This is a genomic window from Spirosoma foliorum, from assembly GCF_014117325.1.
GTDB classification, from domain to species: domain Bacteria; phylum Bacteroidota; class Bacteroidia; order Cytophagales; family Spirosomataceae; genus Spirosoma; species Spirosoma foliorum.
The window spans coordinates 2,133,459-2,190,623 of the sequence record NZ_CP059732.1 but is presented as its reverse complement, the minus strand read 5'-3'; the positions used below and the strand labels follow the sequence as shown (position 1 = coordinate 2,190,623).

At 47.0% G+C, this 57,165-nt stretch carries 57 protein-coding genes and 7 pseudogenes (2 of these 64 running past the window's edge); 33 read left to right on the top strand and 31 right to left on the bottom strand.

From position 1 onward, the window contains the following. From H3H32_RS08945 to H3H32_RS08935, 3 genes are all read left to right on the top strand, one after another. A protein-coding gene (locus H3H32_RS08945) for a VOC family protein (protein ID WP_182462347.1) crosses the window boundary here: on the top strand, positions 1 to 439 show its 3' portion. Its footprint begins 296 nt before the window's first position; only the last 439 of its 735 coding nucleotides appear in the window; its start codon lies off the left edge, out of view; its stop codon occupies positions 437 to 439. A gap of 49 nt (positions 440 to 488) precedes the next feature. Further along, a complete protein-coding gene (locus H3H32_RS08940; RefSeq protein WP_182462346.1) occupies positions 489 to 881 on the top strand; it encodes a RidA family protein in 393 nt (130 codons plus the stop codon). Positions 882 to 1,066: 185 nt separating this feature from the next. Continuing rightward, the gene (locus tag H3H32_RS08935) at positions 1,067 to 1,738 is read left to right on the top strand and encodes a hemerythrin domain-containing protein (RefSeq protein WP_182462345.1); all 672 of its coding nucleotides are present in this window, start codon (positions 1,067 to 1,069) and stop codon (positions 1,736 to 1,738) included. Between the two features lie 255 nt (positions 1,739 to 1,993). Here the strand turns inward: H3H32_RS08935 and H3H32_RS08930 are convergent. Continuing rightward, a protein-coding gene (locus H3H32_RS08930; RefSeq protein WP_374191803.1) for an IS3 family transposase occupies positions 1,994 to 3,387 on the bottom strand; the annotation gives its coding sequence in 2 pieces (ribosomal slippage) (positions 1,994 to 3,000 and positions 3,000 to 3,387; 1,395 coding nt in all). Between the two features lie 110 nt (positions 3,388 to 3,497). Here H3H32_RS08930 and H3H32_RS08925 point away from each other — a divergent pair. From H3H32_RS08925 to H3H32_RS08910, 4 genes are all read left to right on the top strand, one after another. Next, positions 3,498 to 3,998: a Crp/Fnr family transcriptional regulator gene (locus H3H32_RS08925; RefSeq protein WP_220472620.1), complete on the top strand. Its 501-nt coding sequence runs from the start codon at positions 3,498 to 3,500 to the stop codon at positions 3,996 to 3,998. A 163-nt stretch (positions 3,999 to 4,161) separates the two neighbouring features. Next, positions 4,162 to 4,527 carry a nuclear transport factor 2 family protein gene (locus H3H32_RS08920; RefSeq protein WP_182462344.1) on the top strand — a complete coding sequence of 122 codons (366 nt, stop codon included), beginning with the start codon at positions 4,162 to 4,164 and terminating at the stop codon, positions 4,525 to 4,527. Positions 4,528 to 4,800: 273 nt separating this feature from the next. After that, positions 4,801 to 5,229 carry a nuclear transport factor 2 family protein gene (locus H3H32_RS08915; protein WP_182462343.1) on the top strand — a complete coding sequence of 143 codons (429 nt, stop codon included), beginning with the start codon at positions 4,801 to 4,803 and terminating at the stop codon, positions 5,227 to 5,229. Positions 5,230 to 5,499: 270 nt separating this feature from the next. Further along, positions 5,500 to 5,760 carry an aminotransferase class IV gene (locus H3H32_RS08910; RefSeq protein WP_182462342.1) on the top strand — a complete coding sequence of 87 codons (261 nt, stop codon included), beginning with the start codon at positions 5,500 to 5,502 and terminating at the stop codon, positions 5,758 to 5,760. 420 nt (positions 5,761 to 6,180) lie between these two features. On the opposite strand, the gene H3H32_RS08905 is transcribed toward H3H32_RS08910, so the two are convergent. From H3H32_RS08905 to H3H32_RS38200, 4 genes and pseudogenes are all read right to left on the bottom strand, one after another. After that, positions 6,181 to 6,633: an RES family NAD+ phosphorylase gene (locus H3H32_RS08905; RefSeq protein ID WP_182462341.1), complete on the bottom strand. Its 453-nt coding sequence runs from the start codon at positions 6,631 to 6,633 to the stop codon at positions 6,181 to 6,183. Between the two features lie 3 nt (positions 6,634 to 6,636). Continuing rightward, positions 6,637 to 7,071, bottom strand: coding sequence for an Xre family toxin-antitoxin system antitoxin (locus H3H32_RS08900; protein ID WP_240543729.1), 435 nt, complete (start codon positions 7,069 to 7,071; stop codon positions 6,637 to 6,639). Between the two features lie 507 nt (positions 7,072 to 7,578). Next, positions 7,579 to 7,773, bottom strand: coding sequence for a hypothetical protein (locus H3H32_RS08895; RefSeq protein WP_182462340.1), 195 nt, complete (start codon positions 7,771 to 7,773; stop codon positions 7,579 to 7,581). 349 nt (positions 7,774 to 8,122) lie between these two features. Beyond that, positions 8,123 to 8,380: pseudogene (locus tag H3H32_RS38200) on the bottom strand (response regulator); the annotation flags it as partial. A gap of 304 nt (positions 8,381 to 8,684) precedes the next feature. Here H3H32_RS38200 and H3H32_RS08885 point away from each other — a divergent pair. Then, positions 8,685 to 9,188: pseudogene (locus tag H3H32_RS08885) on the top strand (transposase family protein); the annotation flags it as partial. Between the two features lie 248 nt (positions 9,189 to 9,436). On the opposite strand, the gene H3H32_RS37820 reads toward H3H32_RS08885, so the two are convergent. The 3 genes from H3H32_RS37820 to H3H32_RS37805 all read right to left on the bottom strand — a co-directional run bounded on the left by H3H32_RS37820 (position 9,437) and on the right by H3H32_RS37805 (position 10,609). Then, positions 9,437 to 9,805, bottom strand: coding sequence for a transposase (locus H3H32_RS37820; RefSeq protein WP_256432987.1), 369 nt, complete (start codon positions 9,803 to 9,805; stop codon positions 9,437 to 9,439). Further along, the gene (locus tag H3H32_RS37815) at positions 9,780 to 10,007 is read right to left on the bottom strand and encodes a transposase (protein WP_256432986.1); all 228 of its coding nucleotides are present in this window, start codon (positions 10,005 to 10,007) and stop codon (positions 9,780 to 9,782) included. The genes H3H32_RS37820 and H3H32_RS37815 overlap by 26 nt, the downstream gene beginning before the upstream one ends. Positions 10,008 to 10,264: 257 nt before the next feature. Continuing rightward, positions 10,265 to 10,609: an IS110 family transposase gene (locus tag H3H32_RS37805; RefSeq protein WP_256432984.1), complete on the bottom strand. Its 345-nt coding sequence runs from the start codon at positions 10,607 to 10,609 to the stop codon at positions 10,265 to 10,267. A gap of 455 nt (positions 10,610 to 11,064) precedes the next feature. Here H3H32_RS37805 and H3H32_RS38415 point away from each other — a divergent pair. Beyond that, a pseudogene (locus tag H3H32_RS38415) lies at positions 11,065 to 11,289 on the top strand (IS701 family transposase); the annotation flags it as partial. 278 nt (positions 11,290 to 11,567) lie between these two features. Here the strand turns inward: H3H32_RS38415 and H3H32_RS08870 are convergent. The 5 genes from H3H32_RS08870 to H3H32_RS08850 all read right to left on the bottom strand — a co-directional run bounded on the left by H3H32_RS08870 (position 11,568) and on the right by H3H32_RS08850 (position 14,510). Continuing rightward, the gene (locus H3H32_RS08870; protein WP_182462337.1) at positions 11,568 to 11,936 is read right to left on the bottom strand and encodes a DUF7619 domain-containing protein; all 369 of its coding nucleotides are present in this window, start codon (positions 11,934 to 11,936) and stop codon (positions 11,568 to 11,570) included. A 175-nt stretch (positions 11,937 to 12,111) separates the two neighbouring features. Further along, positions 12,112 to 12,423: a DUF7619 domain-containing protein gene (locus tag H3H32_RS08865; RefSeq protein WP_182462336.1), complete on the bottom strand. Its 312-nt coding sequence runs from the start codon at positions 12,421 to 12,423 to the stop codon at positions 12,112 to 12,114. Between the two features lie 87 nt (positions 12,424 to 12,510). Next, on the bottom strand, positions 12,511 to 13,080 hold the full coding sequence (locus H3H32_RS08860) for a hypothetical protein (protein WP_182462335.1): 570 nt from the start codon (positions 13,078 to 13,080) through the stop codon (positions 12,511 to 12,513). 84 nt (positions 13,081 to 13,164) lie between these two features. After that, positions 13,165 to 13,548 (bottom strand): hypothetical protein, encoded by a 384-nt coding sequence (locus H3H32_RS08855; RefSeq protein ID WP_182462334.1) that lies wholly within the window; start codon positions 13,546 to 13,548, stop codon positions 13,165 to 13,167. 119 nt (positions 13,549 to 13,667) lie between these two features. After that, positions 13,668 to 14,510 (bottom strand): helix-turn-helix domain-containing protein, encoded by an 843-nt coding sequence (locus tag H3H32_RS08850; protein ID WP_182462333.1) that lies wholly within the window; start codon positions 14,508 to 14,510, stop codon positions 13,668 to 13,670. An 85-nt stretch (positions 14,511 to 14,595) separates the two neighbouring features. Here H3H32_RS08850 and H3H32_RS08845 point away from each other — a divergent pair, with 85 nt between their 5' ends. Continuing rightward, entirely contained in the window at positions 14,596 to 15,528 is a 933-nt protein-coding gene (locus H3H32_RS08845; RefSeq protein ID WP_182462332.1) for an NAD-dependent epimerase/dehydratase family protein, read from the top strand. Positions 15,529 to 16,088: 560 nt separating this feature from the next. Here the strand turns inward: H3H32_RS08845 and H3H32_RS08840 are convergent. Continuing rightward, positions 16,089 to 16,850 carry a carboxypeptidase-like regulatory domain-containing protein gene (locus H3H32_RS08840; RefSeq protein ID WP_182462331.1) on the bottom strand — a complete coding sequence of 254 codons (762 nt, stop codon included), beginning with the start codon at positions 16,848 to 16,850 and terminating at the stop codon, positions 16,089 to 16,091. Positions 16,851 to 17,267: 417 nt separating this feature from the next. Here H3H32_RS08840 and H3H32_RS38195 point away from each other — a divergent pair, with 417 nt between their 5' ends. Further along, complete coding sequence (locus H3H32_RS38195) at positions 17,268 to 17,420, top strand: cyclase family protein (RefSeq protein WP_182462330.1); 153 nt, start codon at positions 17,268 to 17,270, stop codon at positions 17,418 to 17,420. Positions 17,421 to 17,543: 123 nt separating this feature from the next. On the opposite strand, the gene H3H32_RS08830 is transcribed toward H3H32_RS38195, so the two are convergent. Further along, on the bottom strand, positions 17,544 to 18,611 hold the full coding sequence (locus H3H32_RS08830) for an IS701 family transposase (RefSeq protein WP_445265561.1): 1,068 nt from the start codon (positions 18,609 to 18,611) through the stop codon (positions 17,544 to 17,546). Positions 18,612 to 18,872: 261 nt separating this feature from the next. On the opposite strand from H3H32_RS08830, the gene H3H32_RS08825 reads away from it, so the two are divergent. Together H3H32_RS08825 and H3H32_RS38190 are read left to right on the top strand one after the other, a co-directional pair. After that, complete coding sequence (locus H3H32_RS08825) at positions 18,873 to 19,253, top strand: hypothetical protein (RefSeq protein WP_182462328.1); 381 nt, start codon at positions 18,873 to 18,875, stop codon at positions 19,251 to 19,253. Positions 19,254 to 19,762: 509 nt separating this feature from the next. Continuing rightward, positions 19,763 to 20,124: pseudogene (locus H3H32_RS38190) on the top strand (SDR family NAD(P)-dependent oxidoreductase). 219 nt (positions 20,125 to 20,343) lie between these two features. On the opposite strand, the gene H3H32_RS08810 reads toward H3H32_RS38190, so the two are convergent. After that, positions 20,344 to 21,417 carry a sensor histidine kinase gene (locus H3H32_RS08810; protein WP_182462326.1) on the bottom strand — a complete coding sequence of 358 codons (1,074 nt, stop codon included), beginning with the start codon at positions 21,415 to 21,417 and terminating at the stop codon, positions 20,344 to 20,346. Between the two features lie 265 nt (positions 21,418 to 21,682). Further along, on the bottom strand, positions 21,683 to 22,444 hold the full coding sequence (locus tag H3H32_RS08805; protein WP_182462325.1) for a LytR/AlgR family response regulator transcription factor: 762 nt from the start codon (positions 22,442 to 22,444) through the stop codon (positions 21,683 to 21,685). Between the two features lie 154 nt (positions 22,445 to 22,598). On the opposite strand from H3H32_RS08805, the gene H3H32_RS08800 reads away from it, so the two are divergent. The 3 genes from H3H32_RS08800 to H3H32_RS08790 all read left to right on the top strand — a co-directional run bounded on the left by H3H32_RS08800 (position 22,599) and on the right by H3H32_RS08790 (position 26,230). Next, positions 22,599 to 23,954, top strand: a complete 1,356-nt coding sequence (locus H3H32_RS08800; RefSeq protein WP_182462324.1) for a TonB-dependent receptor — start codon at positions 22,599 to 22,601, stop codon at positions 23,952 to 23,954. A 1-nt stretch (position 23,955) separates the two neighbouring features. After that, positions 23,956 to 24,993, top strand: a complete 1,038-nt coding sequence (locus H3H32_RS08795) for an outer membrane beta-barrel family protein (protein ID WP_240543726.1) — start codon at positions 23,956 to 23,958, stop codon at positions 24,991 to 24,993. 235 nt (positions 24,994 to 25,228) lie between these two features. Beyond that, positions 25,229 to 26,230, top strand: a complete 1,002-nt coding sequence (locus H3H32_RS08790) for an ISAs1 family transposase (protein WP_182462323.1) — start codon at positions 25,229 to 25,231, stop codon at positions 26,228 to 26,230. Here the strand turns inward: H3H32_RS08790 and H3H32_RS37420 are convergent. The 4 genes from H3H32_RS37420 to H3H32_RS08780 all read right to left on the bottom strand — a co-directional run bounded on the left by H3H32_RS37420 (position 26,144) and on the right by H3H32_RS08780 (position 28,576). Beyond that, the gene (locus H3H32_RS37420) at positions 26,144 to 26,500 is read right to left on the bottom strand and encodes a transposase (RefSeq protein WP_240543725.1); all 357 of its coding nucleotides are present in this window, start codon (positions 26,498 to 26,500) and stop codon (positions 26,144 to 26,146) included. The two genes, H3H32_RS08790 and H3H32_RS37420, sit on opposite strands and share 87 nt — an antisense overlap. Before the next feature lie 34 nt (positions 26,501 to 26,534). Then, complete coding sequence (locus H3H32_RS37415) at positions 26,535 to 26,987, bottom strand: IS110 family transposase (RefSeq protein ID WP_240543713.1); 453 nt, start codon at positions 26,985 to 26,987, stop codon at positions 26,535 to 26,537. Between the two features lie 28 nt (positions 26,988 to 27,015). After that, positions 27,016 to 27,183, bottom strand: a complete 168-nt coding sequence (locus tag H3H32_RS37410; RefSeq protein ID WP_240543714.1) for a hypothetical protein — start codon at positions 27,181 to 27,183, stop codon at positions 27,016 to 27,018. A gap of 559 nt (positions 27,184 to 27,742) precedes the next feature. Continuing rightward, entirely contained in the window at positions 27,743 to 28,576 is an 834-nt protein-coding gene (locus H3H32_RS08780) for an alpha/beta hydrolase (RefSeq protein WP_182462322.1), read from the bottom strand. Positions 28,577 to 29,007: 431 nt separating this feature from the next. Between H3H32_RS08780 and H3H32_RS08775 the strand changes: the two genes are divergently transcribed. From H3H32_RS08775 to H3H32_RS08760, 4 genes are all read left to right on the top strand, one after another. After that, positions 29,008 to 29,925 carry a helix-turn-helix domain-containing protein gene (locus H3H32_RS08775; protein ID WP_182462321.1) on the top strand — a complete coding sequence of 306 codons (918 nt, stop codon included), beginning with the start codon at positions 29,008 to 29,010 and terminating at the stop codon, positions 29,923 to 29,925. Between the two features lie 91 nt (positions 29,926 to 30,016). Next, complete coding sequence (locus H3H32_RS08770; RefSeq protein ID WP_182462320.1) at positions 30,017 to 30,496, top strand: hypothetical protein; 480 nt, start codon at positions 30,017 to 30,019, stop codon at positions 30,494 to 30,496. A gap of 34 nt (positions 30,497 to 30,530) precedes the next feature. Next, positions 30,531 to 31,631: an ISAs1 family transposase gene (locus H3H32_RS08765; protein ID WP_182459992.1), complete on the top strand. Its 1,101-nt coding sequence runs from the start codon at positions 30,531 to 30,533 to the stop codon at positions 31,629 to 31,631. Between the two features lie 36 nt (positions 31,632 to 31,667). Continuing rightward, complete coding sequence (locus tag H3H32_RS08760; RefSeq protein WP_182462319.1) at positions 31,668 to 31,973, top strand: luciferase domain-containing protein; 306 nt, start codon at positions 31,668 to 31,670, stop codon at positions 31,971 to 31,973. Positions 31,974 to 32,050: 77 nt separating this feature from the next. Here H3H32_RS08760 and H3H32_RS08755 read toward each other — a convergent pair whose 3' ends face one another. Beyond that, positions 32,051 to 33,007 carry a TolB-like translocation protein gene (locus H3H32_RS08755; protein WP_182462318.1) on the bottom strand — a complete coding sequence of 319 codons (957 nt, stop codon included), beginning with the start codon at positions 33,005 to 33,007 and terminating at the stop codon, positions 32,051 to 32,053. 417 nt (positions 33,008 to 33,424) lie between these two features. Here H3H32_RS08755 and H3H32_RS08750 point away from each other — a divergent pair, with 417 nt between their 5' ends. Together H3H32_RS08750 and H3H32_RS08745 are read left to right on the top strand one after the other, a co-directional pair. Continuing rightward, positions 33,425 to 34,927: a serine hydrolase gene (locus tag H3H32_RS08750; RefSeq protein WP_182462317.1), complete on the top strand. Its 1,503-nt coding sequence runs from the start codon at positions 33,425 to 33,427 to the stop codon at positions 34,925 to 34,927. A 135-nt stretch (positions 34,928 to 35,062) separates the two neighbouring features. Beyond that, the gene (locus H3H32_RS08745) at positions 35,063 to 35,491 is read left to right on the top strand and encodes a MarR family winged helix-turn-helix transcriptional regulator (RefSeq protein WP_182462316.1); all 429 of its coding nucleotides are present in this window, start codon (positions 35,063 to 35,065) and stop codon (positions 35,489 to 35,491) included. Between the two features lie 173 nt (positions 35,492 to 35,664). Here the strand turns inward: H3H32_RS08745 and H3H32_RS38410 are convergent. Further along, a pseudogene (locus tag H3H32_RS38410) lies at positions 35,665 to 37,210 on the bottom strand (IS1182 family transposase). A 237-nt stretch (positions 37,211 to 37,447) separates the two neighbouring features. Here H3H32_RS38410 and H3H32_RS08735 point away from each other — a divergent pair. Both H3H32_RS08735 and H3H32_RS08730 read left to right on the top strand, forming a co-directional pair. Continuing rightward, entirely contained in the window at positions 37,448 to 38,140 is a 693-nt protein-coding gene (locus H3H32_RS08735) for an aspartate/glutamate racemase family protein (RefSeq protein WP_182462315.1), read from the top strand. A 654-nt stretch (positions 38,141 to 38,794) separates the two neighbouring features. Beyond that, a complete protein-coding gene (locus H3H32_RS08730) occupies positions 38,795 to 39,997 on the top strand; it encodes a C45 family peptidase (protein WP_182462314.1) in 1,203 nt (400 codons plus the stop codon). 493 nt (positions 39,998 to 40,490) lie between these two features. Here H3H32_RS08730 and H3H32_RS08725 read toward each other — a convergent pair whose 3' ends face one another. Both H3H32_RS08725 and H3H32_RS08720 read right to left on the bottom strand, forming a co-directional pair. Then, complete coding sequence (locus H3H32_RS08725) at positions 40,491 to 40,922, bottom strand: energy transducer TonB (RefSeq protein ID WP_182462313.1); 432 nt, start codon at positions 40,920 to 40,922, stop codon at positions 40,491 to 40,493. A gap of 422 nt (positions 40,923 to 41,344) precedes the next feature. Next, entirely contained in the window at positions 41,345 to 41,767 is a 423-nt protein-coding gene (locus H3H32_RS08720) for a PLAT/LH2 domain-containing protein (RefSeq protein ID WP_182462312.1), read from the bottom strand. 544 nt (positions 41,768 to 42,311) lie between these two features. Between H3H32_RS08720 and H3H32_RS08715 the strand changes: the two genes are divergently transcribed. The 8 genes and pseudogenes from H3H32_RS08715 (at position 42,312) to H3H32_RS08680 (ending at position 47,571) form a co-directional block, all read left to right on the top strand. Further along, a complete protein-coding gene (locus tag H3H32_RS08715; RefSeq protein WP_240543721.1) occupies positions 42,312 to 42,857 on the top strand; it encodes a low molecular weight phosphatase family protein in 546 nt (181 codons plus the stop codon). Between the two features lie 63 nt (positions 42,858 to 42,920). Beyond that, positions 42,921 to 43,247, top strand: a complete 327-nt coding sequence (locus H3H32_RS08710; RefSeq protein ID WP_182462311.1) for an ArsR/SmtB family transcription factor — start codon at positions 42,921 to 42,923, stop codon at positions 43,245 to 43,247. A 63-nt stretch (positions 43,248 to 43,310) separates the two neighbouring features. Continuing rightward, a complete protein-coding gene (locus H3H32_RS08705; protein WP_182462310.1) occupies positions 43,311 to 44,168 on the top strand; it encodes an arsenite methyltransferase in 858 nt (285 codons plus the stop codon). Positions 44,169 to 44,187: 19 nt separating this feature from the next. Beyond that, positions 44,188 to 44,613 (top strand): arsenate reductase ArsC, encoded by a 426-nt coding sequence (locus tag H3H32_RS08700; protein ID WP_182462309.1) that lies wholly within the window; start codon positions 44,188 to 44,190, stop codon positions 44,611 to 44,613. Between the two features lie 9 nt (positions 44,614 to 44,622). Next, positions 44,623 to 45,066 (top strand): arsenic resistance N-acetyltransferase ArsN2, encoded by a 444-nt coding sequence (arsN2, locus tag H3H32_RS08695; protein ID WP_240543720.1) that lies wholly within the window; start codon positions 44,623 to 44,625, stop codon positions 45,064 to 45,066. Further along, a complete protein-coding gene (arsB, locus tag H3H32_RS08690) occupies positions 45,063 to 46,127 on the top strand; it encodes an ACR3 family arsenite efflux transporter (RefSeq protein WP_182462307.1) in 1,065 nt (354 codons plus the stop codon). Before arsN2 ends, arsB begins: the two co-directional genes overlap by 4 nt. Further along, positions 46,124 to 46,927 (top strand): annotated as a pseudogene (locus H3H32_RS08685) (metallophosphoesterase family protein). Before arsB ends, H3H32_RS08685 begins: the two are co-directional and overlap by 4 nt. Positions 46,928 to 46,962: 35 nt before the next feature. After that, positions 46,963 to 47,571: a hypothetical protein gene (locus tag H3H32_RS08680; RefSeq protein ID WP_182462306.1), complete on the top strand. Its 609-nt coding sequence runs from the start codon at positions 46,963 to 46,965 to the stop codon at positions 47,569 to 47,571. 424 nt (positions 47,572 to 47,995) lie between these two features. Here the strand turns inward: H3H32_RS08680 and H3H32_RS08675 are convergent, their stop codons facing one another. Next, positions 47,996 to 48,583, bottom strand: coding sequence for a DUF4142 domain-containing protein (locus H3H32_RS08675; RefSeq protein ID WP_182462305.1), 588 nt, complete (start codon positions 48,581 to 48,583; stop codon positions 47,996 to 47,998). 367 nt (positions 48,584 to 48,950) lie between these two features. On the opposite strand from H3H32_RS08675, the gene H3H32_RS08670 reads away from it, so the two are divergent. Further along, a complete protein-coding gene (locus tag H3H32_RS08670) occupies positions 48,951 to 49,856 on the top strand; it encodes an alpha/beta fold hydrolase (protein ID WP_240543719.1) in 906 nt (301 codons plus the stop codon). Between the two features lie 183 nt (positions 49,857 to 50,039). Here H3H32_RS08670 and H3H32_RS08665 read toward each other — a convergent pair whose 3' ends face one another. The 5 genes and pseudogenes from H3H32_RS08665 to H3H32_RS08645 all read right to left on the bottom strand — a co-directional run. Further along, positions 50,040 to 50,477, bottom strand: coding sequence for a hypothetical protein (locus H3H32_RS08665; protein WP_182462303.1), 438 nt, complete (start codon positions 50,475 to 50,477; stop codon positions 50,040 to 50,042). A 263-nt stretch (positions 50,478 to 50,740) separates the two neighbouring features. Further along, positions 50,741 to 52,147: a TolC family protein gene (locus H3H32_RS08660; protein ID WP_182462302.1), complete on the bottom strand. Its 1,407-nt coding sequence runs from the start codon at positions 52,145 to 52,147 to the stop codon at positions 50,741 to 50,743. Further along, a complete protein-coding gene (locus H3H32_RS08655) occupies positions 52,134 to 55,325 on the bottom strand; it encodes an efflux RND transporter permease subunit (protein ID WP_182462301.1) in 3,192 nt (1,063 codons plus the stop codon). The genes H3H32_RS08660 and H3H32_RS08655 overlap by 14 nt, the downstream gene beginning before the upstream one ends. Positions 55,326 to 55,336: 11 nt before the next feature. Next, the gene (locus H3H32_RS08650) at positions 55,337 to 56,542 is read right to left on the bottom strand and encodes an efflux RND transporter periplasmic adaptor subunit (protein WP_182462300.1); all 1,206 of its coding nucleotides are present in this window, start codon (positions 56,540 to 56,542) and stop codon (positions 55,337 to 55,339) included. Positions 56,543 to 56,573: 31 nt separating this feature from the next. Next, a pseudogene (locus H3H32_RS08645) lies at positions 56,574 to 57,165 on the bottom strand (oxidoreductase); its annotated part runs 305 nt beyond the window's last position; the annotation flags it as partial.

The window sequence follows — 57,165 nt, the reverse complement described above, 5'->3', positions numbered from 1 at the left end:
CTGTTATTTCTACGATCCCTGCGGAAATCTGCTGGAGTTCATTGCCCGAACTGACCTTAATCTGAATGATCCAAACCTAACCTTTTCGGATTTATTTCAGTGTGTCAGCGAGATCGGTCTACCAACCCAGGATGTAGCTTACACAGCCCGAGAAATTCAACGCCGTTTTCGAGTGGAGCAGTTTTGCAAAACGAAACCAATACTCGATTTCAATGCATTGGGCGATGATAATGGTCTCTTTATACTCGCGAAACTGGGCCGTACCTGGCTTTTTTCGAACACGCAGGCAGGGCTGACTTATTGCCGGGTTCGATTTACTACCGGAGCCGACGAAGCCATCCACGAACTCTATTCGTTCGAAGTAAACCAACTGCCTATTGGCTACGCTGCGGGTAATTATCGCACCATGCCTGAACCGGTAAAAGCACTGGTTTCATAAGTATTAACAAATTTCCAGCTACAATTTCCTCTTTTAAACAACAATACCCATGAACAAAACAGTTATCAATCCCTGGCAATGGCAAGACCACTTAGGCTATACCCAGGCAGTAGAAATCCCTCTCGCAACCCATACGCTGTATTGTGCCGGACAGGCTGCAATAAATGCACAAGGCCAACCCGTTGACGGCACGATGGAGGAGCAAATCGGTCTGTGTTTCGATAATCTGGACACGGTCTTGCAACAAGCGGGCTACTCCCTGAAAAACGTAGTGCGCCTAAACTTCTATACGACCTCAATTGAGCAGTTTTTTGCGGCTTACGGTCAGGTAATGAACCGATTGCAACGGGCAGACTGTGTGCCATCGAGCACATTAACCGAAGTCAACGCACTGGCATTTCCGCAGCTCAGGATTGAGATTGAAGCAACAGCCGTCAAGTAAACGTCTGTACACTATGTGCCGATCCAGTCAACGTTCTGCCGGGGCTTGCGGGTTATCATGCCTTCGCAAACATCCGTGTATCAGCCATCAGATTGTCGCTGTCGAGAAAGCACTGCCATCTGGGCTGACCACACCAACCTCCGATTATTCATCCATTAGTTCACCCTCTACATACCAAAAAGATCATGCAAAATCAGCGTTACAACGTATTTAATCAAATTCATAAAGGCCTTCGTGGCATGCTGTACGATACGGCTATTCGTTTACAGCAAACCGATTTTTCGCAGTCAGAAGCAGGCGAAACTATCGATCAGTTAGAGCAGGCACTTCATTTTTTCGATGAACACGCCGAACATGAGGATCGGTTTATTCTACCGCACATCCGCAAACAGAACGCGCAACTCATTGATGAGCTGGAAAAAGATCATGAGATCGATCACCGCTTAACTCAGTCGCTTTTTGATCACATTCAGGAATGGCGGACCACTACGTCTGAGAATCAGCTGGAAGCGATTGGTCAACGTATTCACTTCGCCTTCAGCGAGTTCATTGGCTTTAATCTCTACCACATGAATAAAGAGGAGACTGTGCTGATCTATCTGCTCTGGAAGCATTATACCGATGAAGAAATTCGGCATATGGAGCACGAGATTATTGAGGCAATTTCACCTCAGACGCTAATGGCCGAAAGCCGATGGATGATGCGTTCCATCAATGACAAGGAAGTAATTGAATGGCTGTCAGGCGTTAAACAGGGCGCACCGGTTTTTGTATTCGATTCCTTCCTGCAAATGGCCAGAGAAGAGTTGCCGTCCGAGCGTCTGACGAAAATACATGCTGCTCTGGAGGTAGCCTGATAGTTTTACCCCAACCCCTCCCCTGAAAAATCAGGGAAGGGACTTAACATCAGAGCTGAGCTTCTCTCCTGATCAACTCATAATCAACCAATTTACTTTTTTAATCACAACAACTACCATAAACAAGTTATCAACTTTAACCGTGTATTCGGCCCTATCTGGCCTATTTTTACTAACCACCTCGTTCGATTTTAAGTCCGATGTATGTCGTCAAATGAAAGTGGACAGACGCGGGTGAAAAGAGAAGAGATGGTTTTAGCCACTTTGGGCTCGCTGAAAAATATGATTTTTCCGGCGTTGGGACAAACTTAGCTGCTTCGTTTTTTGCCGACTAGCCAAGATCTGCTCTTGACGGCCCCAGTACGCATCGGCTGGCCGTACGTTGTCCAGTGATTCATGGTAGCGTTGATGATTATAATAGTCTACCCACTCCGTTAGGCGTTCTCTCAACTCATCCGGACTATAGTAGTGTTCTAATAACAGCACGTTTTTCATGGATCGATGATACCGCTCGATCTTTCCTTGGGTCATCGGATGAAAGGGAGCGCTACGAATATGATCGATGCTTTCTCCTTTCAGATAATCCTTTAGATAGCGAGATACATAAGCCGAACCATTGTCGGAGAGCATACGAGGCCGCTGACCACTTTTCAGACTACTCGCTTTCAGAGCAGCTTGCACGGTTCGCTCTACATCTGTCGCTTGCATGCCCGGACATAATTCCCAAGCTAAGATGTACCGAGAATAATCATCCAATACCGTCGACAGATAATACCAACCCCAGTGCTTGATCTTGAAATAGGTGAAGTCAGTCTGCCAGAGTTGATTGGGAGCCGTGGTCGGATTATAGAAGTGGTCAGCCGCTTCCATCAACCGATAAGCAGGGGTAGTGATTAGCCCCCGACTTTTGAGAACCCGGTAAACGGTGGATTCGGAGACAAACCACTGCTCATTATCAACGATATAGCAAGCCAGTTCGCGACTGGAAAGGTCAGGTCGATCTAAAGCTAGCTCAACAATCCGATTTTTTTCGCCGATTGGTAGTTGATTCCAGATGCTTGTACGACGGCAAGGTTGATCGGCCAAGCCATCAAAGCCAGCGCTTAAATAACGCTTATACCAGCTGTAAAAAGTAGCTCGGTTGATCCCCAGTTCCTGTAACGTGGCCTTTACACTGATGGGTGACTGTTCGACTAAGCTTATAATCTCCATTTTCTCGGACTGAGTCATGTGATGATCGGGGTTAATCGTCGGCCTTAAGGCTTTTTTTTTAATACCCGATTCTCTAAGCTCAGTTCGGCTACCAGCTGTTTAAGAGCCTCATTTTCGGACTTGATGGACTGCACTTCGGGAGCGGTGGCTTCTCGAGTTGTATCACCCGCCAGTCGTTTCTTACCCGCTTCGAGAAACTCTTTACTCCAGCGGTAATAAATGTTGGTGTTGAGCCCTTCCCGCCGACAGATCTCAGCTACTGACTGTTCGCCTTGCAAGCCTTCTAGCACAATGCGAATCTTTTCTTCAGCGGTGTATTGGCGTCGGGTTTGTCGCTGAATGTCTTTGATGATGGATAAAGCAGGCTTGCGCTCGGCAGAGGTGGGAGATTGCGAGGCTGTGCGCTTGGCTTTGGAGGTTTTAGCCGAATTGGACATAATTAAGGAGGTTTGAGTGAAACAATTTACTGAATTGTCTCTTCTCATTTTCACCCCTTTTGTCCACTTTCATTTGACGACGTACACTGGAGCACATCCGGTTATACAGCGTGATAAAAAAACTGAAAAAGAAACAATTTCTTTTGCAGGAAGGCGACGTCTGGCAACTGAATGTCTTTGTGGCTAGTGGCTGTTTACGCATTTATTCCGTCGATGCTAAAGGCACGGAACATATCCTCAATTTTGCGGTAGAGAACGGGTGGACAGGGGACCGGCAAAGCCTCATTTCGGGCAAGCCATCTTCATTTAACATCGACGCGGTAGAAGATTCCGTCTTAGTCATCATCAAAGAAGAACATTTTGAGCAACTTCGGAGAGAGATACCCTTGTTTGACCATATGGTCAACGAGATCCTGCACCGTGGGTTTATAGCCGCTCAGCAACGTATTCATGCCGCCATCAGTTACAGTGCGGAAGAAAAATACCTTCATTTTTTAACGAATTACCCCAGCCTCAATACCCGCCTACCGCAAAGTATGATTGCGTCTTATTTGGGCATCAGTGCCGAAACACTGAGCCGAATGAGGAATAAGGTTGCCCGAAAGCGATAAGCACACGTGCTTCGAATAGCAGAACCATTTCTGGCTACTTTTTACCAACCATGTTTGGGTTTCTTTCTTTTTTTTGATAAATGTCAATGATGAGCTTACTCGATAGCCGCAACTTTGCGCTCAATCGCACGGAGGAAGCACAACATTTACCCGATCAACTGGCATGGAAGAAGACGAAATAAACACGTTAATCGCGAAGCACTTTACCGTATGGAGTGACCGAAACGGGTCAACCCGAAGAGAGGCCATTGAACAGTTATACAGTAACGATATTTTAGTCATTGCTCATTACCGATTCAATGGCCTGCCAAACATCGATGCATATATTGGCAATCTGCTGTCTGAACGACCCCAATACAGTTTTGCTCAACGGACACCCGTCGAATCGCATCATAACATAGCCCGCGTGAACTGGCAATTCGGGCCACCCGCTGATCCGGCACGGGTTACGGGCCAGGACATTTTTACCTTCGAAGCTGGAAAGATTCAGTCCTTACTGGTTTTTCTGGATATAAAGAAAAACCAATAAGGCACTAGAGGGGGTAACGTTCGTCGCTAGTCTTTGCCTACCAAAACTGTTTCCCTCCTCAACCGATTTTTGTCCCGCTCCAAAAAGTACCCTGTAGTCAAAACGCGTGATCAACTATCGGTACTAAGTTAGCCGCACCAAAATGACAAATGCGCCCATTGGGTGAAACGATCCAATCGGATCCCGTAAAGCCCCGTGCTTTAAGAGCGAGTGCGTGCGCAAGCGGGTACCCACTACTAAATTTATCAGTACAACCATCAACCAAACAAGGCTATGAATTCAACAAAAACCGCAACTGAATTGCTGCTAGGTTATCTTCACTCAATTAACGATGCCGACAAGGCGATTGAACTCTTCGCGGAGGATGCTACCATTGAGTTGCCTTATTTAGCTACTCTGGGGATGCCCTGGCAATGGCGAGGAAAAGACGTCCTCTACCAATTCCTAAAAAATCTGCCCAAAACCTTTCCTGGTTTTGCGTTTGAGAATATTCAGATCCATATCGATACGCCCAATCAGGCTTTTGGGGAATACGATGTCAGGTGTCAAGTGGCGGCAACCGGGCGGCCTTACCACCAAACGTATATGGGTCGGTTAGTGGCTGAAGATGGTAAGATTAAATTACTGCGAGAGGCACTGGATATGGCGCAGGTGGCCAAAAGCATGTTTCCGAACGGAGTCGCCGACCTGGCCGGGAGATAGTAAGGAATGTATAATTTTATCCTTACTTGAACCGATTGGTTCCATAGAACCAGTATTGGAAAGCGATCTACCTAACCCTGAACCCTGATGCGGTGTTAGGGAAACACACCAATCCTATTTGGATTATTTACATGGACGCATACGCTTATGTTAACGGTGAGTTCCTACCCCTGGCAGAGACTTGCCTTCAGGTCACTGACCTGGCTTTTCTGCGGGGGTACGGCATCTTTGATTTTTTGCGGGTTATAAAAGGCCACCTCATTTTCGTCGATGACCACTTGGACCACGGGTGGCTATTCACCGGATGGGTTTACCCCGGCTGAGCAACCGAATTTACGGGTTTGGGCCAGCCCATTAAGCTTTCCCGATGCAGCCTTCGGTTTAAGCTTAATGTCCTATGAATACCATCGGGAGATTCCGACGGTCAAAACGCTCAGTTACTTGCCACCCATCCAAATGCTGTCTCATTTAAAGCGTCAGGCCACTGATGACTATTTATACTGTTCGAACGGGTTTATCTCCGAGTCGTAGCGAAGCAACGTCATTATTGTTAAAAACAAAACGGTTAGTACTGCTGATACCGGTATCTTACCTGGCATTACCCGAAAACATGTTTTATCGGTATGTCAGGGTATTTTACCGTCGAAGAGCGAGCCATTCCTTAGCGGAAGTTTTTGAGGCAGATGAAGTGTTTATTACCCCAAGTAACCAACGGATTATGCCGGTTCGCCAAATTGATCAGTACGTACTACCCCAACCATACCCGGGGCCAGTGACCAGAAAGCTACTGGCCCTCTTTTTGGAAAGGGAGGGTAGGCAACAACTGGAAGTAAACAGTTATTAAAAGAGGTTGTCTAATTAATTGCCCCATTTAAGATGCATATATCTGAAACTTGTTTTGGCTCTTCATACAGGATTCTAGAATACGGTTTAATTTACCTTCATTAGCGCCTAGAGAAGCCTGGAATCCCAAAAATAGTCCTCGGTTCTAACCAGCTGAACATGCTGACTGAAGTCTGGATGTTCGGTATTGATGATGTAATTGTACTCGTAGATAATGATCGCTGAAGGAACCTTCAGGAGTAGACTTTCCTGGCTGGTGTACCAGTCGGACCCGATTTTTTGTAAGGCAGAGTAACCCGCTAAGGTTCGCCAGTTGGCAGGAAGTTCTTTAAGGTGAATCGTTCGCATCAAGTAATCATCATCAGCAATAGAGATGACCATCACCTTATAAGAAGAGGTGGGCTGAATGACTCCCCGGTGAACTACTAGTTCTAGAGAGGATAAGGAACGCGATGCGCCGGTGTAAATAACTTGCTGCCCTTTTGTATTCCACCGATTCGCACTGCCTGACGAACGTAAGCTATAGGCATGAACGTCTTTACTGATTCGAAATACTTCCATCCCTTACACATTGTCTCCGTATTCCATGGCCGTCAACCGATCATCGACAAATCGTAGCCCGGTGACCGTATTTAAATAGGCATTGGGACTCTTGTTGTCAAAATAAAAGTTGGACCGGTTCAGCCACTGGTCGAATTCTTTCACCGAGCCAAATACAGCAATGCCGTGCTTGATCAGGGCTAACAGGAGTAAAACCTGCTCTTTGACGTTTTCCTTAAAGGTCGTTGGCGGCTTTTTGTATTCGCGGAATGTTTTAACGCTCACATTAAGCCAGTCCGAAATGATGGTATCATTAAAATCAGTCAACGTCTTAATGGCATTGACATGCTGCCAATTGACCTCTCTGGTGTAAAGAAAGGAAAGGATTTCACTATCATTGATGTGTCCAGGCACATCTCTGAGCAGAAGATTTTCGGGTGAGGCAACTCGTTTCATCATGCGTTTCCTTTCAGTGTTGATACAAATTTAGGCAATTTTACCTTTACTAAGAGGAACAATTTCACTTCATAAATAATTCAGTGAATTGAAAGGCATACGAGTTGAGTTAGACAGACAATAAAACTAGCTTCAGCATTACATCTCATCTGTCTCACACAGGAGCCTTTTGTGATATTATATAAAGCATGGTCACAAATGATAAGTAGCGCGTTTTTACGAGACACTAACTTTTAATACCTGTCAAACTCAATCAGTCACATACGTTATCTTTAGTTACCGCTCCGGCGGCACGGCACAGTAACTTTTTTTAGATTTACCCAAAAGTCTCTAGTACGAACTCAGACCCCACTAAAAACCCGAATCTCCTTGCTTTAAAAGCAAAAAGAGCCGGGTTAAAGGAAAGGCGAGGGTGGCCGTGATTGACCCCGCGTATTGATTACCAAGCCAACTAGAGGCCGCCCATTATACAGTTTATCTAATAAAGCCAGAAAGGCTGATGGGGCCTACTTAGTAGCTTACTTTTCTATTACTCTTCCTGAGTGAAGCCTGAATAATGGCCCACGCTTTAATCTTTAGCTGCTGGTGAAGTTCTTTATCTCTGGGTACAAACGTGGTGCTGCGCACATTGCCAGGCTCCGACTTTGTTGCCCAGTAGTTGTTATCCGAGGTATCAGGGATAGCGGTATATGTAGGTTGACTCATAGTCAAAGGTAGCCTTTAATCGATGGCTAACCTACTGGGTTACTGCTTGAGGGCAATCAAGCAGGCCGTGGCCAAGGCTAAACGATGGCATTACCTCTGCATTTCCTGCACTGGCTACACTGATCCACAAAATAGGGTACATTAGTCGTTTCGTACACAATCCGTCACTTGACTTTGAAAAGTCCCTTTAGCAATAATGGACCGTTTCAGGAGACGGACAAAAAAATCGGCTCAATTAGAGACCCGATTTTTTAAATTTCCACCATTCACGAAACAACTATATTCATAGGAACAGGGATACCGTTTTGTTCGTCTTTTCATTTTTTGGCCACGCCTGGAGTGGTCCATGTTAAGAAAATCCTGTAGTTTGGGGCATGACGCCTGTATTTAATTGTGCCTTCACCCTAGCCTGCAGCTCTCGTAGATTAAAGGGTTTTGTAATGAAGTCATCGGCCCCATGTTCTAAACAGTCAATTCGAACACTACTTTCTTCATTTCCAGATAGGATGAAAAAAGGGATGTACTTGCCAGAGGTACTCGTTCGTACATGTTTTAGTAAGCCAAGACCATCGCAGAAAGGCATTGATAAATCACTAATGATTAGGTCCGGATACGAATTTTTTTTCTAACCCTCTAATAGCTTCTAAGCCATTCTTGTAGAGACTTAATTGGTAGTCTTGGTGAAAGGTTTGATTTAATAGGTTTAGGAGAAAATCGTTATCCTCCACGAGCATTAGATGCTTCATAGTATAAGTGAATAAGCCAACTTATGTAGAAGCTGTGAGTGTATTCCTTCAAATTAACCAACAATATACCTTTTTTAATTAATTATTGTACGAAAGGGTAACTATATATCTACTTATTTTTATTATAGGACTTTCGCAAATAGATAAAAATGGTTAATTTTTGAGATGACAACAACACGCGAGTTATACTGCCAGTACTTACTCTCTAGTCAGATCAACTATACCTGTACCAATCTAGCCGATCACTTTGCCGATCTTTCTCACGACGACGTCCACCGATACCTCAAAGAAGAAAAACTTACTCCTCGGCTGCTGTGGGAGAAGGTCAGCCCACTTTTTACCAGTCGACTCGAAGGGTATGTGATCTTTGATGACGTGGTGCTGGAGAAGGTTCATTCTTCTAAAATTCAAGGATTTAGGCGACAGTATTCAGGTAATCAGCATGGCATTGTCAAAGGTATTGGGATGGTCAACTGTGTTTATTTTGATCCGGTTACCAATCAATTTTGGGTGATTGATTATCGCATTTTTGATCCTGACCGCGATGGCAAAACCAAACTTGACCACCTACAGGATATGCTTATGAGTGCCATTCATCGGGGCCTTTTGTTCGGGTATGTGTTGATGGACAGTTGGTATGCCACCACGGATGTAATGAAACTGCTCATCAGTGTACGTCGTCAAGTAAAAGTGGACAAAAGGGGTGAAAATGAGAAGAGACAATTCAGTAAATTGTTTCACTCAAACCTCCTTAATTATGTCCAATTCGGCCAAAACCTCCAAAGCCAAGCGCACAGCCTCTCAATCTCCCACCTCTGCCGAGCGCAAGCCTGCTTTATCCATTATCAAAGACATTCAGCCGCTGGTACTGTCGTGAAAAACAAATTTTGAGTTAGGATTTTTTTAATATCTTGGAGCTATCCAAAGGACAACTCCACCACGGCAGATTGATCCTGTGTAGTCCCGCTAGTCGGGACTATTTTTTTGCTATCCTGGCCCGGCTTGCTGGTTAGTAAAGAGTCTGTTTCTGGCTGAACCGAATGCATAGGGTCATACTTCGTCTGATGACGCCATACCGCATATGCCAAGAGTAATAACTTCTTTTGCACAACTACATAAGCCTTCATTTTAGTATTGGTCTTTTGAAAAACCCGCTCATAAAGAGCTTGGCAGGTTGGCTCTCCAAAGCGAACCGCATTGAAAGAGGGCATATGCAGAATACGACGAATGCGACTATTACCCTTTTTAGAAATCCGTGTTTTACCTGATCGATTGCCCGACCGCACGGGCGGCCCCGTGATTTTCTACCACGTCATAGCCCGCATAACTGACGAGTTGGCGTTGATTGGCAAAGTTTTCAAACCCATTGGTTTCGGCGATCAGTACCGCTACTGACAGCAGGGCTAGGCCTTTGATAGCCGTCAGCCGCTCAACTTGTGCTTTTAGAACGATATCACCCTCGATTAACTCCTGGATTGCCTTCTCCAAGGCTTCAATCTGTTGATCGTAGACGGCTAGCAGCTTATCGTTCTGTTTGGTGATAAAATCATCGCCTATCGCACTGTAATCCAGCGCATGCTGCTGCGGGGCCGCCCGCGCGGTTGCGACATTGCGTTTTCCATTCTTGAAAACGTTGATGCTGGCGGGTTAGCAAGCGTAAACTGTAGATGTTCTTGGATAGCGGTTTCCATAGAGTAAGCTGTTGTTCAAGGCCCATACGTGCCAATCCCTGGGCGTCAATCTTGTCATTCTTGGACAGCGCCGGCTGCCCGGTTGTAGCCTAGGCTTTTGAGGTAGTGTTTTGCCTTGTTGGGAAGCAAGATACAGACCGACTGATCCTTCTGATAGAGGTACCAGGCTATGGCCTCATGATAACCCCCTGTCGACTCCATTACATAGCGCAATGGTAAACCATCCGCTTTTCGATGCTTACCAACCCAGTGTTCTAATTGGGCAAAAGCAGCCAGTTTGTTGGCTACTTTAGTTGATCCTTTGATCACTACTCGACCATCGGAATCGATTACTGAGAGGCAGACTTGAAGAGAGTCCTTACTGATGTCCAAGCCAACACAATAGCGCAGTAGTTGCATACCAAAGGAGGTTAAGAGGTGAATAAATTGGTTGACCGACCGCCTTTTCCCGCCTTTGCACATAAATGCCAGATCGTGGCCAATGGCTACGTCTATAGGTACTGTTGAAGCTACCGGGAAAAGACAAGCTAGTCAGAGCAACCAGCGGCACAGTATCGGTTGGACGTACTAACGGCGGAACTTAGGGTGCTGACTAGACCTGTCAAGTCGTATTCAAAAATTGTACTTTTTCTAATGTAATTAACCTAAAACAAAGATATGGACGGCGGACCGTTCCGTGCCTAGAGCTGGAACTCTGCGGCCCCATAGGGTAGCCCACCCTGTTCACTAGTTGGCAAGCTACCAAATCTTGGAATCTTACCACAAGACAAACCTAAAGGGCGGCCCCGTCAATCTTCCAGCGGTTGCTGCTCAACAAGAGAGTAGCAATCGCTGGAAGATTGACGGGGCCGCCCGTGCGGCAGTTTCACCGAGAAGAAAAGCAACTGACCGGCATCGCCAAATGCCAATGCCGGTTGAATCGTAGTCAGCGGAATCATATTGCCGCAGCCAATTTAGTCTGGTTGCGTTTAAAACAATTAGCTTACCATTGCCAGACGACAGTTTATCTGCTCAAGCAAGGCTTGTTAAGTGATTACTTACGTGCTCAACTAGCTCAGCCAATTATCAAATTCGTATAACCTGCGAAAGTCCTATTTTACTTTTCCGATACGAACTTGTTTGTTGGATGGAATTGTAATTAAATGGTTAATTGTAACGGTAGACATACTATCTGGAATACAACCACATGACCAGGTAGTTGTTGAAGCCCAATCTCCATGTTGAATTGATTCAATCAAGCCTGGCAAACGAACCGTGGTTTGCGTATCAAATACTACCGGAACCGCTTCTTCATTACCCACACTGTCAACAGCAACCGTATAAAATCGGTACGTTGAATCTGGTTGCCCTGTAAAGGTTAGACTAGATAGCGTCGTGTTTTGGGTAGTTTATAGGGACCATTATTTGTGGCTACGTAAAGATTGTAAAGGCGAACGCCCGAGCCTATATCCTGTCCACTCCACTGGATCGTAAACGTAGTACTTTGCACAGTAGTCGGTAAAGCCGCTACTTGACTCGTCGGTGTAGTTTTATCCACGGCATTACGCCAAACCAGAGTCACAATAGGAAGATTATAGTCAAAAACGATCGATGATCGATTCGCAATAGTCGTATTAGCAGATAGATCAGCCTTTGGAGCAACTGTGAAGAAAATTCCTCCTTCGCCTTCAGGAGCCCTATGATTCGGGGGTAGAAAGCCCAGGATGGGATCAGTGGTCCACTCCATCGTTCTGTGTATCTAAAGCTGTATACGTTGCTTTTAAAATACCCGTTGAATCAGTAAAGGTTGCTTCCATCCGCAGAATCAAGTTTTTGTCGGGTCGTAAATCCCAATCCCGAACATAGTGTTTGGGGCCAGGTGGGGCATAAAAATTCGTATCCGCTACTTTAAAATAACCAAATTAAAACGTAGCGAAATCAAACTTGGTCCGAGCTAATGTATCCAGTATTTGTACATATTGGGCATCTGCGGTAGCGGTAGCATAATTTTCAAATCGAATTAGATAACCTAGGGTATCCTTCGCACTGATGTAATGCGATACATTCACACCAATGGGCCCTAATTTGTCATTAGGGTCTTGAGCATTTATAACAGGCACATTAACTGGATTTTCTCTTTTGGCCTGGGGAACGATTTGTCCACAAGCATTTTCCATTTCCAGCCCACCCTTGAATCTATCTAACCCATCAATAGCTTTTAACAGAACCTTCATTACAGTATACACTATTTTACCAGCCCGTGTAACGGGAATAAAAGCACCAGTCGCCTTGGCACACTTCACAAAATACTTATAGATGATCTAGCTCATATCTCCCACTATGGCCTCACCTTTCTTCCGTTCTTTTTTGCCATCTATTCCTGAGTCAATCAAACCAGTCGTTAAGTCAAATAGACCCGATATGCACTCTTTTACCTCACCAGCATTGGTGATTTCAGCAACTATTTCACCAACTATATTTTTAGCGATTGCGCCAATGCAAGTCCAGGCATATGGCTTGACTGGGGAGCCATACAGAGGTTCACCTGTCCACACATTCATCTTAAATGAACTGGCAGTCCCACTGTATTGAAGCTGGCCAGTGATTTCCAGAATATCACCCGCTTTAACTAGCGGCATAAACAACCAACACGCTTTCCCTTTAAATGGCTGACGATTCAGGGTGTCAATGGGTATAAAAAATAAGGAGTCTACTGGACTAAAGGTGCTATCTCCAGTAACCCTCATGGATAGCTTGACCGTTGTTTTATCCGGGACATAGATCCATAGAGGCACCCCGTGAGCGTCGGTTTCACCTCGGTTGCGGATGCTGATCACAAACTTGGTCGGAGCACCAAAGCGCATCGTTGGCGGAAATACCAGTTTAGCCACAACATCCGCTGGTAAGGCCTGCTTAATGTAAAAGCCATCGGCTATCAGTTTTTTCTCACCATTGGCAAACGTAATTTCTACAGTCTATATACCAACCGCTTTACCGCGAAGATTAAAAACAGCTTGTACACTAAACGGTTCAGGAAAGCTCAGTAGCGAATCGGCTACACTTATTGGAGACTGGCCAGCCTTCAAAAGCTGGATTTTGGTACCATACCCAAATTGATACCCATAAAAATTTAGGGTAACATCACCCCCATTTGTGCCTACCTTCGGGAAGATAGTTAGTTCATCGTTGAAGAAACCAACTGGAAAGCGAACCTGCATCAATTTCTGATCGAAATCGATAGCCGCATTGTAGTAAATCTTTTTAGGCAACAAGATGAGTCGCTGGCCAGCGAAGATAATCCTACTCGCGATAAACCGATCCCGAATAATACAATTTCTGGCATATTTACCGTACTGCAAATCATAGTACGTTAGACTGGACTTGCTACCTTTTACTGGACAAAAAGATAAAAATTTTTGCCTTGAAAGGTAAAAAGCTTAATCTCATAAAATGCTCAATTTTTCAAGTAGTACAGTATTTAATAGTGCTTACCGGGCTGCGTAATACAGATGGGTTGCTCAGCCAATTGATTGACAAAGTCGGTCGGGCTGAGACCCAGGTAGCGTTGAAAATCCCGAATCAGGTGGGGTTGATCGTGGTAGCCATGCTGGACTACCAGATCGGCCCAATCGGGTAGTCTGGGGTGCTCCTTTACCAGGTGAGCGATCACGTTTTTGAACCGAATAAAGCGGGCTATCTCTTTGGCCGAAAAGCCCACCATGTTTCGTAACCGCAGTTGGACCGACCGGGCTGAAAGACGACGATTTTGGGCAATGATCTTGATCGGATCAATCGCCAGATTACTGAATAGCGAAGCCTCATCGAGCAACCAAGCCGTGTCCTCAGGGGCGACATGCAGCTGGATATAAGTCATTAGTAACTCCGCCCGGTCGGCAATGGAGGGTAGTTGAACCAGATTTTCCCACAAGTCCAGGTAGGTTAGGTAAGTTACTGGAACGGCCACCTGATTTTCTGTTTCGGTTCGTAGCGGGTGAATGGGTTTGCCCAGCAGCCGGTAAAACCCGTTCAGGGTGAACACGATGACCATGACCTCCGACTCTGGCAACAGTTCATAAGTTAGTACACGGTCTAATGGACCCAGGATGGCCACCCGTTCCACTAGCGAGGTATGATCGGCGACGGATACTGATATGGGCGGCCCAAAATTAAACACCAGCATCATCTCGTAATGGGGAAACAACTGAAGGGACTGACAGGTCGCTTCTCTAGGATGCTTCATGTAATAGATATGCCTGAATACCTCCGTCAGCCCTTCAGGTGCCGCAAAGGTTTGCGCTATTGTCTGAGTATGCTCATTCATATACCATGTATCTATTTCGTTTTCGTACAAGCCTGCTGGTAGCCTGCAACCGAACTTTGGCCCATCAATCAAACAAGTTTCACAGATGGCCTTACATACTCTCATCGGTGCCAATGGCACCATCGCCAATGCCCTGATCCCCGTTCTACAAGCCAATCAACAAACCATTCGACTGGTATCCCGTAAACCCAAAGCCGTTACCGGGGCCCAAACCGTTGCTGCCAGTGCGCTCAACCGCGACGAACTGATGAAGGCCGTTGCCGGTTCTGAGGTTGTGTATCTGCTGATTGGCATCGACTATAAGGCCGATGTCTGGCAACGTGACTGGCCCCTCATTATGCAGAACACCATAGCCGCCTGCCAAGCCGCAAACGCCAAACTCATTTTTTTTGACGACGTGTATATGTATGGTCGGGTGAAGGGGCCAATTACGGAAGAAACGCCCTATCGTCCAAGCAGTCGAAAAGGTAAAGTCCGGGCGGGGGTGGCGACGATGCTTCAGCAGGCGATGCAGGCGGGTCAGGTTCGGGCCAGTATTGCGCGAGCGGTGGACTTTTATGGGCCTGGCGTGAGCGACAAGAGCGCCCCCGGCATCTACGTGTTCAGCAACCTGAAAAAAGGCAACCGAGCGCAGTGGCCCATTAACGCCAACGTACCCCGCTCGTTCAATTACACGCCCGACGCGGCTCAGGCTTTGTACTTGCTGGCCACCCGTGAGGAGGCCCTTGGTCAGGTTTGGCACTTACCTACTCCCCAACCCGCCCTGACCGGCCGTGAGTTTGTCGAGCTGTCGGCTCGTGCCATGAACACATCCAACAAGCTGTTTGTGTTACCCAAATGGATGCTGAAGGCCATTGGTTGGTTCAATCCGTTTATGAAGGAAGCCTATGAGATGAATTATCAGGACGAGTTTGCTTTCCAGTTTGATTCCTCCAAATTTGAACTGGCGTTTAATTATAGGCCGACTTCCTACGAAGAGGGGATTAAGGTGACGGCCGCGTGGTTTCAAGATCGGTGAGTAAGGCGTGTTATGATTTTCTAATTGACTCAAATCATAACACGCCTTGGACAGTTTGCCAGTTACTGTAGGTAGGTCGTCAACTAAAAGTGGACAGAACAAAGGGGATCTGAGTGAGCCAACCGAGTTGCCGACGGTCGGTCGTTGCCGTGCGGTTACGGACTTGTCTCTTCCACTTTTCAGCGCAGTTGCGGACTGCCCCTATTTGTCTGCCTTCACTTGACGACGTACACTGGAAAGAGAACAAATTCATCGTCTAATAAGCTTTCGTATGCGACGGATTACATTGGACAGCTATTGAATTGGATGTCTCACAATTCGCTCATAAGTGCGGCGAAAAAGCGTCATATATCTGCTTCAGAATTGGGGCTTTTTACGCTACTGATAAATATCTCTACTGCCTCGATTAGACGATAGGCTTAGGATAAATGAACTGCAGCTATCAGAAACTGATCCGACCAGTATAAAATGATGGAACAGGCTGAGATTCAAGTACAGGATAAGGATGGTTATTTCACCATCCTTATCCTGTACTTGAATCTTAAGGCGTGGCTAGTAAGTTACAGGTCAGTTACATCGATCACTAACTGATAGCGGTCAGACCCCGTAAGGATGGGTTCAAAAACGCCCATCGCAGATGCCTGATACCCCTCATCGTAGAAGTAATTTTTAACCGCCAGTGCCTTGTTTTGGGCTACGTCACGCGCAGTGATTTTATACTGACCTACCGGAACGTTGTAAGAGTAAAGCCAGTCGGGACGGGCTACCTGTGTTTCGCCGACACTGCCGTCTACCAATGGTCCAACGGGTTCCAGCGTCACTTCAATATCCGGGAAATGTGAATTACTGGTGTGATTATCCACTTCAATCGTTCCGCCGTACCAGCCACTGTCACCGAAGTTCGAGCGTTGACCGGCAATCTGCAGCTTGAGGTTTTTTACCGCCCCTTCTTCAGGCGAAAATGCGCTGTCGTCTTCAACAAATAGCGCCAGTTTGAACGGATAATTTAAGTAGGTAACTGCAACGTGACCACGCACATAGTAAGATCCAATCAATGGACCTCCACCGGTGCTGAGCTTTATTTTGTAATTCCCGTTGTCATCGGAATAGCCAATCAGATTGTTTACGACCCCGCCAGTATTATTGATCGTAATCTCGGCTCCTTTGATGGGTTTTCCCTGTGCGTCACGAACGGTACCCATTGCATAACCTGCCTGGGGTGAAGACGGCTGATCGGGCGAAATAGATTCGCCCGCAGGTTTTGAACAGGCAGCCAGGCAGATCAGACCAGCTGCAAGCAGTAAGCGTGTTATTGGTTTCATAAGAGGATAATTGTTGTTTCTTTCGCTACAAAGGTAAAAGACAAGGGAGGAGCGGATTAGCCATTTAGGAGCCAACTATCCGTTTGGGCACCTGAAATCGACTAAAACGGATTTTAATTGTAGATCTGGCGATCTGTTAAAACATGGGTAGATTTGTCAAAGGAGATTTTTCTAGTAGTTCACCAGACGTGTTCTTCATCTGCTGAACTATCAACCAGGGAAAATGGTATCCCAGAAAAAAAAATTGACATTTGTGTACACAGGAGATTATCGATTTAAGCCAGGAAATCTTTATGGGAATTTCCATTTTTAAAGGAATGCCTAAGGACACCATAAGCGTTCATTCTACACACGAGCAGTGATAAAATATTACTGATGCACAAACTGTTTCCTCAAATGTGAACTGTTTCCTCAACTGTGAACCGATTCGAAATCAGTGAGCATACCAGTACGCATGTCGATGGATTGAATCATATTGGAATTACGTACAAAGGTCAATTCATTGATACAATGCACTTTTCCCTGTTTTATACGGAAGGGATCTGTTTAGGTTTCTCTCACCAAGGATAACGAGAACTGATCGAGCCTGCAGAACTGAAGGAAGTGTGTTCCCAACAGCAACTTGATATCAAACCAGGAGCATCATATGCTACTGAATGAGCTGCGGTGCTACTGTACATTTATTAACTGATGTTACGCAGCCTTTGCCAATAGAGTAGATTGACTTTTGAGGCTGTTGAGTTCCTGTAAAGCCAATTTTGTCGCATTCAGCGTCAGCAACTTCTTTAAGGCAAAATGATTTTTTGAGGTTGACAGCCGTAGGGCTTCCCACTTCACAAAAGCCAGCATAACTAAAAACAAGTGGTTACTTTGGCTGCGAACCGTGTGAGCCGGAGAAGCGCCATAGCCTGTGTTAGACTTGATGGATTTGTGAAATTCTTCCACTTTCCAACGACGGGCATACTGTGTTTGCATGCAAACGCTATCAGCCGTCGAGTCATTGGTCATCAGATAGAGCTCTCCCTGGATGGTATCTCCGTCTTTGAAGACCTGTCTGGTCAGGTGCAGCGGAAAAGCCACATCTTTTAACCAGACAACCAGTAACTGAGATTCTTCCAATGCCAACGACTCAATCGACCGATAGCGCCCCTGTTGGTGGTCAAGTTGGCTCAAGGCCACTTTTCGATTGGCCTTGATGGGCATGATGAAGTGGCGATCAAGGCCATTAATATAGGTGAAGGTGTCGGCGCAGGAATACCAACAATCTGCCAATATATACCTGAATGTGAGATTATTGACAATACACTGTTTGACCAGTTGGCGCAGAAGTTGATGCTTACTGATCAGGCTAATCCACTTGGTCTTCCCCGTTTTGAGGTCGAGTTTTTGTTGGTTTTTTTCAATCAGCTCATAAGCGACGGGTAAACTACTGGATGAACTGTGATACAACGCCGTTAGCTGATTAATGCCTTTAATGGTGCGCCCCTGGCAGTGGTCAAAATGGTATCGAATCAGGGGATTGGTAGCCATATACGGCTTTTCCTCCAGGTTATCATCGAAGATCAATACGCCATCGGCTTGCGCGATCTGGTGAACAAATGGTTTGACCACCTGCCATAAATGAGCCGAGTTATAGTCTTGCTGGTGCAAGCTGCGGGTAATGGCATCGTGGGAGAGTTTACCATCCACCAGTGCCGCTAGTTGGGTAGCCGTTGGCTGGCCTTGATTGACCAGCAAATAGTCCGAGTAGAGGTCGAAAATGGGGATACAAACTCCATGAGCGTATTTTGTCGTGTTTTTGAGTAAATTTAGTTAGACATTGCTACAAACAGACTAGCCTTGCGTAACATCAGTTATTAAATTAACCTCTGAGAGTACCGTTATAAATATTCTCAAGAAAACGCTCCTCTTCGTGATACGAAGCAACCTTCAATCATCCACTTCTTAAATGGGGCGATTTTAAGAGCCTATGCAATTCCAACGCATTATGGAGTTTATGAGTCCTGGTAAAAACGAAAACTCATGAGTGTCAAACATTTACTCTCCTTTTTGCTAGTAGCCTTCATCAGCTGCGAAAAAGAAGACGCAAGTAGGCAAACATCTCCTTGCCAGTCACCTTATGGCCTACTTAGACGTCAGAGTTTTATCCAAGATAGGCCTGCAATCATTGTCCAACGAAGTCAAAAAAATGGTGAATTTAGCTTCCAGATAGTGCCGTCTTTTAGTACCGGTGTTGATGAGGCAGATCGAACGCCTTGGGGAAGCTGTAATTTAGGAACCGCCTTTGACAAGGATAGCTTAAAGGTGAGGGTAAGCGGCTATTTTCTCACGTCAGATCTACTAGAAACAATGAACATTTCTCCCTTGCCGTTTGAAGTAACTAGCATGCAACTAAGAAATTAGCACGCTCGCTTAAAACCTCCTATTTACATACAGTACGTTCCGCTTCTCATCAGCCAAGTGAGGAGTGGCCTACTCGACATTGCAGTGGCGCTCCACCTCCGTCCCGTTCCGCTCAACTACTTAACCTTCAGCGATCGGTTCAGGTTGGTACGGGCCTGGTTTACCGTGAAAACTAAAAGCAGGCCCAATACAGCTCCCACCAGGAGAAAGATTATCGACAGGAGCTTCATCCGTTTCCATTGATTAATTTAAAAAGGTAACTCAAAACGGGGTTACTTGTTAGCGGTACATCTACTTAAACGCACTTTAAAGAAGAAACTCGTTTCCCCAGCTGAAAATCTCTTGCCAACGATTGCCTAACATTTTGCGCCCCAGCCAGTAGTTACTTAAACCGCTCGCAACTTTATACAAACTGTACTCGTCACCGGAGCCACCGCCGGCATTGGCCTGGCTAACGCCACCAAACTCCATCAAAACGGCTTTCGCGTGTTGGGCACCAGCCGCTACCCCTGGATATCACCATTGAAACCTCCATCAAGGACTGTGTGGCCAGCCTCTCCCCACTAACATCCTCGATGGATACCTTAATCAATAACGCGGGTATCAGCATTGAGGGCAGCGCCGAAGAAACCAACGCCGACCTAGCCCGCAAGCAGTTCGAGACTAATTTTTGGGGGCTGTCAACATGACCAAAGCCGTGCTGCCCATGATGAGACGCCAACGCAGGGGGCGCATTATCACCATCGGTTCGCTGGCGGGGCTGATCGGGGTGCCCTTTCAGAGCTATTATGCGGCCTCCAAGCATGCTCTGGAAGGCCGTATGCTACCGATTTACTGTACACAGAAATCAGTAACATACGGCTTAATGTAGGGATATTTCATTAACATAATACCAGCGTTTAATAATACAGGAAAGCTATGAGTATATAGCCTGAAGTATCCTATCAGTTTTAATCAGCTTTTCAACCCAGCAGCCAAATCTAAGACGCCCGGTCCAATCCAGTCCTGAGTAGGTCAGATCAATCCTTAACGAAGGTCTTGTTCTTGTCTTGACAAGGTCAGCTGAAGCCTTACCATATACGTTGTTTCTTCATCCAAGACCGATAAATGGTAGTCTGGGTACTGAAGCAACAGCCTTTTTTTTTACATTCGATAAACCCAAACCACCCAGTACTGGTGAAGGATTGACCGGTTTACTGTTAATCAACGACAAATTCAGTACATCATCACTAATCTCTAGACTTAGCTTTACCCAGGATTTTTGAGCGTTGTTTTGAACGCCGTGCTTAAAGGCGTTTTCAATAAAGGTAATTAATAAAAAGGGGGCAATTTGAAGCGATTCGTCGACCGATTGGGGTAGCTCGCTATCCAGAGCTAGTCGTTTGAGGGTTCGGAGCTGTTCCAGGTTCATATAGTCCCGAATGAAGTTTAGCTCCTTCTGGAGAGGGACTAGGGAATCAGCGGTTTCATACAGCGCATAGCGCATCATACCCGCTAGCTGGAGCGTAATCCGGGCCGCTTGTGGACTCTCTTCCTCCGTCAAGGCATAGATACTATTAAGCACATTGAACAGAAAATGAGGATGAACTTGACTTTTTAGAAAGTCAAGTTCAAGCCGGGTGTATTGCTGTTGAAGCTGCCGATGACGTACTTGTCGGCGGTAAACTTCCAAGACTAGCTTCACGGCTAACGGGTAAAAAGCCCGCTCAATGATAAATAATAGGTGAAAAAAGGTGCCTACACTAACTAACGCTTGCCCATAAGGCAGCCGCTCAAAATGGTTGATTGATCCCGAGTAGTCGTCCGCTAGGCCGAAATAGTGCTTGACCATATAAGAGGAATAGTAATACACCGTAAACAGAAGCAAATAATAAAGGACCAGACCCGGAAGCAGCCAGAGCGGACGCCGACCATAATGGGTAAAGAGGTAAACCAGACTATAGTACTGAACGATGACACTCAGTGAATCCCGTAAAATGGGGCCCGCGTAGGTCTTCAGCGGATAATGAAGGGATGGATTGGGGTAGAGAAACCAGGGAATATAGGTGGAAAAAATCAGCAAAAACACACCGACTAGTAGCACCCCATGAAAGCCAATTCGAGTCCAGCCACGGTAGCGGGTTTCGTCGGTTAGTAGAGCTAGTTGAGACGGTAGCACGGGCATAAAACGATCAGCTCACAAAGTAACCCCGTTTGGACAGCTTCGCCCGTTTTTTCGATTAAGATCCGGTATTGTCCGACGAAACGTACTCTCCGACGTTCATCGAGAAAAAGGACCCCTCTATCGATTTAATTGGAGTCCCCGGTTGGCCTGCGCTACTTTCGCCCCAACAGAAACCTACTGGATTGTCAAATGCGAACGGACCGACTACTGGCTTTTTTTTCAGGAAACACAAGGGTATCATTGGCTGGCCACATCGACTGGCCTACTAAATGGCCAGCCATTTCGTTACCGCTTCTTTTACCTGGGCCCGGTAGTTAGGCCCAACCACCAAGGCCTGTCCCGTTGAGGTATGAATGGTATTGCCCTCCAGGGTTTGAATGTGGCGCAACTGGACGATGCAGGAGCGGTGAACCCGTAGAAAGCGGTCAGGGGGTAAGGTATCGACTAACTTTTTCATGGTCAGCAGAACGACCAGATACCGATCGGCTAGAAAAATTTTGAGGTAATCCCCCAGCGATTCGGCAAAGATGATCTCATCCATTCGCACTTGCTCCAGTTTTCGGTCGGTCTTAAAGTAAATAAAATCACTACCGGGAGCGGGGTTGACAACCGGTGCTAAAGGGAACGTTTGCGCTGGCAACGAGCTCGCCAGGGGCGCACTCGTTTTCTTCTCCCGCACGCGGCCAATCGCTTTGATGAAACGCTCAAACGGGATGGGTTTGAGCAGATAATCCGTCACGCCCAGATCGAAGCCCGCCAGAGCGTGTTCGGGATCGGCTGTCGTCATGATTACCGCGGGATGCGGAGCTGGATAAGCTCGCAAAAACTCAAGCCCGGTCAATTCGGGCATCGTGATATCAAGAAAAATCACGTCGGGTGACAGATTGGGTAGCTGATTAAATGCCAGAATCGCATCATCGAAGGTGGCAATTAACTCCAGCGAGGCAACGCGCCGGACATACTTGGTCAATAACTCCTGGGCCAGGAATTCGTCGTCGATAATGGCACAACGAAGGATAGTTGTCATGGTGATTGCGTGATCAGGTCAGTGGATACGGTACGGAAATCCTGGCCTGGTGGTTTTACCGGCCAGCGTCTGACACCCAACCGCCTTTATAATTAACGGGGGCTAACCCCTTCCTGCTTCAAGTCAGATTCTTTCTTGCTTTACTCCCTATACCATGAAAAAAACTATAGTTCTTCTGCTTTGTTTGGGGATTTATCTGCCCGGCCTGGCCCAGTTCCAACTACAAGGCACCCTCATCGACACGGGGCACCAACCCGTGCCTTACGCCACCATTCGACTTGCTTGGGCTAAAGACTCCAGTACGATCAAAGGGGCAGTAGCTAACGAAAAAGGCTTTTTTCGGCTGGATAATCTGGCGGCTGGAACGTACCTGCTCCAGCTACAATCGGTTGGTCACCAGGCTAGGTGGCTACCTGCCTTTTCGTTAAACGAAACGAATCCCACCGCGGACTTTGGGGTCATCACATTGAACGAAAAAACAGAAAGCCTGGCCCAGATCACCGTGAAAGGACAACGAAGTTTGGTGGAAAACCAAGGGGATCGGATGGTGTTGAGTGTAGCCAACAGCGTTATCGCTAAAGGCAATAAGGTCGAAGACCTGCTGAACTATGCACCCCTGGTGTCAAAGACCCCCCTAGGTATTAAAGTCGCCAACAAAAGTAATGTGCTGATTCTAGTGGACGGTCGCCAGATGGGACAGGGTGCGCTGGACAACTTTCTGCAAAATTTCTCGGCCGAGGATATCTTAAAGATTGAGGTGATCCCCAATCCATCGGCTAAATATGATGCCAGTTTTGGAGCGGTCATTAATATCATCACGCTGAAAAGCTTAGAACGAGGCCTCAATGGGCGGCTGAGCACCACCTATTCGCAAGGTCACTACGGACGCTTCAGCCCCAATGGCTCGTTGAATCTTCGCTCAGCCAAGTGGAATGTATTCACCACCCTTACTGGTCGGCTTGATGAGGTAGGATCAGAAGAAGCCACGGTTCGTACGTATCAGGCCGGGTCGATGGCGGGACAAGCCTTCTCGCTGTATAAAACCAAAGGTTTCTCTACTTTTAGTGGTATTGACTATTTTCCTAGCCTCAATCATGTGCTGGGTTTGCGTGTCAACAGCAGTACCCAAACCATTCGGAGCATCACGGATGGGACAACGGCTTTTAGACGCTCTACGGGTGGGGTTGATTCGGTACTACTATTGAATCGACTTGAAACGGATAATACCCGGAATTATGACGTTAACATCAACTATACGGGTAAACTGGATAGTGTAGGCAAGGAACTATCAGTCAATCTAACCAAGAGCTTTTTTGATCGATCAAACACCCAATACTTAACGTATCAATATCAGCATGTAGACCGTAGCTCGCTGCGCTCATCCAGCCGGGCCCGCATTCAAAATCCCAAAACGGAGGAGAATCTGATCGGTAAGGCTGACTTGACCGTGCCGCTAAAAAAAAGGACGCTGGGAAGCCGGCTTCCAATGGACCACCATCAGCAACAATAACTTGGTAACCCAGGAGAATGAAGGGAGTTCAGGCAGCTACGCCCTGGATTCGAGCTTCAGTAATTCAGGCAACTATGCCGAGCATTCCTACGCAGGTTATGCCAGTTACAGTACCAAATTCAAACTCGGGTGGTCGCTGCAAACGGGTTTGCGGTATGAACAAACATATCAGGAGCTGGTCAGTTCAAATTTAAGTCGCACGTATTCCGGTTTCTTTCCTAGCCTGAGCCTGAGCAAAACGCTACCCAATGGCCCAAAAATTAGTGTATCCTATGCTCGTAAACTAGCTCGCCCATCGTTATCGGCTCTGGTTCCCTATCGTTACCAATCCGATCCCTACTTGATTTCGGTCGGTAATCCGGGCTTAAGGCCATCCTTCGCCCATACACTGGACGCCAACGTAACCCTAGGTGGACTGACCCTGTCCGTGAACTATTCCAACACGCAGGATGCCATCCTGAACACCGTTTTTTTTGATCCCGACACGAAGATTTATACCGTATCGTTTACCAATCTAGCGCAGCTACACAGCGAATTTGTGGGTCTTAGCTGGGGGCATGAGTGGACGAAATGGTGGTCCATGAACTGGAATGGGGGTCTTCGGGGCTCGCAAACTCAATCGCCCATCGGTTCCTATGATGCTGGTTTGTTGACGGGCTACGGCCTGCAGATATACTTGAATAACGTGTTCTCTTTACCTAAAGGCTACAAAGCCGAATTATTATTGGTCTACGAATCACCCAGTCGAAGTACGATCAACCAAAGCAAAGGGTTATTTTTTACGTTCCTTAGTCTGAATAAGACCCTGTTTAAGGATGGCAACCTCAAGCTTATTTTCCGGGATGTTTTCCATACGCAACTCTACCGCTATGTGGTTTCTTACGGCAATGTGTCCTCGAGTAATCAATATTATAATGATAACCAGCGTATTCAGCTAGCCTTCAGCTATACGTTTGGCAAACGGACGGTAAAGGCTGCCAAAGACCGGAGCTTAGGCAACGACGCAGAGAAAAATAGGATGGGAGGTGGTGTACGGTGACTACCTTGATCGAAGCAACGTGTAATCTGCTTCATGTTAACCAAAGTAAAAACTACAGTCTACATACGAATGGACTAACCGTCTCACAAAAACGCTCCTACCTGAGACGCAGAAGGGTTCATGTATGTGCTTCTTAAACTGGGCAAATTATGAGATAGATTACTACTCGTCCTTTATAACCCAGGTTAAACGCATTAAAACAGTGGTATTTTGTCCTAGTTCAGATCTTTGTGACATGAACTGGGAAGCTTTTTTTGCCGATGTGCCTGATTTTCGACTCAATCGTCGAAAGAAACATGATTTACTCGATATTTTAGTCATCACTTTGTTAGCGGTCATTTGCGGGGCAGATGACTTTGAAGAAGTCGAACTCTATGGTCGTCAAAAGGAAGCCTTTTTACGGACTTTTTTGAAGCTACCTAACGGTATTGCCTCGCATGATACCTTTAATCGGGTCTTCAAATATCTTGATAAAGAGGCCTTTGGTGATTGTTTGTACCGTTGGTCAAGTCAAATCATAGCAACCTTGGCCCAGCAGATGAATCAGATTTCCATTGATGGAAAAGTCTTACGGGGGACGGCTAAAAAGGGGCATAAAAAATCCGGCTTATGCATCGTCAGTGCTTGGGTAGGTGAGTATCGACTAGTACTGGGGGAGGAAAAAGTAGCTGCTAAAAGCAACGAAAAAACAGCGATTCCTGAACTGTTAACTTCGTTGGCCTTAGTTGACTCGTTAGTTAGCATCGACGCGATTGGCTGTGAAGAAACGAATGCCGATTTAATTGTGCAAAAAAAAGGGCATTATCTGTTGGCCTTAAAGAAAAACCAGCCAGTAATCTATGAGCAGGTAAGTGAGCGAATGCAACAGATGAAATTTCAATTATCTAGTGATGAGCACGTTGACTTTGGTAGTGGCCGCATTGAAACTCGCCGTTGCTATGTTGAGACTAATCTGGCTTTATACGATAGCTTGCAGACTTGGTCTCACCTGAGCAGTATTATTATGGTCGAAGCCATTCGAGATATTGACGGTGTTCAAACTCAGCAGACCCGTTTTTACTTAAGTGATCTGGCGCTAAGCCCACAAGCTTTTAATGGCTATGTGCGTCAGCATTGGCGCATCGAAAATCACCGGGCCGATTTCTATGGTTCAAACAAGGGTTGGCGTATGATTTTTGTTATATTTTTTACCCCGCTTGACCACCGCATAGACCCGATGGATGAGTTTATTTCTTAGTGCGTTGATAACCAACATCTTATTCTTACCTTCTTTGACTTTTCGCTGGTAATACTCCTGTAATTCACCGGGCACTTGAAGAGCCGACATGGCTGCCATATGAAGCAAGGTTTTTAGCGATTTTCGAGCGTGATGATTCACCCGGGTCTTACCCCGTACACTACTGCCCGAGGAGTGCTCGAAGGGAGCTACGCCCGCATGGCAAGCCAGCTTTTTGGGGTCATCAATAGCGTTGAACTCATCACTGGCCAGGATTAATTCAGTGGCCACGACTTGACCAACACCAGGAATAGACGTAACCAACTCAAACCGGGCCGCCGGAGCGGAGCGCTTTCAAGGTAGGATCGTCAGTAATGAGCTGTTTAATTGCCTTTTCGCCCCCTTTTAAATCACTTAGCAGTGCTTTCAGTGAGCTACTGCAATGCTGACCTAGTTGGGTAGTCAGGACTTTGTCACCAAATCGTTTTTGCTCGGCCAAAGGCACTTTCAACTGGCTAATCATACCTTGCAGACGCTGACGAAGTCGAGTAAATTCAGTCAGCTTTTTCATGACGGCTCGAGCCGGTTTCCAAAGCCGAGTCCGGTCTTGAAAGCGATAAGCGTACTCAGCAATCCGCTGAGCATCAACACTATCTGACTTGCCTCGTTGCAGCCCGCCAGCTTGTTTAATATGGAGGGAAGCTTCTAGCCAGATCGGTAACTGAGCCTGAAACAATACGTCCAAGGCGTGTGCATTGTAAAGACCCGTGTGCTCCATGCAAACGACGCAATTTGAGCGATCAAAGTCAGGGAGTGCCTGGATCGGACCGCCGAAGCGGTTGTTTGATCACTGCTCGGATAGCCGTTGGTGAGTTTTCAGATTGGGTCTGCCAGACGATACCTTTATTAGCGTAAACAGCCCAATCCAGCGTGTTCTTCGAAACATCAATCCCAATGAAGTGGCGAATGTCCATTAGAGTACTTAATTTTAGGGTTAGACAATCAGACTACTTACTCATCACTCGCTACCTTGCTAATGGGACTGCTATCCCGAATTTCTATTCGAGGTTAAGTAAGAAAGACCGAGCGGGACCTGAATCGGCCCATAGGGCGCAAACCTGGCCGGAGACGTTAGGGAAGCCCGCTCGGTTGTCTGTCTGGCAAGCTACCCAAATCTTGGTTTCTTACCGGCCCTCAAACCTAAAGGCCGGTGCGGCTACATTGGAGTCTGGATGTCGTTTTTCGAGAAGACCAGCAACGTATACGGGTAGGGAATGCAGCCCAGAATTTCGCTACAGTACGCAAATTAGCTCTTCAATTTCTCAACCGAGTGGAGGATAAGGAAAGCATCAAAAGCAGGCGTAAACTGGCGGGATGGGATGATCAATACCTAATTAGGATGTTACTCAAGATTTAAATGCGTTTAACCTGTATATAACCCGCACTTTTAATGAGATACACAAAACAACTATTATCTTGACTATTCTTACGTCAATGCTGATTTTTGGCTTTACCCAACCACGGTCTTTTCTTTCAACTTACCTTTTCAGTTAACCAATCCAGTATATCGCCCATGACGATTTCTTTGTCAAGGTCATTGAGCAAGTCATGGTAATGGCCTTCATAAAACTTTAGTGTTTTGTCGGTCGATGACGCATGGTCATAGAAATACTGGCTTCCACTGGGTTTGGTTGCTTTGTCAGCCGTACCATGAAGAATTAGCAAGGGGAGTTGGATAGCAGCCATGTCTGTCTTGAGCCTCTCGTCCGCTAGCGATAACTGCTGCACGGTTTTGGTTGGCTGCACTTCGTTGGCAATCAGGGGGTCAGCGTTCATGAAATTAACTACAGCCTGGTCGCGGGAAAAATCTTCATTTTTCAACCGCAGCACGTGGGCATGAGGAAACAGGTGGCTTAGCCCTTTCAGGACCGCAACGGCAAAATCAGGAGCCGGTACCTGGAAAGCGAAGCTTTCACAGATGAAACCCCTGAGCTTATGCTGATGCTCCAGAGCATAGATGGAGGATAAAACACCACCTGCGCTATGACCCAGTAGGAAAGTTGGCAAGCCTGGATGAGTGGATTGGGCAACATCAACTAGCTTATCAAGTTCGTTGACAAACTGTTGATAGTCGGCAATGTAGTACCGTTCTCCATCTGAGTGTCCCCGGCCAGGAAAATCAATGGCATACACCTCAAAATTCTGGGCCGTCAACTCTTCGGCAGGCCATTGAAAATAACCACTATGCGAATTAAATCCGTGCGCAAAAACTAGGATCGCCTTAGGTGAATTAACGGTCTTCCAATGTTTGTAGGCCACGTTCAATCCCTCTTCTGAGAGAAAGGACTCTTGAGTAAGTGTTTGCATGGTTTTCTATCTTGATACTAAGTGGATTACTAGGAAGCGTAAATTTTTCTAATTGGGCAGCTTGCCCAGAAGGCATAGGGGTCCTTCGATTCAGCCCGATAAAGTTAGCAAGTAGTAGAGTATGCTTATCGGTATAAATCGACGGAACAACGGTACATTCAGCGGTTTTTTTCGTTTAGAATTCGACTAAAATGAAGATTCTTGTTCCCAGCTGTCAGTTATTTGCAAGGGCCTCACATACCACTATTTAACTTATAAACTGGAGTCTACGTTAATTACGCTGAGTGATTCTAACGAGTACAATGCAGGAAAACCAATTATCATAAAATGCTCCTACTTGAGACGAAGCGGGGTTTGCGTATCTATAATTTGGGCGTTAAGTGAGATGCAACATTAATTTTATAACTTAACGAAAAATCTTTTTTAAGGGAGTGGCAACTATTTCTACCAACTATTCCATCTCCGATTTTTTTAATGCCTACGGGTTAGGACAGCCATTGCATTCGCAGATCATGTGTATGCGCCTGGAAGAGCAGCCCGATTCCAAACTGACCGTCATGCCCCTGTATCGATCCGATTTTTACCGGGTTATTCAATTTACCAACTCCCAGCTTGCTTTTACCGCTGGGGAAACCAGGCAATCAATCGGGCAGAACTGTTTAAGCTTTAGCTACCCCGGCAAACTGGAATCCTGGGAACGGGAAGGACGCTTGTATGGCACCGTCATTTATTTTACCCAAGAGTTTACGGATGTCGATTCTACTCATTCCGGTTTTGATGGTCAGTATCCCTTTTTCACCCTGGAAGGCGATACCCTCCTTTCGTTGGACGAGGCAGAGGCCGATCAGCTTAAACAGCGAGCCGAGGAAATGATCCAGGAAATGCAATCAGAGCTACCCGACAACTTGAACATGATTCGAAAGCTGCTGGCGGTTTATCTGCATAAAATTCGACGGATCTATACCCAAAAAATGGGCCAACTACCCCCTGAACAGAAAGCCAATCAAGCCCTGTTTAATCGATTTCGGAAAGTGCTGGATGAGTATGTCGGCCAGTTGGCCAATGGCCAACAATCGGTCATGCCTTCGGTCTCTCTGCTGGCCGACTCGTTAGGCATCAGTGCCAATTATCTCAATGAAGTCATCAAACGAGTCACTAGCCTACCGGCTTCCGCTCATCTACAGCGCAAAATGATGCTGGAAGTCAAAAGCTATTTACTGCACTCCGACGATCAGGTTGCCCAAATTGCCTATCGATTTGGCTTTGACAACGTATCCTATTTCAATCGATTTTTCAAAAAACAAACGGGTTTGACACCGGTTGAGTTTCGGGCCCGATACCAATCCTAAGCAACCGTAAAAAGGACAAGCATAACCGTAAATCGTGTTAGTGTGATTCAAGGTTTCACTAGGAACTTTGTGACCAGAAAACAAGCGAACCATGATACGCGAATTGGCCTCCATCTTTTTCCTTTTACTGCTTTCTGCCACCTGTTTAAGGGCGCAAAGCGCGCCCACTAACCAGGCCTCCCCAACCGATTTGGAGGCCATCAAAGCCCAATTAACCCCCGAAGAGTTTAAGCAATACCAGAGCTGGGTGGCGATTGGTGTAGGTGGACTACCGCACACCCTGGAAGGTTTTCGATCCTTACAAAGCCTGAATAACAAGCTCAGAGATCCATTAGATATTTCCCAACTCGTGGCCAAAATGGGGGCAACCGGCGATATAAAAACGCTCAAGGATTTGCCTAAGCGTACCGGAGCCAGACCAACGATTGCGCCGTTTGCCATTCCGCACCGCCAAATCGATCAGCATAATAACACGACCATCCGCCAGAAACAAAAAGCCTTCTTTGATGAGGTCGTGGCGCACAATAAATCACTCGTTCATTTTCAGAAGAGCTATTTTGAACTAGGGTGATTGCACGAAAAGCTAAGTTAGCCATCTTTGACAGATGGACGTAGCCGAATTGTTTTTTGAGATTGATGATCCCCGCCAGGAAGGAAAGTGTTTTCACCAGCTAACCGATATTCTAATGATCGTACTTTGTGGATACTTAGCTGATTGTGAGGGATTTGAAGAGGTTTATGATTATGCTTGTGATAAACAGGAGGTGTTCCGTGAGTTTTTGGAACTACCCTGCGGGATTCCTTCGCACGATACCCTAAATCGGGTCTTTCGCCGACTTGAGCCCACCCAGCTGGAGACTTTGTTAACCAATTGGGGCAAAGAAATTGTTGACCTGCTGACCCAAAAACAGCTTATCATCGACGGTAAACAACTGCGGGGAACGGTAGAGGCTGGCCACAAACAAGCCACCGTTCAGATTGTCAGTGTCTGGGCCGAGAAAGAGCGGTTGTGTCTGGCTCAGAGCCAGATAGCTACTAAAACCAACGAGATCAAAGCGATTCCTGATTTGTTAAAATCGATTGACATCGCCAGTAGCGTGGTTAGTATGGATGCCATTGGATGCCAAAAAACGATTGCCAAACTCATTATCGATCAGCGGGCAGACTATCTCATTGGCTTAAAGGCCAATCAGGACGGCTTATATGAACAAGTGGTCGATTGGTTCGAGCGAACAAAGCCTTCCTTACAAGCCGATATAAGCCGGGATTTGGGCCATGGGCGAGCTGAAAAGCGGGCTGTATTCGTAAGCGAAACACTGGACTTGATTGATGCCGCAGCGGGGTGGGTAGGCTTAAAAAGCGTCATTTATGTGGAGTCAACTCGTTGGATCAATGACAAAGAACAGCGCAGTACACGCTACTATATCAGCTCACTAAGAGGCTATTCAGCCGCTCAGATGAGTTGCTACATTCGTCGGCACTGGAGTATTGAGAATGAGCAGCATTGGCACCTTGATGTCACCTTTGATGAAGATGGGTGCCAGGTCCGGAAAGACCATGCTCCGCGTAATTTGAGTACGGTTCGTAAGTTGGCCTTAGGCTTAATTAGTCGTGACCCGGCCAAGATGAGTTTGAAGCGTAAGCGAAAGAAAGCTGCCCGAGACGATGCTTATCTAATGACTCTATTGAGCCAACTTAACGTTTGATGCAATTACCCTAATTTTGAACGGCATAACGATGCGGTGTTTCTCAATGACAGCATAAAAGGCAATCCGACCGTCGTAACGGCTACGCATGCCGAAGTAGGCCACCTGCACCCGACCGATGGCTCCATGCATTTTTCCTTAAGCCCCAGCGATACCAAAGAGGTTTTAGAAAAGGGATGGGGCGAACTGCACGGGTTAGCCGGACAAATCTACAAGCCGGGGAGCCAATTACCGGCAACCTATATGATGGTGTATTCCCCTCGAACCGAGGACGAGTTAGTGACCATTAAAAAGATACTGGAAGCCGCCATTCTCTATTCGTCTCTGCGCACAGCCAAATAAGTGTCCTAAGTTGTCTATTCTCATAAAAGGCTCCTCGACCTGATAGTGTCAGTCTGCAACTTTTATCAATGAAGACGCTAACTAGCCCTTACCCTCAACGATATCGCTTTCCTCAACCCATCAATGACCGCTGCGGATACCCAATAAATATCCCCCTCCCTGGAAAAAAAGAAGTACTTCCCCTCTGCGGTCACAAAGGGGCAAAACTCATAACCCTTCGTATTAATCGCAGGACCCATATTCTTAGCTTGTTGCCACTCACCCGTTTTGCTTTTGAAACTGATATATAAATCACCATTACCAAACCCACCCGGCCGCTCGGCGCAGAAAATTAGATAGTCCTCATTGGGTGAAACAAAGACATCGGCTTCATAATGCGCTGAGTTGACAGCATGGGAGAGTTTTCGGGAAGCCTGAAAGGTGCCATTGATATAGGGGGAAAACCGGATGTCATAGTTCTTGTCGGTTGACGAGCTGGTGCCACCATTGGAGGAAAAGTACATCGTGCCCGTTTTAGTAAACGACATATAATATTCATTCTTAGCCGAATTAATGCCTGAGCCCGCATTGATGGGCAGCTTCGACCAGCCGTCTTTTTTTCGTTCGATGTACCAGATGTCAAAATCCTTTTTTGGCCCCTTTCCATCGGTAGCTCGATCCGAAATAAAGTATAACCTAGATTCATCAGGTGACAAAAACGGGTCATTATACTCATATTGGTCGCTGGCTAACAGGGTGATGGGGCTTGTCCAGGCCTTGTTTTCAAACCGGATACAGCGAATCTGGGGCTTTGCGTTAACGATCACCGCATAAAAAAACTCCCTACCCTGTTTGGAGAAAATTGACCCATACTCATAGTAATCGGTTTGCGAGACCAGATTGGGGGCAAAAACTTGTGGTACTAAAGCGGGCGGCTTTTGGGATAAATACGGGGATGATCGTGGTGGAGGGGTTTGGGCCCGTATCGTATGGGTGCTAATTAGCATCGTCAAAAGAATCGGCAGGCAGGTCATTTTACGTGAAGTCGATTGCATAAGCAGGGGATACGATTTAGCTAATAAATAGAGCCCTCTAAAATAACTAATTAATTAGTTGTATAGTGATTACTTGGTCAGGATAGCGGGACGGCCAACTGCTGCATAATCTCATTTAATGCTCCCATGCGAGACGAAGGAATGTTCATGTATCTGTTTCCCTAATTCGGGCGTTTGTTTGAGACGCGAATTTACGAACGGGCTGCCGGAGCAGTCGTGACCGTTTCGGCAGCCCGGCGCAATGGCGGACCGTGGTTTTATACCTTTTCTAAACGCTTTTAATTAAACATTGCATTAATTAATAAAGCAAGCCAATAAAGTTGACAAAGTCAACTTTATTGGCTTGCTTTGCTTTGTCAAAAGTCTTCCTTTATTAGATAAGTATCTAAATCACAGAATCAAATGGTCCCTTTTCTCATGCGCATCCAAGTGGCTTGGCTTTGCATCACGCTACTAGTGAGCACAACCTTCATTGACTCTCAGGCCCTCGCCCAATCCCGAAAAGACAGCATTAATGTCTTTATCAAAAAACAAATGCAGAATGGACATATTCCTGGCCTTCAACTCGCCATCATTCGAAACGGCCACATTGATCAGTTGAGCGCCTATGGGTTGGCCAATGTCGAGTACCAAATAAGGACCACGGATCAGAATGTATTCGCTATCAATTCTATGACCAAGGCCTTCGTTGGGGTAGCTATTATGCAATTGGCCGAGCAAGAGAAACTGCGCATTAATGACCCGATCGGTAACTATATTGATAGCTTGCCAACCGCCTGGCAAAGTCTGACCATTCAGCAACTACTGACCAATACATCCGGTCTTCCTAACATTATTGACCAGTATGAGCATGTGCTTGGGCAGGGACAAGAGCAAGCGGCCTGGACAGAAGTAAAAGCTCTACCAATCGAATTTAAGCCCGGTGAGCGCTTTAGCTACAACCAGACCGGCTATGTTATTTTAGGCAAAATCATTAATCGGTTAAGCGGTGTAGCCTTCACCCAGTTTATTGAAGACAATCAATTTAAAGTAGCTGGTATGAACTTGACGCGATTTGGTGATTCAAGCGATCTCATTCCCAATAGTGCGGGTGGGTATACCCGAGTAAAAAATGTAAATGGCAAATGGTTATCCCGTGACGAGAAAGACCCGCTTGGCGTTGATTTTATTAAATTTCCGGTCTTTTTTCGGACCGCGACGGGTATCCTATCCACGGCTCAGGATATGGCTCATTGGCTGATTGCCTTACAGTCGGGTAAGCTGCTTAAGAAGAAAGAAAGTCTAGAAGCCCTCTGGACACCGGCTCGATTGACCAATGGTCAGGTGAGTGGTTTCAATGAACTGACCAATGGGTACGCGCTAGGCTGGCCAACTGTGACCCGAGATGAACACCCGGCTGTTGCCCCCGTTGGTGGCTTTCGTTCCGCGTTGTTTGTCTATCCCAAAGACGATTTGTCAATCGTGGTACTGACCAATCTTCAGGGTGCCAATCCAGAATGGTTTATCGATGAAATCGCGGGCTACTACCTGCCTGATATGCATAAGGCCAACGGTTTTGGCCTGTCATCCTCGCTTAAAACATTGCGGACCGAATTACTCAAGAAGGGCTTTACGAATGCAATTCCAATTGCGAAAACGTTACAGCAGAAAAATGCGTCTTTTCACTTAAAGGAAGATCAACTCAACAGTTGGGCCTATTATTTAGCCAGCGAAAACAAAACGCAGGAGGCCTTAGCGATTTTCAAATTGACAGTGGCGCTGTATCCTCAAAGTGCGAACGCCTACGACAGTTTAGGCGAAGGCTATGATATGGTGGGCGATAAAGCTTCCGCCATTCAAAATTATAAACGTTCTCTGGAACTGGATGCCACCAATCAGAATGCGGCCAACCAGATTGCCCGGTTAAGTAAGACCCCATAGCGATTCTCAGCTTTACTGAGCTAGCAAACATGCTTGTTTGACACTGTTGGTAAGTGATTCACGTTAACTGCGCACTGATATGTCCATTGCAAATCTTAATTTTAAGCTGGCCACTTAACGCTTACTTATAGGAAGATGACGAACGAATCGATTCAACAGATCAGGACATTCAACCGCTTTTATACCGATTTGCTCGGGCTGCTCGATAGCCATCTGCTGAGAAGCTCGTACTCGCTGGCCGAAGGTCGTATTCTGTTTGAGATTTCGTCTAAAGGCCAGTGTCAGGCATCAGATATAATTGCTGTTCTAAGTATCGATAAAGGCTATTTAAGTCGGATTCTAAAAAAGTTTGAAAAGGAGGGTTTAATCCAGCGAGAAGCATCATCACACGATGGTCGGGTCTCCTTATTATCGCTCAGTGCTAAGGGCAGAACTGTTTTCGAGCAACTTGACAACGCATCCAATCAACAAATCGAAAGCCTGGTAGGGCATTTGCCGCAGCAGCCGTTAGCGGACCTAATCGGTTGCATGCAGCAAATTATGGATGGCCTGCGAAAAAGCTAGGCAGTTAGTACTGATGCTCTTAAGGTCATGGATTACTTATTCTCAAATAAGGCTCCCTCCTGAGACGAGGGGAACTATAAATCGAGCGTGGCTGTTACACAACTCTGCTTCCCACATTGATTTTTCAACTTCTAGATTGGCAATTAAGATTTCCTACTATTGGTTTGCCCTCCTTAGTTGAGAAAAAGCATGCTAAAGCCTAGAAAAGTGTTTTGAGATGACAATGACCATTCCACCCTTAGAGCTATGGCCTGGCTAAGAGTGGATTTAGTGATGAACTTCATATACTTCTTCAGATTGAAGGCAATGGCCGCCATCAGCATCACCTTGTGAGCTCCCGCTTTACCCCGTACATTAATCTTTCGCAACCCATTGTACTCCACCAAACTACCTAACACGGGTTCCACCGTCCGTTGGCGAAGCTTCTTCATGCGCTTGCCCCGCCGACTTTGCTGGCGCTCCAGGGCTCGACGATAGAAGGGATCGTAGGCAGTTCGAATAATTTGTCGGCATTGGCTCTTGGGTACACAAGTGGGTTTGAGTGGACACTGTTTGCAGTCCTGGTAATCCGCTCGATAGACCTTCAACAAACCGGTTTGGGCGTGGGTGGCAAAGGTCTTAAAAGGCAATCGCTTGCTAGCTGAACAAGTAAAGTGATCCCCTTCAGAATCATAGGGAAAGCCTTCGATCTGTGGTTTAAAGTGGCCAAAGACAGGTATCCAGCCGCAACGGCGGACCGTCCGTAATTTTCCACCCTTCCAGTAAAGCGTAATTACCGCCATTAGAGTAACCTGTATCCGCCAATACCTCTTCCAAACGTAGCTCATTGGCTGCCAGCCCCTGTTGAAGCTTAAGGGCAATGTCAGGCAAGTACTGGCTATCCCGGCCATCGGCAAAATCGGCCTGTACATGACTAATGACGCCTTCTGCGGTATCAACAGCCAGGCTACAATGGTAGTTGAGTTTGCGGGCTTTACCGGGCTTAATCGAGATGCGGGCATCGGGATCGGTGGGACTATAATGGGTTTTGTTGCTGAGTAACTTTGCTTTTTCGTTACCGGCTCCTAAAGTAGTGGGTGCATTTTTTAGGTTTTGCTGATGCTTTTTCAACCGTCTCAACTGGTGATCAGCTGCGGTAATCACCGACGCAGCTTGACGGGGGCTGAATGAGGCTATGGAAGTTACTGACTCATCCTGATCCTCAGTCGACTGGACCAGCCTGGGACCCGGCAGGTTGGGTTGTTTTTCGAGCAGTCTTTCCATCGAAGCATTGGCTTTGACGGGGGCCGAGTCGATGGCTACCCTACGGCCAGCCACCATGTTGTTGGCTACACATAGGCTAAACACTTTGTCGAATACAGCCTCAAAGAGTGCTTCCGGGTAAAGTTGTCGAGTACGGCTCAGGGTAGAGTGTCAGGGAAGTGGCTCATCAATGTTATAGCCTAGAAAATACAGCATATCCATCCGTAGCGAGCAATGCTCGACTAACTTTCTGTCGGAGGTAATATTCTCCAGGCAACCGATGAGCATGAACTTAAAGAATACGACTGGGTCAATGGAAGGGTTTCCAGTCTGGCCATAGAGCTGTTTCGTGGCCTCGTAGATAAACGTCAGGTCGAGCGTCTCCTTTAACCGGTGGTAGAAATTGTGCTTAGGAACGCGGCTGGACAGCTGAAAATAAGTGATTTGCTTTTCAGTATATTCTTTTCTGCCTTGCATACCTTAAGATACAGAAAAGGCCACTTAAATCCATAGGTAGAGTTGTGCAACAGCCACGGGCGTCTGGAGAGACAATCACGTTCTGGAAACAATTCTCCATTTTCAAGTATTAATTGACTATAGCGTCTGACAAAAAAGCTTGATTCCACTGATTGAGACGAATAAAACAAGTTTAGAAAAAGCTAATCCGGCTATCACAAAAGGCGATAATGAGGGGTTCCTGTAATACGATAACTTATGAAAACATTAGGACTAATTGGTGGGCTTAGTTGGTATGCAACATCCGTTTATTATAAAATGCTCAATGAACTGACAAATCAACGGCTTGGCAACTCCCATTCGTCTAAACTCCTGCTCTTTTCGGTCGACTTTGACGAATTCAGAGTACTACAAGAAGTGGGCGACTGGGACGCAGTTGAAACCATGTTATCGGGCATTGCGATACAACTGGAGAAGGCGGGTGCAGACTGCATTATACTCTGTGCCAACACCGTTCACCTCGTGGCGGACACGATCCGGCAAAAAATAACCATTCCTTTGATTCACAGTGCTGAGGAAACCGCCAAGGAAATCGTTAGCCAAAACATCCATAAAGTGGCTCTTCTGGGCACAAAATTTACCATGGACAATCCTTTTTTTAGGGATCGTCTATCCCAGTTCGGCATTACCACCATGTTGCCCGACCAAGCGGATAAAGACTATATCCATGCGTCTATTTTTAACGAATTGACAAAAGGAGTTTTCACCGACGAGACAAAACATAAATACACTGAAATTATTGACAAATTAAAACGTAGCGGAGCAGAAGGTGTTGTCTTTGGCAGCGCTGAATTTTCCATCCTGCTTAAACCGACAGATTGCAGTATTCCCATATTTGACACCATTGCCATTCATTCGAAAGCAGCGGTTGATTTCGCAGTAGCCAACTAACGACAGGGCAGCAGCCAAGATACGGCTTTGTACATATTAAGTACGTCGTTGTTTATTCGGCTATGTACAAGAATCAGTAGCCTGTCCAGCTTGACAAATATGGCAGGCCGTAGTGGCAGCTTTGAATTCGTTTTAGAAATTCAGTGTAGGCTGATTTAAAATTCTAAATTCAATTTTCCGGCGACAGGTCACCCCAGTAGTCAAGTAAGCAGCCCGACTGGCCCTGTGAAGGCTCCTACGTTTCCATTTCCACATGGGAGGTTGGGTGGAATAACCACTAACGTAGGAATGGGCTTTTATACGACAGCTAGCAAGTCTCCTGCTTTTTATCCCCCTTTCTAATTACGTCTCAAAAAAACGCTCTATTCGCGGCATACTTAGAATTCTGATCTAACTAGAAAGGCCGCGCTTGAGCGCAGCCTTTCTAGTCCCATTTCATTTCCAACAACCTTGATAATCAAGGCTTACAAAGATACTTCTTCTACCTAATTTGACCAGCAATAACTCAGTAATCGTTCTGGATGTAATCTTATGCTTATAAATTCTCATAAAAAGCTGATTTTAATAACTGTCCAACTCAAACAGTAGCATACGAAAAGATTTGAACATCATGCAACTGTTTTTGTATGGTCTGCATCTTGAGAAAAAAACCTCATGAAAATCAAATCAAGTAAATTACAGACGAACTTCATGAAAAGAACGACAACTATACAATTCAAGTCGCCTGCCTTTATTATCTTATCCCTTACTTTTTCAATTTTATATTGGACTCAAACCTGTGCATGCACGACAGTTAGTGCAGTGGCTTCAAATGGACAAGTTTGGACTTGTAATAATGAGGATGGAGAAATTGGCGTAGCTAATTTCATCAATGTCTTCCCAAAATCGTTGGAAATGAAATACGGCTATTTTACATTTTCATATTTCTCCCCAAGATTTGGTGAAGGTAGTCGTATACAAGGCGGGATGAATGAGGCCGGATTAACGTTTGATTTTAATACCATTCATCAAGTGACGGGGTTTGATCCTAAAAGCAAAAAGGCGTTTGCTCAAGGTGATCAGCAAATTCTGCCTCATATTCTTGGTACCATGAAATCTGTTCAGGAAGTTATTGACTTCTTCAACGTATACTGGTTTCAAAAAGGTTTTACTAGTGCTCAAATGCATATAGCCGACAGGCAGGGCAGGTTTGCTATTGTTAGTGCATCTGGCATTCAGTTAGTTGAAGAAGGAAAATTTCTTGTTTCAACTAATTTTGATATTTGCGGAAAAGAAGATGGCTCCTATTGTTGGAGATATCCAAAAGCAACAGCTCTGTTAAAAGAAAATGATCCGAGCTTAAAGACTATGATGTCTATCTGTCGGGAAACAAAACAAGGTGAAAGCACTCTATACTCAAATATTCAAAACCTCACCACTGGAGACATCTGGTTTCTCTCAAAACATGACCCTCAATCAACGATTAAGACTAACATCGTTAATCTTCTCGCTAAAGGACGTATATCTTATACGTTTAATGACCTAAAATCGCTTATTGAAGTCCGACCATTGGTTCAACCAGTTAAGCCGACATCAATAGAATTGACGGAAAATGTAAAGGAAAAATACTTCGGTATTTATAACAATGATTTTACTGGAAAATTAACAATCGAATCAGATCAAGCTGGAATTAAAATTACATACTCAGATGGCATCTCGACTGTATTAGCCCAGCCTCAAACAGAGAATACTTTCTTTGTTCCAAACGAAAACGTGACAGTAGAATTCAACCCAGACAAAAAAACAAATCAAATGAAAGTGAGTTTTCACCAAGATGGCTTTTGGAGGTTTGACGCCTGGAAATCGGATTCAAAATAAGAACCAAGGTAAGGTGGCAGCAGCCAACAAGGTATCACCCAAAGCGGGGCTGAAGTGCTTCGAAATGAGCATTTGTGCAGGATTCAACATTTGTAATTCTATTGAACTCTTGTGTTAAAAAATCCACGCCTTCAGCAATACCCAAACTGTGTTGCGGATAGTAAACAGCCGTTAAGTGCGTTGTCATCTATTCGGGTGGGGTCGGCTCTCTTGCGCAGTTAGAAAGGCTTCAGTAATAGCGGTGTCTCAAAAAAGGCTGCCTTTTCTGAACCTACGCTTCCCCTCCACTACTAGAACAGCAGTGAAGTAGCTAATTTCGGACAATAACCAGTGCAATAATTTATAGGATTACCATGGTTAGTTTAGCCATCGATCGGTGAAGTAGGCTATGAAGACTTCATCGATCTATGCCTAGACCAGCGCAAGAGGCTTCTAAAGTGAAGCTAAGCGAAGCCTGTTGAAGGCATTACGTTGCTGCCTATATCCCTTCGCATTAGTGTTCACTAAACTTTATCGGTAAATTATACTTGACATTAACCGCATGGCCCGCCTGCTTACCGGGGTTCCAAGCGGGCATGCTCTGCACCAACCGTACCGCTTCTGTTGCCTCCCAGGATCCCTGACGATTCAAGGCCATTGCCTCTTCAATTGCCCCTTGATCCGTGACCGTAAAGCTAACAAACACTTTACCGGTCAGCTTCCGGCTCGAGGTGTCCTTTAGCTGGCGCACCTTGGCTTTCATAAACGACTCATAGGCTCTCATGCCACCCACAAATTCGGGGGGCTGTTCGACAATCGTAAATAGCTCACGCTGGCGAGCCGACTCGGTTTGTGCCTGAGCTGAGCCCAAGAGCGTACTCAGCAATATAACCAGCAGCGCATAGGCTGCCAGCCGATTCCGATGAAAAAGTGATTTGTTGTTCATAAGTAAAGAGTTAGGTAAATCTATCTCAGTTTAGCAGGTAGAGCTATGGATTATGACTTGTGCTCCTCTTCTGATACCGTACGTTCGTTCCTTGAGCTGCGGTGAGCGGTAGGCCATGGGCCGGCATTCCGGAGCAGGACCAATGGACTGATAGTAAAATCAACAAAAACACTCATTTGACTACACGGATCGGATGTTCTTTCTCATCTGAAGTAGGATAGTTATTGTGAGACAGTTGGCAATAACCTAAAAAAAGGCGGCTGACCTCTACTGACAACTTTCGAATCACTTCGATTTTGATAGTACGGTTGTTGAGTTTGGCCATACGGCTCAAAAGCAACCGCTTCTAAGACTATCTCAACCCAGTTAGGCCACTGCCCGACTCATTTTAGAAGTTGGCCAGAGTTGACTATAAGTCAGGATTACCACAAAAACTGGTTAGTTACGCCAAATGCCGACTCGTTTAATACCTCAGGTTGCAAACTGGTCAGCCTTGCATAAACCCAGTTAGTATGTGAGGTTGGATTGATCCACTGGTTGTAGGGTAGCTTATACAACTGGCGCGAGCTAACTCGGCAGATATAGGCTGTTTCCAGCAACCATTCAGGACCTACTTCATCGGCTTTCTTGACGCGTAGCTCCAAACCGGTGATGTCTCCAAATGAATCATCAAACTCCAGCCTGTAATAGTCTTGGCTACCTTGTTCCCGGTCATCGACATTGGGTAAGTCTAAAACTCGCCAAGCACTGGCCCCGTGCGTGCCTAAAATTCGTGCTTCAACATCGGCATTCGTACCCGCCTTAGGCTTTCGGGGAGTTTGCAACATGATTGTGTATTTGGCCATAAGCGTAAAGGTGAAAAAGTTAGTAGTCGTCTGTTTCCTGTCTGGAATCCTGCTGCCGGGAAACAGGGCAATACTACTTAACCTATAGCTTATGTTCAACCGGATAAAGATATGAGCCACAATAAGAATGGCTCGAACATCTGTTGGTTCGGCAGTATATGCAAACGTAGGCTACTGACTAAAACCACTGTATCACAAAATGCTCCCAACTGAGACGAAAGGATGTCTATTAATCGGGCGATTAGGTAGACACTTGAATGACTGATTAAGTCATAAGATACACAGTCGGGCGAGCGATTACTTATAAATTTCACACGAATAGCAAATTAATCGTAACTTTACGATGAAACCAATTTCGTGTCTGGAGATAACAATATATAACACTGTACTATGAAGCTTTTCAGCCTATTACCATTATGGTTACTAATTACAACCGCTATTTTCTTGAGCAATGATCCCGACAAAAAAGTGGTATTGAATGGCTCTCTAACGACCTACATCAACGGCATTAAGCAAGACTTTTCAAAAATACCGCAAGACTGAATTGGACAAAATTGCGGAGTTTGTTCAACTCAAAGTCAACGCTAAAGAGCCTGTCCAACTAACTTACATCTGTACCCATAATTCCCGACGCAGTCATTTCGGCCAACTATGGGCAGCAACAGCCGCTGCTTATTATGGCGTTCCAGGCGTAAAAAGCTTCTCAGGTGGAACAGAAGTCAGTGCCTTCAATGAACGGGCAATAGCTGCCTGCAAAAGAGCGGGATTTGATATTAGCAAAGCATCAGAAGGACCGAACCCAATGTATGCTGTTACTTACGCATCTGGTGCAGAACCCATTAAGGCGTTCTCCAAGAAATACGATGATGCCAGCAATCCCCAGAGCAATTTCCTGGCGATCATGACTTGCTCACAAGCCGATAAAGCATGTCCCATTGTGAAAGGCGCAGCCCTGCGGGTACCGACGCCCTATGACGATCCGAAAGCTTTTGATGGCACACCCCAGGAAACCGCTAAATATGACGAGCGGTGCAATCAAATTGCCACGGAAACCTTTTATGTTTTTTCCAAAGTAAAGATGAACCTTTAACCGGCTTATAGATTTTATTCATCGCAATATTGCAATGAATAAAAAACCTGTTACCTTTGTGACATGGGACTTACCAAAACCGAAATATTCACCGAGGAACAAAACCGCATTGCGGATCTGGCAAAGGCATTTGCTCATCCGGCACGGGTAGCCATTCTACAATTGCTGGTGGACAGGAAAGCGTGCGTCTGCGGTGATCTGGTGGACGAGCTGAATTTGGCCCAGGCAACCGTTTCACAACACCTAAAAGAACTAAAACGCATTGGCATCATTCAGGGCGAAATCAACCCGCCCCGCGTGTGCTATTGCATTAATACCCCCGTATGGGAGGAAGCTCAACGCGCATTCGGAGCATTGTTTGATACGTTTGTACCAGTGACCTGCTGCTGAAATCAGCGGGTATTTTTTTGCCTGAATTAATCGTAATATTACATTATACCAATAGGAAAACATATGGAAACCGCCGAGCAAATCAAAGAAGTCGTGCGCCAGAAATACGGCGCAATTGCCGAACAACCCGATGCCAATGGCTGTTGCGGCCCCACCTCCTGCTGTGGGCCTGAAACGGTCGCCAGCGTGCCCATTGATATGACCGTGGGCTATGACGAGCTGAACGGCTACGTCGCCGAAGCCGATTTGGGATTGGGTTGCGGCCTGCCTACGCAATTCGCGCAGATCAAACCCGGTGACACCGTAGTGGATCTTGGATCGGGCGCAGGCAATGACTGCTTTGTGGCCCGTGCCGAAACCGGCGAAACGGGTCGCGTGATCGGCCTGGATATGACCCCGGCCATGATCGACCGTGCCCGCAAAAACACCAAGACGCTCGGATTTACCAATGTCGAATTTGTCTATGGCGACATCGAGGACATGCCGTTACCGAGCAATTTGGCCGACGTTGTGGTGAGTAACTGCGTAATGAACCTGGTCCCCGACAAACAAAAAGCCGTTGGCGAAACCTTCCGCATTTTGAAGCCCGGTGGTCATTTCAGCATCTCCGATATCGTGCTGAAAGGTGAGCTGCCCGCAGGCTTGCAACAGGACGCCGAACTCTATGTGGGTTGTGTCTCGGGTGCTATCCAGAAGAACGAGTATTTGCAACTCATCCAGGAGAACGGTTTTACCAACATCACCGTGCAGAAAGAGCGCGAAATTTCTTTGCCCGATGAGGTGCTGAAAAACTATCTGTCGGCGGAAGAAATCGCCGATTATCGCCATCAAGACAAAGGTATTTATAGCGTCACCGTCTTTGCCCAGAAGCCCGAAGAAGCGGCCCCAGCGGCCTGCTGCCCTCCCGGTTGCTGCAACTAAACCCAACCACAAAACAGCCATGAAAAAAATCCTAGTGCTTTGCACGGGCAATTCCGCCCGTTCGCAGATGGCCGAAGGCTATTTGCAGCATTTCGCAGGCGACCGCGCCCAAGTCTATAGCGCGGGTGTTGCTCCGCACGGCGTCAATCCGTTGGCCATTCAAGTAATGGCCGAAGACGGCATCGACATTTCGCATCATACCTCGAATCACGCCGATGAGTATGTGCAAATCCCGTTCGATTACGTCATCACCGTGTGTGACAATGCCCGCGAACAATGTCCGTATTTTCCCACAGCGGGCGAAATGATCCATCACAGTTTCCCCGATCCAGGGCACACACCAGGCGAGGATAAATTGACTTCCTTTCGCCGGGTGCGGGATCTGATCAAAACCTACAGTCAGGAATTCATCGAAAGTCGGTTGGGTGAACCTGTTCCGCAATAAGTGATGGCCATGCAGATCGAACCCGCGCAACTGGCCGATAGGGAGGCCGTCATTGCCCTGCTAGAGCAAGGGCACCTATTGACTGAGGATTTACCGACCGACCTTCCTGATTTTTTCATTGCGAAATACGAGGAACCCCCCGTTGGGGTGGCTGGTTTGGAACGCTTCGGCCCGGTGGGCCTGCTGCGTTCGGTGGCCGTCGATCCGCACTACCAGGGCAAGCAAATTGCCGCCCAACTGGTTGGCCGATTGCTGGAAGCCGCCCGGGCATCCAGCCTGCAAGAAGTGTATCTTATAACCAATACCGCCGACCGCTATTTCGAGCGGCATGGCTTCCAAATCGTCAGCCGGCAGGAAGTGCCTGCGGCTATCCAACAGACGCAGCAATTCAGCGATTTATGCCCGTCATCGGCCATCGTCATGAAACGCGCGCTAATTCAGGATCAATTATGAGTACCCCCCGTCTTTCGTTTCTCGACCGCTTTTTGACCCTATGGATTTTCCTGGCCATGCTGATCGGCGTGGGCATCGGGTATTTTTTTCCGCAGTCGCAGAACTTCATCAATGGGTTTAATTCCGGCTCGACCAACGTGCCGCTCGCCGTTGGCCTGGTGCTGATGATGTATCCACCTTTGGCGAAGGTGCGGTATGACGAGCTGCCCAAGGTGTTTGCCAACACCAAAATATTGGGTCTTTCGCTCGTGCAAAACTGGATCGTCGGCCCGCTGCTCATGTTCGGGCTGGCGGTCATTTTCCTGCCTGACAAACCCGAATACATGACCGGCCTTATTATGATCGGCATTGCCCGCTGCATTGCGATGGTGATTGTCTGGAATGATTTGGCGGGCGGTGATCGGCTCTATGCCGCCGGTCTAGTGGCCTTCAACAGCATTTTCCAGGTGCTGTTCTATTCGGTCTATGCCTGGTTGTTTATTACCGTGCTACCGCCCCTGTTTGGCCTGCATGGTTACGAGGTGAATATCACCATCGGCGAAGTGGCCAAAAGTGTATTCATTTATTTGGGCGTGCCCTTCCTGGCAGGCATGTTTTCGCGGATCATCCTGACGCGTTTGAAAAGCCGCCAATGGTACGAGCAGACGTTTTTGCCTGCCATCAGCCCCATTACGCTCATCGCGTTGCTGTTTACCATCGTGGTCATGTTCAGCCTGAAAGGACAGCTCATCGTGTCCATTCCGCTCGATGTGCTGCGCATCGCCATTCCGCTGACGATCTATTTTGCCATCATGTTCTTTTCGGCCTTCTATCTCTCGAAACGGGCCGGTGCCGATTATGCCAAATCCACCTCGCTCGCTTTCACCGCAGCGGGCAATAATTTTGAGTTGGGTATCGCCGTTGCCATTGCCGTCTTCGGAATCAATTCAGGCGCGGCCTTTGCCGCCGTGGTTGGTCCGCTGATCGAAGTGCCGGTGCTGATCCTGATGGTCAATTTCGCTCTGAAACAACAAAGCAAGTTTGCTCCCTACTACAAAAAGACGATTCAAAAGCACGCATGAAAATTGCCCTGTTTTCCGACATTCACGCCAACTTGCCTGCTTTGGAAGCGGTATTGGCCGACATCGACAGCCGCCAGCCTGACGCGGTCTATTGTTTGGGTGATTTGGTCGGCTATAATATCTGGCCAAACGAGGTGATTGCCACGATCCGCAAACGCGGTATTCCGACGATTGCCGGGAATTATGATTATGGTATCGGTCGCAGCTCCGACGATTGCGGATGCGCCTACAAAGAGGAACAGGAAAAGGCCAATGGCAAAGTGTCCATTGCCTACACCAATGTCCAGGTGGGCGACGATGAGCGGTAGTATCTGCGCACGCTCCCAACTCATATTCGCGTGGAATTTGAGCTAGGCAACGACCCCGAACACCTTTGGCAGCAACAAACCCCGTTCACGTTGCTGCTGGTGCATGGTAGCCCCCGGCGCGTGAATGAATATCTGTTTGAGGATCGGGGCGACCGCAGTTTGGGCCGCGTGATCGAGGGTGCGGGTGCTGATGTGATGTGTTTCGGCCATACGCACAAACCCTTTCACAAAGTGGTGAGTGCCGAGGCAGAAGGCCAGGAAACATATTGGCGTCATGCCATTAATATCGGTTCCGTGGGAAAACCAAAGGACGGTGATCCGAGGGCCGGTTATGTGCTGCTGACAATAGACGAAACAGCGCGGCCAGGTTCGCGCGAAGGGGTTGCCGTGGAGTTCGTGCGCGTTGCCTACGATGTAGAAAAAGCAGCCCAGGCCGTTGAGCAAAGCGAATTGCCGGATGCCTACGCGGAAGCCTTGCGCATCGCCCGATAATCGACTTACCCGACCGCTCCTAAATTTCCCAGCGTATGAGAAAGATTCTATGGTGGTTCGCCAGTGCCGGGATGCTGTATTTTGTGGCAGCTCCCGGCCTTGCTCAGTCGAGCAGTAATTTTCTGATCGACTACACAAGGGAGGGCGCATGGCGATATACCAGCGTCAGAGAAACACCCTATCAGAGCAACGGGCGGGTGATTCAGCACCAATTAACCGCGCTAGGTAAAAAGCTCAATCATTTGTCGGTGGTCGATGCCCCGGCTTATTCGCAGCTCCAAAGCGACTTACACGGGTACTTGCAACGGCTCGAAAACGATTCCCCCGATTATGGCCGCGCCGAGGTGTATCATTCCGTTTTACTGCGCCTGATGCAGTTCGAAGAGTCGATTAAAGAAAGCCTGATCGACAACAGGCACCGTGACCCGCGCCCAATAGCCGCCGATGCTGCAAAACCGGATGAAGGTCAGCAAGCCGCCGTGCTACCTTATGCATTGCTCTTTCGTCGGCAGGATCACCGCTCTAAGCTGGTGCATTTCGTTACCAGTGGGAAAGTTACGATTCTAAAGCATGGCCCAACTTACTGCCTGGTGCGGTGCGGCCCCCACGAGGGGTATTTGCACAAAGGAATGATCCTTTGGTAACGGCCCTTCCCCGTCGCTTTTCATCAGTCTTTGTTAACAAGTATACGACCGTCTGCCTGTTAAAAGGACGAGATTACGCTTTCCTAAGCTAGTAACCATCCACTTACTTGTTCTCAAATTACGCTCCTTTAGCCGGGACTGCTGTTATCCCTATTGAATGAAACCATATGATTTGCTTTACAGTCCCCACTGGTTGTCGGCTGGGCAGCCCCCTCACGAATCAACTAGAACGGAGCACCACCCGAGTACAATAGGCTGGTTTATAAACGGACTAGCAACGTCATTGATTGTTACTATTCCTGGGGGACGGGTGACCTGCTTGATTCCAGCGGTTACGTATTTCCTTCTTGAGCCTGTCTGTTGACAAAAAAAGCCACACGAAGAGGTGTGGCTCAAAAACAAACCGTAAGGCTAACCGATTCGGTTAGCTGCCCAGTTGACCTAAAATCTGTTTGGTCAAGGCCACATGCTCTTTAAAGACGGCCAGCGCCAGGGTGGCCAGATGCCGCGTCTGGCTTTCGGCGGGGCTGGTTTTACCCATTGATTTCGTTAAATAATCCTGAGCCAAATCCCGCAAAAATTCATGATTTTCGAGTTGGGCCTGAATATACGCCTTGTCAAAAGCAGCGCCTGTTGTGGTCTTGATTTTGGTCAGTGTAGCCTGAGCTTTGGCATTCATGGCGGGTACGGGGGTACCCAGATCTTTGAGCACCGACGTAACAGCCTTAGCCTCTTCCAACTCAAAGCCCGCGAACTCCTTCGCGTATTTATTAGCCGCTTTACCCACCGCAATCTGACTGGTGACCAGCGACAACTCGGCCGGGCCAATAACCTTTTGACGAAATTCTTTTTCCGTGGCTGCCATCGGTGAATCATCCACGGGGTTGGCCGCTTCGCTGGTGAGCGATGTTAGTAAGGAGGCCAGTAAGGGCATACCAGCCCGTAGGGTCAGCGTACTGGCTATCGACTTTTTAAAAAAATCTCTGCGTGGTGTTGGTTCAATCGATTTCATAGAGCTTGTTTGCGATGGATTTACGACTCCGTAAATCACACTGTAAACGGATTGGCCCGTATCCTGTTTACATCCTCTTCCAAATCGGTTCGTATAGTACCGTTTGCTCATTAATGCCTCTGGCTAGGTGCTTGTCGTTTATTGCCGTTGCTTTCGTTTACTGACCCCATCTCCCTAAATGATCTGACCGTTGTGTTCCGTGAAGGTGAATTTGCAACGCTAAACTGGACTTTGAAATCAAACGGACTGTCCAGTCTAGCTTACCCTGGACAGTCCACCTGTCCTAAACTATCTGTACTGGTAGCCGTTCATAGGAGGTTGAGTTGCTCAGCGCACAGGTACGATTTACTATGCAATGCATATGACTATGAATTATGTCCGGCGTGGAACCGGCAAACCACTCTTATTGCTCCATGGTCTGGGGAGTTCGCTAAAGGTTTGGGATCTGATTATGGATGAGTTGGCCACTCAACGGGATGTGATTGCCGTAGATTTACCCGGTTTCGGTCAGTCACCGGCCCTACTGGGAGAGGTATCCATTCCCACCCTAGCCGATGCAGTAACCGACTTTTTAACCCAGCACCAATTGCTGGGTATCGATGCCGTAGGCAATTCGATGGGCGCCCGGCTGGTGCTCGAACTCGCCCGGCGGGGCCAGGTGGTCGGTGCTGTTGTATCCCTGGATCCGGGTGGATTCTGGCAAGGCTGGCAGGTGGCCTATTTCTACCAGTCAGTTCGGCTATCGGCACAATTATCCAGGCTCATCCAACCGATCTTACCGCCCCTGGTCAGCAATCCGGTGAGCCGAACGGTGCTGTTTGCTCAATTTTCGGCCCATCCCTGGACAATACCAGCCCAAGTAGCCCTTCATGAATTTCGGGAGTTTTTACCCACCCCCAGCTTTACCAAGCTGCTGGATAGTCTGGCCCATGGCCCTCTACAGCAGGGAGCATCCCTTGGTTCCATCCCGAACCTGGTCATTGGTTGGGGTCGTCAGGACCGGATTTGTCCGCCCAGTCAGTCTGAATTGGCCCTGAAGTTGTTTCCTGACGCTCAGCTACACTGGTTTTCGAATTGTGGCCACGTTCCGCAATTGGATGTACCGGCTGAAACGGTTGCGCTGATTCTGGCGGTCACAGATGGCTGCTATGAACCACAATCCCAACTCCCTCCTGCGACACAAGCGTCAGCGGTGACAGAAAACGTCTTGATTGGATTGGGGGTTGGGGTGCTGTTGGTGGGCCTATTGCTCACTTTTGGTATCAAAAGATAAGGTCAATGCTGATCAAGTAGGTGTCGATCTGGGAGTGCTGACCATATTCCTCACGGACTTACTGGATAAGGGGAAATTAAAACCTTGAACAAACTACGTGACTAGTTGTGTACTAAATCTCACAAAAACCTCCTGATTGAGTCGAGAGAAACTTACCGTGATGCCTCAATATTCGGTGGAATTTTAGGCCGACTTGGGTACAGCCACGATCAACCTCCATGTCCGTTGGTCCCAGAACCGGTGCCAGACCCCATCCTCATCCGCCTTATAAAAGCCCGATTTCCGCTCAGGCTTACCCGGTTCAATGAGGGTCCAGCAATCGCCTTTCAGTAAGCCACACAGCTTGTGTATGGTACCCGCCTGTACCTCGTGAGTTGTCCCAGGTAGGCGCTTCACTGTAGTCAAGGCAAACGTTCCATCGTCTTTTAGGTCCGCAACGATCTCAGCGTATCCGCCCGATAAAATGGTACTGCGAAAGGGCCATGGGTGGTCATGGAGCAACTCGTCGTTAGCCGCCGTAAAATGATGCAATACCCGGCCATCGCCCAGGTGATATTTGGTAAACGTTTTATTCATTCGCTCAACGCGAACGATGCCTGCCGGGGTTGAATATGATTGCATACATTTCGTTTAGCCTGAGCATTTGGACGCCTTACAGGCTGTCCTAACTACTACAAAAAGCAGTATTTGAATAGAAGACAAATCTGGGTATGGCGCAGTTCATAAGCTACGGATTGAGTTGAACAGGTATTAAATTTAAAAGGGACATTCTCAAAATACCCTCCCAGTTGAGACGAAAGGATGTCTACAAATGGGGCGTTAAATAAGACCGATAGTAGAATATAAAAAATACCAGTCATACCTGGTATTTTTTATATGACGTATTAATTCCAGCCACCGCCCAAAGCACGGTATAAGCCGATCACCGCATTTAGCTGCTGGGTTTTTATTGTAGCCAGCTCCAGCTCACTTTGCAATAAATTACCTTGCGCAGTAATGACCTCCAGGTAGTTGGCCATACCCCTTTCGAATAACAATGTTGCTTGTTGAGACGCTTTTTGTAGGGACTGAGCCCGCTTTTCAGTTAGGCTATATTGCGCCTTTAACTTGTCAACTTTAGTTAATTCGTCAGACACCTCACCCACAGCATATAAGACCAATTGGCGGAACTGGATCACTGTTTTTTCGCGGTCAATTTTAGCTAGTTCTAGTTCGCTTTTCAACTGACCTCTCTGAAAAATGGGTTGAGTAATTCCACCCGAAACCAGACCAAACAACGAGGTAGGAACGCTAAACCAGTTACTAGCCTTAAACGCATTTAGCCCTCCACTGGCCGTAATCACTAACGATGGATATAAACTGGCTTGGGCTACACCAACCTTGGCGTTGGCCGACGTTAAAGCTAACTCGGCTTGTTTAATATCTGGCCTGCGGCTTAACATAGCGGATGGAAACCCTAAGTTTAAATCCGGTGGAATAACTAGTTTATCCAACCGGCTTTCGCGATCAATTGCTTTGGGTAAGGTTCCGATCAACACACGCAACGCGTTTTCTTGCAGGATAATCTGCAGTTCCAGCTTTGGAATCAACTGGGCAGTCGTTAATTGGAGTGCCTCAGCCTGTTGAACAGCCACCGAAGTAACCTGACCCGCATTGAACTGCAAATTGATAATCTCTACTGTGCTATCAGTCAGCGCCAAGTTCTTTTGGGCGATTTCCAATTGCGCATCCAGCATTAACAGGTTGTAATAGCCTTGGGATACGTTCGAAACCAAACGCGTTTGGACGGCTTTACGCGCTTCTTCAGTCTGTAAAAAAGTGGCTAACGCAGCTGCTTTTAGGTTACGGATTTTACCCCAGATATCTGCCGCCCACACCACCCCTGCATTGACGATATAATCGTCAATATGTGCCGTACCTAAAAACTGGTTCAGGTTTAATCCAGATAAACTGTTATCGGATGGGCGGCTTGAACTGGCCCCTACCTGCACTCTCACTTCCGGCAAATAACCCTGTTTGACTTGTTTGAATAAAACGTCCGCTGCTTCGATGTTTTTGAGTGCCACCTGCATATCGAAGTTTTTAACCAGTGCGGTATCCAGTAACGCCTGAAGCGTGGGGTCATTGATAAATCGCTTGAGGGGAAAAGAGCCAATGCTTGACGAATCCGAGGGCGATGTATTTCTAAATGTCTCAGGCGCTACGTCGGGCAAGGACGTATTTTTTGAAACCGTACATCCGCTCCAAACAAAAACAAGGAGCGAGACAATTACTATATTAAACAGTTTCATAGTCTGGATCTTTTACGGGCTCTTCATGGTGATGAAGAGTCTGATTTGATTCGTTTGATAATTTTTCCTGCAAGGCACGGAAGACGACGAAGAGTACTGGGATGATCAATACACCTAATACGACGCCGGAAATCATACCACCGGCGGCACCGATGCTGATCGAGTGATTTCCCTGAGCCGACGGCCCTGTTGCGTACATCATCGGGATTAAACCGACCACGAATGCTAGCGAGGTCATGATGATTGGGCGGAGTCTTAATTTAGCAGCTTCGATAGCGGATGCGATCAAAGGCTGCCCGGATTTTCGTCGCTGTAAGGCAAACTCCACAATCAGGATTGCATTCTTGGCCAGCAACCCAATCAGCATAACCAGGGCTACCTGAACATAAATGCTGTTTTCGATACCGGTCAACCCAATAGCTACGAACACCCCGAATATGCCGGTCGGGATCGATAACATGACCGCCGAGGGAAGGATATAACTCTCGTACTGTGCCGCCAACAGAAAATACACAAACACCATACAGAGGATAAAAATGACGGTCGATTGGCTGCCGGACGCAATCTCTTCGCGCGTTTGCCCGGAGAATTCGTAGCTATAACCGGCCGGAAGGATTTTTTCGGCTACCTCTTCCACCGCATTGATCGCTGCCCCGGAACTGAACCCGCTCTTCGGAATGGCATTGACCGAGATCGAGTTGAACATATTGTACCGTGACACCGTCTCCGAACCATAAATTCGACTCAGTTTTACTAATGTGTTGATCGGTACCATCTCACCCATTTGGTTTTTGACAACCACGCGATCAATGGCTGACGGATCGGCCCGATCGACAATGTCCGCCTGAACAACAACCCGATAATATTTACCAAATCGATTGAAGTCGGATGCCTGAGCACTACCAAAATAGGCCTGCATGGTTTCCAGAATATCTTTGACTGGTACGCCGAGCTGATTCGCTTTATCATCGTCGATATCCAGTTGTAGTTGTGGATAATCGGCATTGAAACTGGTAAAGGCGGCCCCAATTTCCGGTCGTTTGATCAGTTCTTTGATAAACGCTTGCGAAATGCCACTGAATTTATCCAGCTTACCTCCGATTTTGTCTTGGAGCACGATATCCAATGCTTCCACATTACTAAAACCCGGAACCGTTGGAAAACTGAAAACGAAGAAGCTAGCCCCGGTAATACCACCCAGTTTGCTACGTATCTCGTCCATGATCGCATCGAGATTTTTCAGTTTGCCGCGCTCTTTATTCGGCTTTAGCAATACGTAAATAATGGCTTTGGACGGACTCATGGAATTGGTCAATACGTCGAAACCGGAAATAGCAGTCACAAATCGCGTGGCCTCCAAGCCCCGCATAATCGTTTCCGCCTGACTCATTATACGTTGGGTTCCATCCAGCGTCGTTCCCGAGGGCGTGTTCACCGCAATCGCAATAAATCCCTGATCTTCGGTTGGGATAAACCCGGATGGTGTGGACCTGACCAGCAGAATCGTTGCCAGTGCCACTAACGCCAGACCACCCATGCTCAGCCATTTATGTCGAATCATGAATTTCAATCCACCGACGTAACGCCTGGTCAGTGCATTAAAACTACTGTTGAACCCGATAAAGAATTTTTCTTTAAATCCGGCTTCAACGAGTCCTTCCTCTCCATGACCAGAATGGATTTCTTTTAAGAACAAAGCCGCCAGAGCAGGACTCAGTGTCAACGCGTTAATCGCCGAAATGACAATTGCGATGGCCATCGTAAAGGCAAACTGACGGTAGAACAGACCCGTAGAGCCTTCCATCGAACCTACTGGCAGGAATACGGCCGCCATCACCAGCGTAATGGAGATGATCGCTCCCGAGATTTCATGCATCGCTTCATGGGTAGCCGCTTTCGGTCCCAGCCGCTTGTGCTCCATCTTGGCATGAATCGCTTCAACTACCACGATCGCATCATCGACCACAATACCAATGGCCAGAATCAAGGCAAACAGGGTTAACAGGTTGATCGAGAAACCAAACAGGTGCATGAAAAAGAACGTACCTAAAATGGCTACCGGAACGGCAATGGCAGGAATGAGCGTCGAGCGGAAATCCTGCAAAAACAGGAATACCACGATGAAGACTAAAACAAAGGCTTCGATCAGCGTATCTTTTACCTGTGCAATAGATTCATCCAACGCTATTTTTGTACCAAAGAAGATGTGGTGTTTTATACCCTTCGGGAAGCTTTTCGCGGCTTTCTCCATCGCTTTTCGGACGGCTATCTGAGTTTCGTTGGCGTTCGCTCCTGACAACTGAAGAATACCGATAACCACTCCCTTTTTACCACTCAGCCGCGTCGAGCTATTGTATGAAAACGCTCCTAATTCTACCCTTGCTACGTCTTTCAGTCGCAGTACTGATCCATCAGTGTTCGAACGTATTGCAATGTTTTCGTATTCGTCTGGCTTGGTCAGTTTGCCTTTGTATTTGATCACATATTCGAAAACCTCTTTGCTATGCTGGCCGAATTTACCCGGCGCAGCTTCCAGACTTTTATCCTGAATGGCTTTCATGACTTCGCTGGTCGAAATCTGATAATTAGCCATTTGGCTCGGGTTCAACCAGACCCGCATTGAGTAATCCTTATTCCCCCCATATAAGCTGGCCAACCCAACACCGGGAATTCGCTTAAGCTCAGGAATGATATTGATTTCGGCATAGTTGCCGACAAACGTAGGATCGTACCGGGATTCATCTTCGGTAAACAACCCGATCCCCATCATAAACGTAACGTGTTGTTTCGACGTAGTGACGCCTTGCTGAACCACTTCAGCAGGTAAGCGGCTCAATGCCTGCGATACCCGGTTCTGTACGTCAATGGCTGCCTGATCGGGATCGGTTCCTAGTTTAAAATAAACCGATATGGCTAACGTGCCGTCGTTACTGGCCGTAGAACTCATATAGGTCATGTTTTCTACGCCATTGATCGATTCTTCCAGTGATGGTGCTACCGAGCGCAGCACCGTTTCTGCGTTAGCTCCAGGATATAAGGCATTGACCATAACCGATGGTGGTGCAATATCGGGGAACTGTTGAACGGGTAATTTGATCAGACTGATGACTCCCAATATTACCAATAGAATAGAGATAACAGTGGCCAATACGGGTCGTTGAATAAATACCTTAAACATGATGATAGCCCTTAATTTTTGCTGAGTAATGGAGTAGCCTCTTCAGCAACTCGTTTTGGGGTAATGACCTGCCCTTCCTGTAAGCGATCAAAACCGCTCAATACAATCTGGTCACCGGGTTTTACACCCTCTTTAATCAGATAGTTGGCTCCGCTTTTTCCGATCACGGTGATCGGCATTTTGGTAACTGTATTCCCTTTGGCAAGGGCAAAAACAAACACTTTGTCCTGCATATCAACCGTAGCCGATTGTGGTACCAGAATGGCATCCTCATGCTGTAAACCCAGTCGTATTTTCCCTGTATTTCCGGATCGAAGGGTGCCATCTTTATTCAAAAAACTGGCCCTCAACGTAATGGCGCCCGTATTTTTATCAAATTGTCCGTTGATCATATCGATCTTCCCCTTGACGGGATACGTAGCATTATCCGATAAGATTAGCTCTACTGCCGGCAAATGCCTGATCCGATCCTGAATGGTTTTTCCTAAATAATTGGCGTTGAACCGATTGAAATCCGTTTCGGCCAGGGCGAAATACACATGCACCTCGTGAATATCCGACAAGCTCGTTAACGGCGACTGGTCAGTTGGCGAGACTAAACTGCCCTGTTTCTTCGGAATACGCCCAATATAGCCGCTAACGATAGCCTTTATACGTGTATAACCCAGATTGATTTTAGTCGACTCGACAGTAGCCTTTGCCTGTTCAACATTCGCCTGAGCAATCAGGTACGCTGTCTTGGCCGTTTTCAATTGAAAGTCGGCAACGACTTTATTCTGGACGAGCGGAGTTAATCGATCCACTTCCAATTGCGCATTCAACACAGCGGACTCAGCCGCATGCAGACTCGCCGTTGCGTTATTCAGGGCCTCCTTATACGGCTGATCATTTATAACAAACAGAGTTTGACCAGCCGACACATATGCCCCTTCGTTCACTAATACGCTTTGTATATAGCCGCTGACTTGTGGACGGATCTCAATATCTACCGCCCCCTGGATAGAAGCCGGATAATCTTTAAACGTAGTTTCGGTACGTTCATGCACCTCGCTGACGGGTAAAACAGCTGGTGTTGTAGCTGTATCGGATTTATTTGCGGATGATTCACAGCTAACCAGAAACGCAGTCATTAAGGCATTGAAAATCAGAAAATTGAACCAGGTATGATGTTTCAATAGAATGCCCTTGGCATTCCGAAGACAATGAATTGTATTCATAAAATTTATCGGTAAGATTTATTAATTGAGTTTATAAAGAGCCAGGAACCACGAAGCTTGGCCAGCCCCGTAAGTGATTGATAAAGCGCTCGCTCAGGCCACCCTGGCGTAGGAATCCGGCTGTCACGGGGAGCGTCGGACTTTCATATTTTGGGTTTGCTTTTACCCGTAAAGGAAAGTCCCGCTGAAGAATGCCCGCCCGCCCAATCAGCACGAAGTCACAGCCTTCATCCAGCAGCTCTCCGGCACGTTGAGCAGTCATGATCTTTCCCGCTGTGCCCAAGCGTACACCTTTGCGAGGTAGTTCGGTAAAGACACTGAGCATCGTCTTTCCCCTGAACGCTCCCTCGCGAACGATTTGAGCCGAATCCCACAGGGCCAGATCCAGATAGTCGATCAACTCACGGTCAAAGATTTCAGCCGTGATGTCACGCAGCTCCTCCAACCGTAATCCGTATCGCTCGATCGACAAACGCCAACCAATCTGAAAATCAGGTCCACAAGCCCGACGGATGCCCTCAATGACCTCAATTGTAAAGCGAGCACGGTTCTCCAGGCTACCGCCGTATTTGTCGGTGCGGTCGTTCAAATAGGGCGACATGAATTCTGACAAAATCCACCCG

Coding starts and splice junctions, on each gene's coding strand:
- H3H32_RS08940 (WP_182462346.1), top strand. CDS start 489: ATGAACAAAACAGTTATCAATCCCTGGCAATGGCAAGACCACTTAGGC.
- H3H32_RS08935 (WP_182462345.1), top strand. CDS start 1,067: ATGCAAAATCAGCGTTACAACGTATTTAATCAAATTCATAAAGGCCTT.
- H3H32_RS08920 (WP_182462344.1), top strand. CDS start 4,162: ATGGAAGAAGACGAAATAAACACGTTAATCGCGAAGCACTTTACCGTA.
- H3H32_RS08915 (WP_182462343.1), top strand. CDS start 4,801: ATGAATTCAACAAAAACCGCAACTGAATTGCTGCTAGGTTATCTTCAC.
- H3H32_RS08910 (WP_182462342.1), top strand. CDS start 5,500: ATGACCACTTGGACCACGGGTGGCTATTCACCGGATGGGTTTACCCCG.
- H3H32_RS08905 (WP_182462341.1), bottom strand. CDS start 6,633: ATGGAAGTATTTCGAATCAGTAAAGACGTTCATGCCTATAGCTTACGT.
- H3H32_RS08900 (WP_240543729.1), bottom strand. CDS start 7,071: ATGATGAAACGAGTTGCCTCACCCGAAAATCTTCTGCTCAGAGATGTG.
- H3H32_RS08895 (WP_182462340.1), bottom strand. CDS start 7,773: ATGAGTCAACCTACATATACCGCTATCCCTGATACCTCGGATAACAAC.
- H3H32_RS37805 (WP_256432984.1), bottom strand. CDS start 10,609: ATGCAACTACTGCGCTATTGTGTTGGCTTGGACATCAGTAAGGACTCT.
- H3H32_RS08870 (WP_182462337.1), bottom strand. CDS start 11,936: ATGGAGTGGACCACTGATCCCATCCTGGGCTTTCTACCCCCGAATCAT.
- H3H32_RS08865 (WP_182462336.1), bottom strand. CDS start 12,423: ATGAAGGTTCTGTTAAAAGCTATTGATGGGTTAGATAGATTCAAGGGT.
- H3H32_RS08850 (WP_182462333.1), bottom strand. CDS start 14,510: ATGAATGAGCATACTCAGACAATAGCGCAAACCTTTGCGGCACCTGAA.
- H3H32_RS08845 (WP_182462332.1), top strand. CDS start 14,596: ATGGCCTTACATACTCTCATCGGTGCCAATGGCACCATCGCCAATGCC.
- H3H32_RS08840 (WP_182462331.1), bottom strand. CDS start 16,850: ATGAAACCAATAACACGCTTACTGCTTGCAGCTGGTCTGATCTGCCTG.
- H3H32_RS08825 (WP_182462328.1), top strand. CDS start 18,873: ATGAGTGTCAAACATTTACTCTCCTTTTTGCTAGTAGCCTTCATCAGC.
- H3H32_RS08810 (WP_182462326.1), bottom strand. CDS start 21,417: ATGCCCGTGCTACCGTCTCAACTAGCTCTACTAACCGACGAAACCCGC.
- H3H32_RS08805 (WP_182462325.1), bottom strand. CDS start 22,444: ATGACAACTATCCTTCGTTGTGCCATTATCGACGACGAATTCCTGGCC.
- H3H32_RS08800 (WP_182462324.1), top strand. CDS start 22,599: ATGAAAAAAACTATAGTTCTTCTGCTTTGTTTGGGGATTTATCTGCCC.
- H3H32_RS08790 (WP_182462323.1), top strand. CDS start 25,229: ATGAACTGGGAAGCTTTTTTTGCCGATGTGCCTGATTTTCGACTCAAT.
- H3H32_RS37415 (WP_240543713.1), bottom strand. CDS start 26,987: ATGGAGCACACGGGTCTTTACAATGCACACGCCTTGGACGTATTGTTT.
- H3H32_RS37410 (WP_240543714.1), bottom strand. CDS start 27,183: ATGGACATTCGCCACTTCATTGGGATTGATGTTTCGAAGAACACGCTG.
- H3H32_RS08780 (WP_182462322.1), bottom strand. CDS start 28,576: ATGCAAACACTTACTCAAGAGTCCTTTCTCTCAGAAGAGGGATTGAAC.
- H3H32_RS08770 (WP_182462320.1), top strand. CDS start 30,017: ATGATACGCGAATTGGCCTCCATCTTTTTCCTTTTACTGCTTTCTGCC.
- H3H32_RS08765 (WP_182459992.1), top strand. CDS start 30,531: ATGGACGTAGCCGAATTGTTTTTTGAGATTGATGATCCCCGCCAGGAA.
- H3H32_RS08755 (WP_182462318.1), bottom strand. CDS start 33,007: ATGCAATCGACTTCACGTAAAATGACCTGCCTGCCGATTCTTTTGACG.
- H3H32_RS08750 (WP_182462317.1), top strand. CDS start 33,425: ATGCGCATCCAAGTGGCTTGGCTTTGCATCACGCTACTAGTGAGCACA.
- H3H32_RS08745 (WP_182462316.1), top strand. CDS start 35,063: ATGACGAACGAATCGATTCAACAGATCAGGACATTCAACCGCTTTTAT.
- H3H32_RS08735 (WP_182462315.1), top strand. CDS start 37,448: ATGAAAACATTAGGACTAATTGGTGGGCTTAGTTGGTATGCAACATCC.
- H3H32_RS08730 (WP_182462314.1), top strand. CDS start 38,795: ATGAAAATCAAATCAAGTAAATTACAGACGAACTTCATGAAAAGAACG.
- H3H32_RS08725 (WP_182462313.1), bottom strand. CDS start 40,922: ATGAACAACAAATCACTTTTTCATCGGAATCGGCTGGCAGCCTATGCG.
- H3H32_RS08720 (WP_182462312.1), bottom strand. CDS start 41,767: ATGGCCAAATACACAATCATGTTGCAAACTCCCCGAAAGCCTAAGGCG.
- H3H32_RS08710 (WP_182462311.1), top strand. CDS start 42,921: ATGGGACTTACCAAAACCGAAATATTCACCGAGGAACAAAACCGCATT.
- H3H32_RS08705 (WP_182462310.1), top strand. CDS start 43,311: ATGGAAACCGCCGAGCAAATCAAAGAAGTCGTGCGCCAGAAATACGGC.
- H3H32_RS08700 (WP_182462309.1), top strand. CDS start 44,188: ATGAAAAAAATCCTAGTGCTTTGCACGGGCAATTCCGCCCGTTCGCAG.
- arsN2 (WP_240543720.1), top strand. CDS start 44,623: ATGCAGATCGAACCCGCGCAACTGGCCGATAGGGAGGCCGTCATTGCC.
- arsB (WP_182462307.1), top strand. CDS start 45,063: ATGAGTACCCCCCGTCTTTCGTTTCTCGACCGCTTTTTGACCCTATGG.
- H3H32_RS08680 (WP_182462306.1), top strand. CDS start 46,963: ATGAGAAAGATTCTATGGTGGTTCGCCAGTGCCGGGATGCTGTATTTT.
- H3H32_RS08675 (WP_182462305.1), bottom strand. CDS start 48,583: ATGAAATCGATTGAACCAACACCACGCAGAGATTTTTTTAAAAAGTCG.
- H3H32_RS08670 (WP_240543719.1), top strand. CDS start 48,951: ATGAATTATGTCCGGCGTGGAACCGGCAAACCACTCTTATTGCTCCAT.
- H3H32_RS08665 (WP_182462303.1), bottom strand. CDS start 50,477: ATGCAATCATATTCAACCCCGGCAGGCATCGTTCGCGTTGAGCGAATG.
- H3H32_RS08660 (WP_182462302.1), bottom strand. CDS start 52,147: ATGAAACTGTTTAATATAGTAATTGTCTCGCTCCTTGTTTTTGTTTGG.
- H3H32_RS08655 (WP_182462301.1), bottom strand. CDS start 55,325: ATGTTTAAGGTATTTATTCAACGACCCGTATTGGCCACTGTTATCTCT.
- H3H32_RS08650 (WP_182462300.1), bottom strand. CDS start 56,542: ATGAATACAATTCATTGTCTTCGGAATGCCAAGGGCATTCTATTGAAA.